The organism is Vibrio sp. 10N.222.52.B12, assembly GCF_002875385.1.
GTDB lineage: Bacteria > Pseudomonadota > Gammaproteobacteria > Enterobacterales > Vibrionaceae > Vibrio > Vibrio jasicida.
Window position 1 is genome coordinate 1 of record NZ_MDAW01000098.1, and the last position, 57671, is coordinate 57671.

The following is a 57671-nucleotide window of genomic DNA, read 5'->3' on the forward strand; positions in this document are numbered from 1 at the left end:
GGCGGACCATACATTTTTTATGCTTACGCAGTTTCGACTTCTTCTTGGTAGTTCAAGTAATGAATGCACAAATCATGAAACGCTTTTGCCTGAGGGGAGATGGTTCTATCCGTCAGAGTAAAGATGCCAACTTGTCTTTCCAAAGGTGGATCGATCAGTGGAATCCAAACCAGTCGAGTTTCGTTGGTCGGGAACGCTAATTTGGGCAAGGTGGTGACACCAATACCAAGCTCAAGAACTGAGAATAAAGACGTGATGTTTTCAACAGAATACAAAGCTTGTTCACTTAGTGCGCGCGCAGGCGTGGGATCGAGTAGGGTACAAGTCCCGTTTCGAATAAAAGGTTGTTCTAACAGTGTTTGCCACTCAATCCCTTCTGGATGCTGAGCGATAGGGTTGTCCTTCAAACACACTACACCAATGGGGTCAGAGATTAGCGGGGTAAACTCGATACCGCCTTCGTCTAAATGTGATGGGTTACCTAACGCTAAATCGACTTCGCCTGATAACAAACGGGCTTCGACGCCAGCGGCGTTATCATCAATCAAGCTGACTTCAACGTTTGGGTACTGTTCGCAAAACGCGCCTAGAACACTTGGAATCAATTTAGCCGCAACGGAGGGAACGCTAGCGATGCGTACTCGACCTTGTTGGCCCGCGGCGGCGGCTTTCAAGTCATTATCCAATGCACTGTAGATGTTGAGAAATTGAATAATTTTAGGTAAACAGATTTCACCGAAGGGAGTGAGCTTGGATTTGTTGCCCGTTTCAAACAGCGTTTGCCCTAGGTTTTTTTCCAGTTCTTTGATCGACGTTGACAGCGCCGCTTGCGAGCGGTTCGCTCTATGTGATGCCGCTCGAAAACCACCTTCCTCGACCACCATCACAAAATGCTTTAATTGTTGAAGCTTGATACTCATGGCGAAACCTCTGCAATCCCTTTATTTACCTTAGTCTTAATAAGGTGATAGATTTTTCTTATCAAATGTAAAAAATTTACCGTTCGATTTATCGCCTGTCAATGTGCAGTATTTAACTATCTTGAAACAAGGTCGTTACAAAGGTTGAAAGGCACGTGAATACTTCTACGAAAAAATACCCAGTCAAAACCGCATTGTTTGCTTCTAAAGCACCACTCGAGTGGGCCATCGTTAACAATGGCACTTTATACACGGCACAAATTCCGATTGATGATACAGGTGCTGTTGTAGAGGGTGGTATCGAAGCGCAAACACGCCAAACCTTCAATAACCTCGTCCATACTTTAGAGTGCGCGGGTGAATCGTTAGACTCCGTTTTACAAGTATTGATTTACGTGACTGATCGTGAATATCTCAAAACGGTTAACCAAGTGTACGCGGAGTATTTTGAGGCGCCTTATCCAAACCGTGCCGCGATGGTGGTAGCAGGATTAGCTCGCGAAGAAATGCTGGTGGAATTTGTGGTGTACGCATCGGCGAGCTAGCCCGAGTAAATTATAAAAGCACAGAGCCAATACTTAGTTGGTTTTGTAAGTCAGATTAATGAACTGGTGGAAGACCACTGGACGTCAGGAAGAACAAGGACAGAGCAATGACTTTTATCAATAATGTTCAAGCAGAAAAATCCCTCTATATTGCAGGCGAATGGCAATCGGGCGTTGATACGATTGCCAACATTAACCCTTCAGACATCAGTGAAAATTTAGGTCACTTTGCACAGGCGAGTGGAGCGCAAGTAGAGCAAGCGATTCAAGCTGCTAAAGTTGCACAGCCCGAATGGGAAAAAACGCCAATTGAGCGTAAACAAGCGGTATTACAAGCAATTGGTGATGAGTTGATTGCCCGTTGTGATGAACTTGGTACGTTGCTTTCTCGTGAAGAAGGTAAGCCTTTTGCAGAAGGTCGCGGTGAGATCTACCGTGCTGGTCAATTCTTCCAATATTTTGCGGCTGAAGTGCTGCGTCAAATTGGCGATAACGCGGCTTCCGTCCGTCCAGGCGTTTCCGTTGAGGTAACTCGCGAAGCCGTTGGCGTTATCGCCATTATCTCTCCTTGGAATTTCCCAACCGCTACGGCTGCATGGAAAATCGCGCCAGCGCTTGCTTTCGGCAACAGCGTCATTTGGAAGCCTGCGAACTTAACGCCAGCAAGTGCGGTTGCACTGACGGAGATTATTCATCGTCAAGGCTTACCTGCAGGCACGTTCAACCTTGTGTTGGGCAGTGGCTCGCAAGTAGGTAACACGCTTATCAACTCGAAAGATGTAAATGGTGTGAGCTTTACTGGCTCTGTTGATACCGGACGTAAAGTAGCGGCAGCAACGGCACCGAATTTTGTCCGTTGCCAGCTAGAAATGGGCAGTAAGAACGCACTTGTGGTTGCTGATGATGCAGACATTCAAATCGCAGTTGAAGCGACCATTGCAGGCTCTTTCTCTGGAGCAGGTCAGAAGTGTACCGCGTCTTCTCGTCTTGTCGTCATGGATGGCATTCACGATGCCTACGTTGAAGCACTGATCAAACGAATGAGTGAGCTTAAAGTCGGTCACGCTCTACAAGACGGTGTGTTCATGGGACCCGTTGTGGATGGAAACCAATTGAATGCCAACTTCGAATGGATTGAGAGAGCACGCCAAAGTGGCGCAGAGTTAGCATTCGGTGGAGAGCGCTTGAATTTGGAACATGACGGTTTCTACATGTCACCAACCCTTTTCCTCAATACGCAAAACAGTTGGGAAGTGAACCAAGAAGAAGTGTTCGCGCCAATGGCAAGTGTGATTCGAGTCTCTGATTTGGATGAAGCCATTGCAGTAGCAAACGATACTCGCTTTGGCTTGACGGGCGGCATCATTACACAAAGCCTCCGTAATAGCGCCATCTTCAAACAACAAGCTCAAACTGGCTGTGTCATGGTCAACCTACCAACCGCAGGAACGGATTACCACGTGCCGTTTGGTGGTCGTAAAGAGTCGAGCTTTGGTCCACGCGAGCAAGGTCAATACGCAAAAGAGTTCTACACCGTGGTGAAAACCGCTTATCAACGTCCTTACTAAGTGAAATAGGGCAGCCGAGCATTCCGCTGCCCAACCTTAAAGGCTCATTAACGTTTAAGGAGTGGTTATGTACCAACAACGGATTGTGATTGACGGATTGCAGTACTGCAATTGGGATCGAGAATACTTCCAAACGCTGAAGGCGAGCGGCATTACGGCTGTACATGCAACGATCGTTTATCATGAGAATGCACGTGAGACCTTAACTCGCTTTGCCGAATGGAACCTGAGATTCGAGCAAAATGCAGACCTGATTATGCCTATTTACTCGATGGCTGACGTCGAGAAAGCAAAGGTCGAGGGTAAGGTTGGTGTCTTTTTTGGTGCGCAGAACTGCTCCCCAATTGACGATGAAATCGGCTTAATAGAAGTCATGCGTCGCCAAGGTTTGCTGATTATGCAGCTGACGTACAACAACCAAAGCTTATTGGCGACAGGGTGCTATGAGCAGAACGACTCTGGTGTCACGCGTTTTGGTAAACAAGCCATCGAAGAGATGAACCGTGTCGGGATGATCATCGATATGTCCCACAGCGCAGAGCGCTCAACGTTGGAAGCGATTGACCTTTCTTCTCGCCCAATTTGTATCAGCCACGCGAATCCAACCTTTGCTCATGATGCTCTGCGCAACAAATCGAACAACGTCATTAAAGCGCTCACCGAACGTGGCGGCTTGATTGGCTTTAGTTTGTACCCATTCCACTTACCAAATGGTAGCCAGTGCACACTTGAAGATTTCTGCCAAATGGTCGCGAAAACTGCTGACCTGTTCGGTGTGGATCATTTAGGTATCGGCAGTGATCTTTGTTTAAACCAACCACAGCAAGTGCTTGAGTGGATGCGCAACGGTCGTTGGTCGAAAGCTATGGATTATGGCGAAGGCTCAGCAAACAACTCTGGTTGGCCAGATGCGTTGCCATGGTTCAGCGGCAGCAAAGGCATGGAAAACATTTACAACGGCTTAATGCGCCACGGATTTACTGAATCCGAGGCAGGAAAAATTCTGGGTGAAAACTGGTTCAACTTCCTCACAGAAGGTCTGGAGGCAAGAGAGAGCTAACCCAACTAAACAAGGAATAGCCCGTTAAAAAACAATAATAGGCGGGTGTTAAAGTCACTGTTTGTAGCCGTTCAATGGCAGCTGCAATGAACCTCTGGAGTCAGAGTATGTCTGATTTAACCAATAGCGTGAAAGCTTCAACGATGAGCGTGCCATCAAAGAAGTCACAAGCAAATCACAACGACACAACAGCAAAAGAAAACTCACCTGATAAGTTGGGGCTTAGTAATCCCGCACTTTGGTATAGCGGCGGCTTTATTGCCCTGTTCGTTGCCATCGCACTGTATGATGGAGAACTCCTTTCAACACTGGTTAATACTGGATTCGCGTGGTCGGTAAAAGTATTCGGTCCATATTGGCAATTACTGCTTCTTCTCACTTTTCTTATTGGTCTTGGTTTGGCAGCAGGGCGAACAGGCAAGGTGATGTTAGGTGGAACGACCAAGCCTGAAATGGACGGCTTCCGCTGGATGGCAATCATCTTTTGTACCTTACTAGCGGGTGGTGGTGTCTTTTGGGCAGCTGCAGAGCCAATTGCGCATTACGTGAGTCCGCCGCCATTGTATGGCCCACAAGAAAATCCACAGCAAGGTGCGGTGAATGCCTTATCACAGTCTTTCATGCACTGGGGATTCTTAGCGTGGGCAATTGTTGGCAGCTTGACATCTATCGTGGTGATGCACCTTCACTACGATAAAGGCTTGCCGCTTAAACCTCGTATCTTACTTTACCCAATATTGGGTGAACGCGCACTGAAAGGCCAAACAGGTGCTTTGATTGATGCGTGCTGCATCATTGCTGTAGCGGCAGGGACGATTGGTCCAATCGGCTTCTTAGGTTTGCAGGTTAGCTACGCGTTAAATGTGCTATTTGATATCCCAGATGGCTTTACCACGCAATTGATCATCATTTTGTTTGCCATCGTACTTTACACCGTTTCAGCATTAAGTGGTCTGAATCGTGGTATGCAAATGCTTAGCCGATACAACGTAATATTGGCAATGGCGTTGATGGTTTACATCCTGATATTCGGTCCGACAGATTTCATCTTTAATGCTTATATTCAAGGTGTAGGTAGTATGTTGGACAACTTTATCCCAATGGCGACCTACCGTGGTGATGAAGGTTGGTTGAGCTGGTGGACAGTGTTCTTCTGGGGATGGTTCTTAGGCTATGGGCCAATGATGGCGATCTTTATCGCACGCATTTCCCGCGGTCGAAGTATTCGTCAATTGATTACGACCATCAGTATCATCGCGCCGCTTACGACGTGTTTCTGGTTCACCATTGTCGGTGGCTCTGGCCTAGCGTTTGAGATCGCAAACCCTGGCAGTGTCAGTGCCGCGTTTGAAGGCTTTAACTTACCTGGGGCATTGCTTGCGGTAACACAACAACTGCCAATGCCGATGCTGATTTCTATCTTGTTCTTGATTCTTACCACCATCTTTATCGTAACGACGGGTGACTCGATGACATATACAATCAGCGTCGTCATCAGTGGGGAAACGGAACCGAATGCCATCATTCGTACTTTCTGGGGTGTGGCGATGGGTGTGACCGCATTGATTTTGATTTCGCTGGGGTCTGGCGGTATCTCTGCCTTGCAATCTTTCATTGTCATTACGGCAGTTCCTGTGTCGCTTATTTTGCTGCCATCACTTTGGAACGCGCCACAAATTGCTATCAAGATGGCAAAAGAACAAGGGTTATAAGTCGCTAAAAAGCGATAACCCATAACTGATAAACAATAACGTGGAGCTTGTGCGGGTGATTCCTCCTGCATCCGCATAAGTCTATATTCTTACAATAAAAAATAGGTGGTGAGCAAAATGGATGCACATCGTTCTACTTACACTGAAACAACACTACGCGACGCTGCTATTGTCATGGCGCCAGAAAGGCTAGGGGCTATGCACCAAAACCGAATTAGCTTTGTACGAAGCCTGATTCGTAAAATGGCGAGCCAAGAGTGGCAAGTCAACAAGCATGAATGGCAACTTTGCCCTAGAGGGTTTGGCCATGTGATCTACAAACTGGCGACGCCAGAATACGTTTATCATTTGGTTGTCTTCTGCGATGAAATTGCCGATGAAGAGCGTAATGACCGAGTCATTGCAGATAAATGGGACGTGACATTCGCGTTAGTGAAAGGCGACGTAAATGTCGAACTTTTAGAGCAGTTAAGAGCCAATGTTCCTTTGCAGGAAGCCGGACGAAACCCAAATAATGTACTAGTTTTAGCGCGAGCGAATAAGAGCGTGCGCGTGTTTGAACATATTGTTGCGGCGTTATCTAAAGGTCAACAACCCGAGCCGAAAGAACTGGCGGAAGTAGGCTACATCCTACGTACGACCGCGGTGTATGGAAATGGTAAGTTTGGTATTGCAGATTTCAAGTTGCTTGAGAACAATCCCGATTTCAATCAGTCGTTCAGTGCGCAAATGTGTGCCGTGTATCTATTGCGTGAGTTCAGCCTAGATTGGGTTCATTACTTAGCGCAACAACAGGGTGGCGATAATGCCATCGCACTACATCGTGGGTTACAGCGCTATCTTGGTGTGGGGAACGCAACAGGACTGGGCATGGCACCATACCTTATTAACCATCCTTGTATCGTTGACCAATGGATGACGTCGCGCGAACGTGCTATTGCTCAAGTGTTTGCGATGCCTTGCGAGACTCAGCAAGAATCGCCACTAAACGCGTTATTGGCAAAAGCGCAGCGCCACTTAGAGCAAGTGATTACCATCAATCAACATCAAGACCAATTGAATTATAAAGCGATAGAAGACATTAAAGCGTTACAAATTAATCTAAATGCTTTGATTTCGAATCACATCAATTGGGGAGGCTTGATCGAACAAACGACAACAATGAGTTTGGAAGCCCAAGAAATCCTAACATCATGTTTGATCGAGCTGTACCCGTCTTTGGTGGATGAATTTGAGAACCAAATGAATACCGATGAATCTTTGTCGATTCCGGGTGGGAAGTGTGTTCAAGATGTTCTTCAGGTGCTAGAAAGCAAATATCGTTGGTCTATTGATGCCGATTACACACTGTCAGAAAATAACTATTGGTTTTGGTATCGTTCACAAGATAAAGAAGAGCCGCGAATGGGAGTTCGAGGTGAAGAGATTGGTGAAGAGCGAGAGCTGCCACTGGATATAGGTCGACAAGTTAATCGCTACTACCATGCATTGTTGAAATGTCTGCCTGAAACATCACTTGCGGAATTCTTATTGCAAAATCCGCAATACCGAGCGATTACACGACGAGTATGGACCCTTGGTAACCGTGAAATGGGCGACATCCAAATGAATGTGCTGCGAGAAGATGCGCTGCCAATGCATTTGCTACGCTGCAAGCTAGCTGTGTTTGGCGCGACCAAGTTTGACCCGCGTTCAGACCGATGGGTGCGCGTAACCTTCTTCCAAGGCGCGCCGCTCTTGGATGAGGTTCGTGACCCAGCTTATAACGATACATGGATCTTTCCCATCATGCCCGAGCGTGAAGAAATCGCGCAAAGTGACAATCAAAAAATCAGTGGAGGTTTTGCATTATGATCGTCTCGCATAACGAGCTGGTAGCAGCAGTAAACAAAGCCTTTCTTGGTATGCGTCGCCATTGTGGTGAAGCCGATGTGATTGCCAATATGGTTGCCGATTTACAGATGGTTGGGTTGAATGGTGTTCGTCACTTTAATAACGCGAGTTTATTCCTTAATTTGGACTCCGATTGTGCAGTGACTATTACAGGAAATACGGATTCAAGCATCGAAATCGAATTGCATAATGGTAGTGTCGCATGTCATCTGCCTGCAGTGTTGGACTTTGCACTTGAGAAAATGATTAACACGAAATCGGTCACCATTACACTCAAACAATGTCATAATCGATGGTTAGCATACAGTGAGCTCGCAAGGCTTTCAGCAAAGGGGATTGCCTGTCGTGCTCAATGGGTAAACGGGACTAGCCCAAAACGCACCTTGTATGTACTTAACCGAGGGCATATTGCACCAGAGGTTTTTTTCTCTGACCAAGTGGAAGATCACAGTACGGATTATCACAGCATGACAATTGAGCTCTCCGTCAATGATTTTGATATCGAAGCAAGCTCACAAGGGTACTCCATCCACATAGAAGGGGAAGAACTGAGCCGTGCACAAAAGCAATCTTGGGACGAGGGTATTGCTGTCGAAGATGCCGAGTGGGAGACGTTAAAGCAAACTGCTACGGTTTTCCTTGTGGAGAACAGTGAACGTTCTATTCAAGGTGCAGGCGAATTAGTTTGATATTGATGCATTAACGAATAAAAGTGTGAGGTTACCCAAGGGTAGCCTTTTTTATTTTCTTAACGTTGCTCTCTTCCTTAGGTAACTCCACCGTTGTTAATATTATTAAATATAACGAACTTGGGTGGTTATATTTATATCCACTTTGTTTGATTTTGTCCTATCAATAAACATAGTCATTGTTTTTAATGGTTTTAATAAATCTATCCTTTTACCTCTTGTTTAAAACCTGTTTGTTATTATCTTATTTGTAATTTATCTATTCAGAGTTATTGTTTTTATATTCTCTATGTTGACTACTTTCGGCTAATGACCTTTATTTTAATGTGGGTTATAGTGGTTGGTATCTACTTTAGTATTACTTAGTCATTTAAATTAAACAGTCTTTAGTGCGATTATAATCATAATCTCAGTGGTGGTTTTTAATTGGGATGGCATTCATTCTGAATTTAAGAGTGATATTTGATTATTGGTTTTTGTATTTGAAATTATAAAGTCAATTATGCTAACTTCACCGCTTGGTTCAGTATTGCCCCTCCTTATGTATTTCTAATCATTTAGTGTTAGTAGTATGCCTTATTCATAATTGAATAAAACAAACAATATTTTTAAACAAAAATATCTAGTGATAAAAATAATATCTCCTCATTTTATAAATGAGATCTTCTTTCCTAAAAAAAGACCTTGTAATAAATTTGTAATTTTTATTTTTACCAGTTGCATAAATTTATTTAATTGATGTATCACAACTATTTTATTGATTTTAATTATCGACTTCGGTGTGTTTTTTTCTGATAGATTCGACTCGAATACATCAAGGAGATAGATAAATGAAAATCAAGAAACGTCTGATAGCTATCGCTGTTGCAGGTGTAATGACGATGTCAGTACATGCAGGTGAATCAGTCACACTAAATAAGCCAGTGAACTTTACCAACTTCTCTGGGCTTAATTCACAATTGGGTGTTAATAATGCATCGAGCTTTAAACAGGTTAAGAGCATTCACCTAAAAAAACGCGGTGTTTATAAGGTAAAGATTCAGCAAAATGTCTGGGGTATTCCTGTCTGGGGACATTCACTGAACGCAACCCAAAGCTCTAAAGGCGGCGCTTTAAAGGCTGTGCAAGGCAATTATTTGCGCGTAAACGACTTAGATCGCAGCTTTGTAAAACCTAAGCTGAACCGAGCAGAAGCGCTAAAGGTTGCGTCAAAGAACCTTGAGAATAAAGGCATCGCAGGCAAGTTTCTAAGAAATGTCGAAGATGAGTTATTCATTTATCAAGATGGTAAAAAAACGCGATTGGTTTACGTAGTTTCCTACCTGCTCGCAAACAGCCTTCAACCTTCTCGCCCATTTACCATGTTAGATGCGCACAGCGGCGAAGTTATTGATCGTTGGGAAGGGATTGCTCATGCGCAAATCGGTACAGGCCCTGGTGGTAACGAAAAAACAGGCATGTATGAGTATGGCTCCGACTATCATTACCTCGACGTACAAGAAGATGGCACCAACTGTGTAATGGAATCGGAGAACGTTGTCACGGTTAACTTAAATGGTGCAACTGAAGGTTCTACACCATACAGTTATGAGTGTCCGCGCAATGAATTCCAAGAAATAAACGGTGCTTACTCTCCACTGAACGATGCCCATTACTTTGGCAATATCGTGTTCGATATGTACAAAAACTGGTTCGATACTGCGCCACTTACTTTTAAACTGATGATGCGTGTTCACTATGGAACGGGTTACGAAAACGCGTTCTGGGACGGCCAAGCAATGACGTTTGGTGACGGTGAGAGTTACTTCTACCCATTGGTCAGCCTTGATGTCTCAGCTCATGAAGTGAGCCACGGCTTTACCGAGCAAAACTCGGGGCTGGTTTATGCCAATCAATCTGGCGGTATGAATGAAGCCTTTTCAGATATGGCTGGCGAAGCTGCCGAGTTTTACATGAAGGGCGAGAATGACTGGATGGTCGGCAAAGACATCTTTAAAGAGGATGGTGCATTGCGTTACATGGATGATCCTTCACGAGATGGCTCTTCCATCAACCATGCACAAGACTACTATGATGGCTTGAATGTGCATTACAGCTCGGGTGTTTTCAACAAAGCCTTCTACCACTTAGCAACGACATCGGGTTGGGATACCAAAAAGGCGTTTGAATTGTTTGTGCTCGCGAACCAAATCTACTGGTCACAAGATAGTGACTTTTGGCAAGGCGCATGTGGCGTCAAGAACGCAGCAAACGACTTAGGGTATGACTCCTCTGCGGTTATGGATGCATTCGGCATTGTCGGTGTTGAGCCATGTGCTGAGCCGCCACTGCCGCCAGAACCAGAATATCAGCGTCTTGAAAACGGTCAATCAGTGACCGTAGATGGCGCAACTGGGTCGAAAACCTATTTTGATATCGAAGTGCCGGAAGGCAAACCTCAACTTACGATCAATCTAACGGTGCCAAACGGTGACCCAGACATTTACGTTGGTTTAGATTATGCACCAAGCTCGAATGAAAACATTTGTTCTAGCTTGTCTGTTAGTGATGAAGTTTGTGTGATTGAAAACCCAGAACAGGGGCGCTACACGGTGAACGTATTTGGTTACGCTGAGTATGACAGTGCGGAACTCACGGCAACGTATGACGATAGCAGTGCAAACCTTCCTCCAGTAGCGGCGTTTGATCAGTCTGTTTCTGGTAAAACAGTGACACTTCGCAGCACCAGTAGCGATAGTGACGGCAGCATTGTTTCTTACCAATGGAACCTAGGTGACGGCAGTTCGCAAACTGGCGAAATGGTGACGCACACTTATGCCGCAGCAGGTGATTATGCGGTGACGTTAACCGTAACGGACGATGCAGGCAGTGCGACATCAATCACACAAACGGTGACGATTGAAGAAGGCCAAACAGATGCGTTCCCGCTGAAACTCAACTTTGGTAACAAATTCCCGAATGGTAAGGCCCGCGTGAAGCTGTCTTGGAAGTACGACACCAACGATTACTTCATTGTTAAACGTAACGGTAAGAACGTTGGTGCAACAGACTTTAAGTCTTACGTCGACCAGTTTGAGCACAACGGCACTATCGACGTGGAATACCAAGTGTGTACTTCGGGCAACGTATGTTCTGAAACCAAGCGTTACCGATTCATCAAACCAAACAAATAACAACGCAATAGCAAAGGGCTCCAGACGGAGCCCTTTTTTCGTCAGTAAGGTTAGTAAAGGAAAATACCAACATGAAAAAGAGTCTTTTAGCATTGGCATTGTTGAGCGGTACGTTGAGCAGCAGTGTTGTAGCCAATGAATTGACCGAGCAAGAACAAGTTTGGATCACCACCGATGCGGATGCGTTGGATCTGATTACCAAACACGGAGCCACGGTTTATTCTGACTTCTTTGGTGCTCGTCCAGCAGTGGTCGCAAAAATATCGCCAGATCAATTAGCGACGCTATCCAGTCACATGCATCATGAAAAGCATCGCTGCGGTGGTTATATGGTGCACCCAGACAAAGCCAGTGCATTGAAAGCCGCAACCATGCCAACCACATTGAAGACGTTTAACAAACCGATGATCAGCCATCATGACACGGTTGAAGCGCTCATCAATCAAGTAGAGCCGACAAACTTGGTGAAGACCATAGAAGGCATGACGTCATTTACCAATCGCTTTTATACCACCGCTACGGGCGTTGAAGCCTCTGATTGGTTGCTGGCGCGTTGGAACCAAGAGATTGAAGGAGTCTCTTATGCTTCTGCGGAACAAATTTCCCATCGCGGCTACCCACAAAAGTCGGTAGAAGTGACGTTGCTGGGTGCGAAATATCCCGAAGAAATTGTTGTCGTGGGTGGGCATCTCGACTCAACAGCTGGCGCATGGACAGAAGAGGGAACCATTTCTCCGGGCGCCGATGACGATGCTTCGGGCATTGCAACGGTGACTGAGTCACTTCGCTTAATGATTGCCAGCGGTATCCAACCAGACAGAACCATCAAATTCTATGGCTATGCCGCGGAAGAAGTTGGGCTGAGAGGTTCGCAAGACATTGTTGAAATGCTGAAGGACGAAAAAGCCAACGTGCTATCCGTGTTGCAATTAGACATGACCAATTACAGCGGTTCTGCGCATGATATTACGTTTATTACCGACTATACCGATAGCAACTTGACGGCATTTTTGTCTGAGTTGATTGATGTGTACACGCCTGAAATCACCTACCAGTTTGACCGTTGTGGGTATGCTTGTTCTGACCATGCCTCTTGGCACAATGCTGGCTACCCGGCGGCCATGCCATTTGAAAGTTTGTTTGAAGACTACAACCCGAATATTCATACCCAATTTGATACGTTGGAAAATTCAGACCCGACCGCCTCGCATGCCAGTAACTTTGCAAAGCTTGCTATCGCCTATTTGATTGAATCAAGCATGGACAACACGACTGGCGTGACCCCCTTACAAGATGGTGAACCTGTTGAGAATTTACGAGCAGGCTATGGAGAGGAGCAGTTCTTTAGTTTTGAAACTCAAGAGGAGGGTAAGGTGACCATTTCCTTGTCCGGGCCAAGAAGTGGCGATGCGGATCTCTTTGTGAAATACAACGATCAAGTGTCAGTCAGTAACTTTGATTGTCGTCCATTCCAAAATGGGAGCAATGAACAATGTGTTCTAAATAAACCCGCAGGAACGTTCAGCATTATGGTGCGAGGTTATCGCAATTTCGACCAAACCAGCCTTGTTGCGAGATTTGAAAAAACGACCAACTGATCGTAAAGAATTGTTCTCATAAAACTCTTAAATGCTGCACGACACAGTGCGGCATTTTTGTTTATTCGTTACGAGGGAAATGCTCCGCGCTTTGATTCTCGACTACGCTTTGTAGACGATCGCGAGTTGAATAGGAGAAACCCATGAACACCTTGCAAATCGATATTGAAGAGAACAAACGTAATGCCATTGCTTTCTATGAGATGGCATATCGAGGAAACCCAAGAAAAGCGGTCGAGCTTTACGTAGGGGACGAGTATATTCAACACAACCCGTTAGTGGATAATGGTCCTGATCCTTTTATCGCTTACTTCGAGAGAATGCAGGAAGAGTGCCCAGAAAAAGATATTACATTTGTTCGCGCAGTCGCAGAGGGCAATTTAGTAGCGCTGCATACGCACCAAACGTGGCCTGATGACGTGGAATACGTAACGATGGATTTCTTCCGCTTTGATTTAAACGGCAAGATTGTCGAACACTGGGATGCCTTGCAAGAAATCCCGAAAGAGTCAGCAAACGGGAACACCATGTACTAAGTTAACGTGCTTTGCCATGCAATTTAGCAATGTAGTAATGTGACAATGTAAGCAAGGCAAAGCACTATAAACCACGTAAAGCTTGTTAGATCTGGTTGTCTAACCACTCACGTGTCACCGCGTCTAACTCTCGTCCTTCACGACTGATTTTGTAATCCAATTCCGCAATGATGTCGTTTGAGAAACGTAGTGCGTCCAGTCTGCTCAACTCATCTTGAGTAAATTTATCTGATTTGTCTTGGCGCAATAGCAAAACGGCTTTATCGACAATACCCAGCAAACCTTTTGGTTCTGCGATTTCTCGAATTGCGTACTTATAGTGAAGAAATTGAGGCTTCCAAAGTGGCACGACAACCCATTGTTTGTTCTCTACCGCCTTCTCAAATGCAGTAAAGCAATCTTCTTCCGTCCCTGTGTGGAAACGGTAACCTGCTTCAGTCAGCGAGTATTCGTCCATCATCTTAATCGAAAAGCGTGTAATGCCCGCTCCAGGGTTGATGCCTTGTATATCCGATTTCATCTTCGCTACGACTTCTGGTTTCGTCAGGTCGCTTACTTCTGATACCAGTTCTTCAGGCACGTAATCTGGCACACCCCAAAGCGCGTAAGGTTCGTAGTGTAAGCCCAGTTCTAGCAAGGGTTGTACTTCCTCTACCGATGCTTTGTAAATGCCGTGACTTGATGGTAACCAAGCCGAAGAAAGCATATCGATTTCACCGGATTTGAGTTTTGAAAAGTTCTCTTCATGAGGTGAATAAACGCGCTCAACCTCAAAGCCCATATCATTGAGTACATGGCTAACAAGAGAAGCGGTAACGCGGTGGAAAGAAAGGTTAGTGACACCAAGTTTTATCGTTTTTGACGCGTGAGTACCAGTCATACTGAAATCCTTATTATAGAGCAGTGCGAAGGGGAGTCATGCACTGCTTTGTGACGGAAATAGTAGGCTTGTGGTGAAGAGGGATAAACAGCGCTGTCTTTGAGTCACTGTCAAAAATGATTTGATAATGGCTGTTGGTAGGACAGGAAGAAGGATTAAAAAACTATTGTCAATACAGCAAAAACAGCCCTTCATAACCTCCAATCTCTATTTGCGATACATACTCGCCAATGTTGCCATTTCTATCTATTGGTCTCATTGGCTTATCTAAATGGATGGTGATTTTCGGTGCTAAGAAATAGTCTGCACTTTTACCGAAAAAGTCAGTGCGATATAACACACGGCCTTTGCTGAACTCACGAGCTAACACCATTTCTGTTGGGCCTTGAGGGACTACATTGGTTTCTGACTGATAAGCAAAGAATGTATAGGTAGGCAATACGTAAGCTAACCCATCAGGAAGATCGGCATGAACGACTTCATTCATAGTTGAATCACCAATGACGGTGTAATCCGAAGGAGTAGGCGTGCTGGTGGACATCATTAACGGGGTCGCCATCATATTCTCTGGGACTTGATTCGCTGGGGCTCCTAAATCGATAGCAAGCAATGCACTAGGTTGATAAGCAATATTCTTTGGTACACCAGCCTTCCAAAAGTTATCGGCTGTGGTGTTATTACTTCCGTACTGATAACTGCTGTTCCATTGGTTAAAGTAGCTACGGTCAGGATGATGGTTTAAATAGAACGCGGCCAGTGCAGAATATTGGTCCTGTTTCCAATTCTCTTCCGTGTTACCAAAGTATTGAACGCGACCATGACGAGTTGTCGCTTGAAGAATCACCTTTTGATCGGCTTTGGCTAGAGCTGAATTATCCCAAAATTTGGCTAAACCGGCATAGCCGCTAAAGCCCGTAGAAGGAAATAGATAGTGCTCACGTAGATACAATGAACCGGCGTTGATTAAGTGTGACTGACCATTTCTTCCGTACAGATTTGCTGTCCCAATGTTTAGGCCAATCAACGAATCTACGTGCAGTGTCGCGAGTTTGTTTAAAAATGCCGAGAACTGTGCTTTATAGAGCTCATCGGCATCTTCACTACCGGCCACAAAGCCTAGTTCCTCGACAGTACCACCAGAGTAAACATAAAACTGATTGGGACCGATGAGTTTGTTCGTATCGTCATTGTAAGCACCATTCAAACCTTGTTGTGCCCACTCTGTTTGATAATAATTATGCATTGCTTGAGCAAATTGTGGATTGGCAAGATTGGTCAGTGCCCATGATGAGCTTTGGTTCCACATACGACCAAATGGGATCACGCGAGATTCCCATCGGAAGCGGGCTGTGGCTTGCTTGTTCGTGCGATTTTTATACTCACTCCAAGAGAGATAGTTGTCTTGATTTAAGTCTGCTGATTTGTCAAAACCACGGATTTTCCGCCACCCTTCAATAGATTGACCGTTGTACGTTGTTGTTGGTGCATCGGACAGGTTAACGATCTTGAAGGTGTTTTTTAACTTCACTTCTTTTAAGCGAGGGCGATGATCGACGTTGTCACCTTGCCAAGTAATTTTAATCGCGTATAAACGCCCTCCATCGCGCAAAAACGTCGAGCCAAAATACTGACCACCGCCATAGCTCAATCCGCTACCATCATGGGTGGTAGCTCGAATCCAATCTGAAGGAACCGACCAAATGACGGTTTGGTTTTTGGTCATGTTTTCGGTTTTGTCTTTCTTAATATTGACGCTTTTCCATTGCGATACTTGACCAAATGCATTGGCGGCAGAGGGGTACTCAATCTTGAAAGTGCCGCCTTGAGCGAACTGAGAGAATTTAAATACTAAGCGGTCGAACTGCTCGGAATGGTAGACATACAATGCGCCACCATTATTGGTTTGTTCAAACACATCTGCATCCCAAGGCGGTTGCTGGTAGAGCGAAAAACCGGCATGGTCGGCACTTGCTGTATAACCGACAATCATTGGTTTTCGATTGAGCAATGTGTTTTCACCATGGGTTTTATCGACTTCTGCAATGATGGTGTCTTCAGAAAAATGCAGAAAGTAATCTTCGTAATCGATGCCATTTAAGCCTGCTTGATTACGAATTGTGTTTTCCAGCCAACTCGAATTGAGCTCTAGCTTTTGGTTGTACATGTAACCAATGGCGTTGACGCGTTCGTTATCACTTTTGTTTTGATAAGCACCAAATACAACATCGGCATTATCCAATTCCCTTTCAAGTGCCGCGGCAGCGGAAACAGGAGTATCTCGCAAATCGATACCTTGCTCATGTAATCCAGGTAATACGAGCGCAGTGCTGGCCCAAATAGTAGGCGAAAGAAGGCTCAAAGAACCAAGCGCAAGCAGCGCAGAACGATATGGCTTCATCATTGACTTGTCCCTATCAAAAACGTCGATAACTCAAATTGCGAGTCAAAATACGAGAAAAGTATTAGCGATAGGTATGACCAATTCAAGAAATGGCCGGAATGTAACTGCTTTATAAATTCTTTATGGTTCGAATAATCTTTGTGGATCAGCTTCTTCTAAAGTAAGTATGGACATTCTCAATTTTGAATCTTGAAGGATAGGGGATTTGCTACGCGAGATCTTTCTCAGAATGAGAGGGAAAGGTGCTTATGCAACCAGTCACTTTCTTTCGGAATGATGCTCTCAATCAATAGCGCTGCAGAGCTTCAGTTTAAGTCTCCAATGGAATTCTAAGCTATCGAAATTATGGGCTTTTTGATCAACAAATCCGGTTAAAACCCCACTCATTGCACCAGTCATATACTCTGCTGAGTTGGTTGTTTCTTATACAAAAAATTAACAATCTAAATTTTTATACATTTTTATTGCATAAAATCTCTTTCTTGCTAGTATAACTCTCAGATGACAATTAATGCAGTATGGCAGCATGAGTATTCAAGTTAAAAGTATCAATAAGTCTTACGGCGATACCCAAGTTCTACACGATGTCAGTTTTAATTGTGAAAGCGGTGAAACGTTGGTGTTACTCGGTCCAAGTGGTGCAGGGAAGAGCTCTCTACTACGTGTTCTTAACCTTCTTGAAGGGGCGGATAACGGCCAGTTAAACATCGCTGATGACGCATTCGACTTTTCAACTGAAATCAAAGAGAAGCAAGGTTTAGCGCTTCGTCGTAAAGTGGGCATGGTGTTCCAACAGTACAACCTATGGCCACACATGACAGTGATGGAGAACCTGATTGAGGCTCCGGTAAAAGTTTCTGGCATGGATAAAGAAGAAGCGAAGACGCAGGCAATGCAAATTCTCGCAACGCTGCATTTGGCAGATAAAGCGCATGCATGGCCGATGCAACTTTCTGGTGGTCAACAGCAACGTGTGGCGATTGCCCGCGCACTGATGATGAAACCAGACGTGTTGCTCTTTGATGAGCCTACCGCGGCGCTTGACCCTGAAATCACGAACCAAGTGGTCAAAATCATTAATGATTTAAGCGAAACCGGAATTACACAAGTAGTTGTGACCCACGAGGTGGATTTCGCCAAGAAAATCGCTAGCCATGTTCTATACCTAGAACAAGGACACATCGTAGAACACGGCACGCACGACGCATTTGTTAATCCGCAAACCACTCAGTTTGCCGATTACCTAAATCACTAAATTACGTTTTTAAAGTTCAGTCTATTTAACAGATAAGCTCGGCTGTCATTGCGAGTGTCAGCCCACTAAGTACACACGGAGTATTGCAATGAAAAAGATTTTACTAGCTTCACTAATCGGTCTTGTCTCAGCAAATGCAGCAGCACAAGAAGAGATAAAATTCGCAATGGAAGCAACTTACGCACCGTTCGAATACATGGATGAAAACAACCAAATCCAAGGTTTTGATGTGGATCTGGCGAACGCACTATGTAAAGAAATGGAAGCAAAATGTACCTTCCACAACCAATCTTTTGACAGCCTGATCCCTGCATTAAAATTCAAACGTTACGATGCAGCTATCTCTGCAATGGACATTACCGAAGCGCGTTTGGAGCAAGTGAACTTTTCTGACCCTTACTACGACAACTCAGCAGCGTTTGTTTCTATCAAAGAAAAAGTGGCCGATCAAAAAGCACTAGAAGGTAAGCGTGTTGGTGTTCAAAACGGTTCAACACACCAAAGCTACCTGATTGAGCAAATGCCAGGCGTAACAGCGGTTCCTTACTCAAGCTACCAAGACGCATTCATCGATATGAAGAATGGCCGTATTGATTCTGTATTCGGTGACACAGCAGTCGTAGCAGAATGGTTCAAGAAAGAAGATAACCTAGCGTACGTGGGTGAGCACGTTACTAACCCTAAATACTTCGGTAACGGTTTCGGTATCGCAGTAAACAAAGGTAACGACGAGCTAGTGAACAAGCTGAATACGGCTCTGAAAACAGTGAAAGCGAACGGCCAATACGACGTAATCTACAACAAGTACTTCGGTAAGTAATATGGCACTAACGGGTTATTCTTTATCGCTTGTTCAAGCTAGTTGGATGACTGTCCAGCTAGCCTTCACAAGCCTTTTAGTCGGTTTGATTCTGGCAGTGGTATTCGCCAGTGGTGAAATGTCTCGCCGTGTTTTCGTTAAATGGCCAATGACGGCGTTTGTGACGATTGTACGTGGCTTGCCAGAAATCCTTGTCGTGTTATTTATCTATTTTGGTTCGACGCAGGTTTTGTTTTTAATCACCGGCGACTTTATTGAAGTTAGCCCGTTCTTGTCTGGCGTGGTGGCGTTGTCATTGATCTTCGCTTCTTATGCTTCTCAAACTCTACGTGGCGCATTGAAAGCGGTTGGAAGAGGGCAAAGAGAGGCAGCAAGTGCACTCGGCATCAGTCAAGCACACGCTTTTGTTCGAATTGTTTTGCCACAAGCAGTAAGGCATGCACTGCCAGGTTTAACTAACCAATGGTTGGTTCTGCTAAAAGATACCGCACTTGTATCATTGATTGGTGTAACGGACTTGTTGAAGCAAGCGCAGTTAACATCAGCCGCCACGCACGAAGCCTTTACATGGTATGCAACGGCCGCTGCAATTTACTTAGTGATTACGCTTGTTACGCAACGTGCAGTGAAAGTGATTGATAAGAAGTTCTCAATTCAAGGCATGAGCATGGGACAGGAGGCGACCGCATGAACGAACAACACGTTTGGCAAATGCTGGATGGCTTAGGCACTAGCCTCCAATTGACCGCCGCTTCCTTGGTTGTGGGCTGTCTCTTAGCTCTGATGATGACGCTGACTCTGATCCTACGTACTCCGGGTTTGCATTGGGTAAGCCGTGGCATCATCACCTTGTTCACAGGTACACCTTTGTTGGTGCAGATCTTCTTGGTGTACTACGGTCCGGGTCAGTTTGATGCAGTAAGAGAAAGTGTATTCTGGACATGGTTAAGCCAACCTTGGTTCTGTGCGATGTTAGCGCTAGCGCTGAATACTGCCGCGTACAGCACTCAGTTGTTCAAAGGAGCGTTTAACGCGATTCCTTCTGGCCAATGGCAAGCGTGTCGTGCTCTGGGTATGAACAAAACGGCAACGCTGAAAGTGCTGTTGCCATACGCCATTCGTCGTGCTGTTCCGGCTTACTCGAACGAAGTGATTTTGGTCTTCAAAGGTACGTCCCTAGCAAGCACGATTACGATCATGGATCTGATGGGCTATGCGCAGCGCATTAACGCGCAAACTTACGATACGTTGACGGTATTTGGTATTGCAGGCGCGTTCTACCTAACGGTGAATGGTGTGCTGACTCTCATTTTCCGTCAGGTAGAGAAGAAAGCATTGGCGTTCGAAGCTGCGTAATTCCTAACGTCACATTCAATTTCACGATGCCTCTGCTTACTGACTCTCAAGCAGGGGCATTTTTTATTTGTATCGTATTAAAGCTCAAGCTATTAATTCAACCAATTGCGTTAAGCATTCTTTATCCAGTATTGGATGAGGCTCGACACCTGTGACCAGCACTATATCCACGGAAGGCAGCGATGGCATATCGTCTAAGATCTTAAGATCCTCGCTAACGCTAATACTGCCCATCGCACCGATAGCCATGCCTGAACGTACAATCGCTCGTTGTGCAGAGGCCGTATTGCAACACGCCAGTAATTGATAAGGAATACCACGTTTGGTTAATCCGTCTACCGCTGCCGCATGGTATTTACAGTCGGTTTGGAATAAAGCTAGAGGGAGAGGTTGGGCGTTATCAATGTCAAAGTCAGGGTGAGCAATCCACACGCCTTTGTCGCTTACTAGCCAGTAACCTTCTTCACTGTCTGGTGCTCGTGTCACAATCGCCGCGTCTAGCTTTCCTTCATCGAGTTTTTCTCTCAAGGTGATGCTTGGCTCACTGAAGACTTGAATCGAACACGTGGGTTTAGATTGCTGCAATACGCGGATGACTTTAGGCAGGATATTGTCGTTATAGTCTTCCGGGCAACCTAAGCGAAGAGGGCGCTTATTTTCATAGCGTTTCACCTGTTTCAGCGCTTGATTGTGTAAGCTGACTAGTTGCTCTGCATGAGAGCGTAGTGCCAATCCCGCTTCACTCAATACTAGGTTGCGACCCTCTTTTTTAAACAAGCTGACGCTGAGTTCGTCTTCTAGCTTACGCATTTGTGCACTGAACGCGGATTGGGTGCGATTGATCTGCTTGGCTGCACGAGTGAAACTGCCCGTTTCGACAAAAGCCAGAAAGCTGCGTAACGCATCGATATCCATATCTAAAACTCATCCATCGTTTTTGTTGAAGTGTTTCATCAAAACTATCCGTTAGTCCCCTTAAATACAATCAGATATTGTGAATGGGCACTCAAAACACGAACCGCATGGAGGCGTCATGAAACTGTTTATTGCTAACCAAAACTACTCAAGCTGGTCACTGCGCGCATGGCTGATCTTTTCTCAATTCAAACTGGATGTGAAAGTCACCAAGCTCAAATTATTCACGGAAGATTTTTACAAAACCTTGGAAGGTATTACACCAACCGCGAAAGTACCTACCTTGGTGGATGGTGGTGCAACCGTGTGGGATTCATTAGCGATTTTGGAATACGTTAACGAGCAATACTTGCAAGGTAGAGCATGGCCAAGTAAGTCTGCAGAACGAGCTAAAGCACGCGCCATTGCCTCAGAAATGCATTCGGGTTTCTTTGACTTAAGAAACGAACTCCCAATGAACATTCGCGCGCGCAGAAAAGTCGATCTAACGGATGGTGCACGTAAAGATATTGCACGCATTGACGCCATTTGGGCAGAGCAAGCCAAGCTGCATCCGAATGGTTGGCTATTTGGAGAATGGTCAATCGCCGATGCCATGTATGCACCAGTGGCATTGCGTTTCCAAACTTATGGTATAGAGCTATCGGAAGGTGCCAAAGCCTACCAACAGAAGGTGCTAGCAAGTGAAGCTTTACAGCAATGGCTGGAAGAAGCGAGCCAAGAAACGGATATCGTAGAAGAAGATGAAGCAGGGGTAGAAGTTTAACGGCACTAGAGCCTCACTTGATGGGAGGCTCTATTCAAAAATACCTTATTTACTTTTCATACATTGAAGTACTTCTGTTCGCTCGAAATGATTTTCTTCTGCGTAGGTCCCCATTAAACACCCTGTATAAAAGAGAAAAGCATTTTTCAGAGCGTCTTTACTGTCAAACTTGCCCTTTTGTTTTTTGATTTCTCGTGCCATTACTGACTGGCAGCTCTTGGTATAAGGCTCAAGTGCTTGTTCACATTTACTAGTACTATCGAACCCAAAACAGCGCTGAAAGGCGGTTTCTTTACAAACATAACTAGAACCTTTGCTGAATAAGTTTTGCATGACCAGAGCTTCCTTGATTGAAGAGAGTTCTTTAGGATCATCCATATTGACTAGCTGGAAGGCTTTTTTTGCTATCACGCTATCGCGGTAAAGTATCTCGAGTTTCCAACGGCCGGACACCAGCTCGCTTTTATCGCCGAAATACCACATCGCGAGGTTACGATCATGCTTAAACATGGTGTCAGGCCAAGTGGATTCGGTGAACCCTTTGCCCGTTTTAGGATCGACAATCTTTGGATGAGTCATCCGGACGGTAATTGGAAATTTGTTGGTTTTTGCAAGGCTAGGCTCTACTTCACCCAGTGCATTCTTGGGCAACGTAACCGAGTATCGAAAGCCAATGTACTGGCCGAGTTTTGGCATCACCATTTGTGTTGGAGTCACGGTGTACTCTTTTCCATCTTGCGTTATTACACCACCTTCAATAATGCTGACACGAGGAGATAGTAGGTTTGAGATGTTTTTCTCTTCGCTTGCTTGAGAGGTCGTTGTAAGAGCTGCGGCATAAGGTGAACCCTCGACTGAAAACAGATCAAACTCATGACCTTTAGGCAATGTAATATCATAAAGTGGGTTGTTGAATGCTGTGAACTTCTTCAAGGCCAGTTGTTGAGTCAGGTCCAGTTTGGTCAATTTATTATTGTTTAGCTCTAGTGACGTTAAGTCAGGGTTTTTACCCAATTGGAATTCGGCTAACTGGTTATAGTCTGCTTTAACTTCTTGCAGCTGTGTCTGCTGGCTTAAGTCCAAACTGGTGAGCTTATTATTGCGCACGTTAAGGTGCTTAAGATTCGCGTTTTTCGACAAATCAATCTCTTGCAATTGGTTTGATTGAAGAGATACGTGTGAAAGCTTTGGGTTATGGCTTAAGTCGATCGTAGTTAGGCTGCCACTTCCAAGAAAGAGCGTCTTGAGTTCGGAGTTTTGGCTAACGTTAAGCTCTGTCAGTTTATGAGCACTGAATCCAAGGTCACGCAACCGTGATAGGTGGCGAACGTCTATTTCTGCAATAGGCATTTTGTAGGCGTAGAGACTTTTCAGCTTCGAGTTCTTATTGATGTTGAGCTGTGTCAGGTTGTTTTCTGAAACCGTCAGAGTTTCAAGCTCTGGGTTATGAGAGAGGTCGATATCTGTCAATTGGTTGTTCGCCAAGATCAGGCGTTTGAGCTTTGGATTATGTGTAGTATCGACGCTTTTAATATTGTTATTTAGGAGAATCAAGTCTCCTAGTGCAGGGAAAAATTTAATTTCTTCCACAGAGCTAATGTTATTGTTGGAGCAGTCGAGTTCGGTCAAAATATTTGGTGAAGACGCTTCGTAGCCAGAAAAGCAATCAGCAAAGTTTGGGTCGACGAACTGAATGTCTCCAATAGTTTCTGGAGTGGAACAATAAGCAAAACCGGATAACGCCAAACCACTTGTTGCCATCACCATTTTACCGGATAACCGGATTCGGTTTACCACTGACGCCTTCATACATGAATCCTTTTCGAAGTATTTTCTTTTTAGTTTTAGGTGCTCAATTGCCTTGCCGTTAGTGAATACGGTTTCGACAATGAATAGAGCAACATTGAATAGATCTTTAGCAGTTTACGCAATTTCTCAAAATAAAACTGTAGGTAAACTACCGGAACTATTAGCTTTTTCATCTAAAGTTTTCGAATGGTGATCAAGGTGACGTCGGTGGTTATGGCGTGGAAGGGGCGAATTGATATCGGGATAAACATGTGAAGCACAGCTACCATTATACTTCGCAGGTCTAATACTATACTTCACAGGTTTATGGCAGTACTGAGTAGCGAACATTAAAGTCGTGGAAGTTGCTATATGGCATCTACCACGCTCTATATCCGCTGCTTAACAATCGTTTGATTACCCCAATAGTTCCACAATTGCTTTCCCTACACCGTGTGCGCTAGTTGGGTTTTGACCAGTGATCACACGTTCGTCGACAATCACAAACTCTTGCCACGGTTGTACTTTTGAGTAGCGTGCCGCGCCACGTGCTAGGGATTCTTCCAAAAGGAAAGGGATGTCATTGATGGTACCAAAGTCGATTTCTTCTTCACGGGTAAAACCTGTCACCGATTTAGATGCAAGCAGTTTCTCTCCATTGCTAAGCGTGATAGGCAGTAGGGCGCCTGGACCATGACAAACGGCTGCAACGATGCCGCCATCTTCATAATGCTTTGCAGAGATTTGTGCGAAATCTTCATTGGTCGCTAAGTCAGAAAGTAGACCAAAACCTCCTGGGTAGAAGATTGCATCGTAGTTGTCAGCGTTGATTTGTGAAACTGGAATCGTGTTGTTGACACGGTTTTGGAAATCATCATCAGCCAAGATTTTTGTGTTTACCGCATCATCTTCAATGTCTGTTCCATACAGTGGGGCTTGGCCTCCTTTGATAGAAGCAATGTCGTAATCGAAGCCCGCACCAAGTAATTCTGCAAGTGCATGGGTGAGCTCTGGTGCGTAGGTGCCGTTTGCTTGATCGGTTTCGCCGAGTGTCGCGTGATTCGTTACAACAATGAGTACTTTCTTCATGATGGGGTCCTTTTGGGTTGCTGTATTTTGTTGAGCACCTTCATACTAATTGCTAATCAGATGGGTGATAATAGAGGTAATTAGCAAAACATTATTGCCATATGGCAAAGGTGACTATGGACAGTTTTGAAGGTATCAACGAATTTGTTACGGTTGCGGAGAGCTTAGGGTTTTCTTCTGCTGCGAAACAATTGGGTTGCAGTACCAGCCATGTAAGTCGACAAGTAACAAAGTTAGAGGAACGTTTAGGGGTTGCCTTGCTAGCACGTTCGACACGAATGGTAAGCTTAACGGAAGCAGGGCAAGCGTATTACCAACAATGTAAAGAGTTGGTGATTGGGCTTCAGCAAGCCAATGAGCAACTCACTACACAGCAAACTCAATTGAGTGGTACGTTACGAGTGAGTGCTGCTGGTGCGTTTTCTGAAAATCACGTTGCACCAGCGTTGATGGCGTTTGCGAAACAACATCCGAACCTCACGGTAGAAGTCAACTTCAATACAAGTATGGTCAATTTTATTGAAGATGGTTTTGATTTTGCCATTCGTTACGGACGCCTAAGTGATTCTGGTTTAGTCGCGAGAAAGCTAGTCGATCGCCCCATGGCAGCGGCGGTGAGTCAGAATTATATCGACGAGCATGGTTTTCCTACTCATCCAATACAACTCAAGCACCACAGTTGCATCATCACGAACAAGGACGTTTGGTTATTTGAAAAAGATGGTAAGGCGCTAGATGGCGTGAAAGTCCAAGGACGATGGAAAAGCAACAACGCTAAAACGGTTTTGCAAGCCTGTGAAGACGGATTAGGCGTGGCGTATCTACCAAAGAGTAGCTTTAACGACGCCATTTCTTCCGGGCGATTGGTGCCAATCTTAGAGTCTTATTGGGGAAGTGGTAATAGCAGTTGGATCGTTTATCAGAATCGCCACTTTTTGCCACTACGAGCGCGATTGGCTATCGATTTTTTACTTGATCATTTTGCCGATTGGCAGGAGTAAGAAGGTTCTGCCAATCGGTTTATTTATCCATTTGTTAGATCGTAAACATACTAACGTTTCTACATGTTTTGATAGCTTGGTCCGCCGCCACCTTCTGGTGCTTTCCATATGATATTTTGCGATGGATCTTTGATGTCACAGGTTTTGCAATGCACACAATTTGCGGCATTAATTTGGAATGTTTGCTCGCCTTCGACTTCTACCACTTCATATACGCCAGCAGGGCAGTAGCGCTGGCTTGGCTCATCAAACTTCTTCAAATGGATTTGAATCGGAATATGAGGATAGGTGAGTTGCAAGTGGCAAGGCTGATTCTCTTCGTGTTGTGTACCAGACAAAAATACCGATGAAGGTTTATCGAAGCTGATTATGCCGTCTGGTTTCGCGTATTGAATAGGTTGGCACTCATCATTTGGTTTCAGCTGTTCGTGATCGTGCGAAGGATCAGTGATCGTCCACGGTATTGGTTTCTTGACCAGAGGCTGCCACAAATTGTGTTCGAAGGTGGAAAGTGCGCCGCCAAGCACACTGCCGAACTTGTGGATGTTTGCACCAAAGTTACGTGTGTCACTAAGTTCTTCATACAACCATGAATCTTCAAACTTGGTTTGGTAATCCGGTTCCGAATTGGATTGTATGAATGCTTCGGCAATGGCTTCTGCAGCTAACAAACCGGATTTCATCGCAGTATGGCTGCCTTTGATCTTAGCGACGTTCAAGGTACCTGCATCACAGCCGATCAACAGACCGCCGGGAAATTGCTGTTTCGGCAGAGAAGACAATCCACCTTTTGCAATGGCTCTTGCGCCATAAGCGATACGTTGAGCGCCTTTCAAATGTTGTTCGATTGCAGGGTGGTGCTTAAAGCGTTGAAATTCGTCAAACGGACTTAAGTAAGGATTGCTGTAATTTAAGTCGACTATAAGCCCGACGGCGATTTGGTTGCTCTCCATGTGATAGAGAAAACCGCCGCCTGTGGTATTGGATTCACTCAGAGGATACCCTGCAGAATGAATCACGCTGCCTGATTGATCTCTAGCATCGGCAGGTAACTCCCAAATCTCTTTAAGTCCAAGCGCATAATGTTGCGGTTGTTTATCATCGTCTAAACCAAATCGTTGGATGAGCTCTTTACCTAAATGACCTCGGCACCCCTCGGCGAATACGGTGTATTTGGCTTTTAGCTCAATACCGGCTTCAAAGTTGGGTTTGGCTTCTCCTTGCTTGTCCAAGCCCATGTCGCTGGTGTTTACTCCTGTAACAGCGCCAAATGCATCGTAGTTAATCGTGGATGCAGCGAAACCGGGATAGACCTCAACGCCAAGCGATTCAGCTTGTTCTGCTAACCAACGACACAAGTTCGCTAAGCTGATGACGTAGTTGTTTTCGTCATTGTGCATTGGGTTTGGAGTAAGAAAGTGGGGAACACGAACGTGATTAAGTTCTGTGGTTAGGTACAAGAAGGCATCGTTTTTTACCGCGGCGGAAAGCGGTGCGCCCATGTTTTGCCAATCAGGAAAGAGTTCACCTAATGCGCGCGTTTCGAAAACCGCGCCAGATAAGATATGTGCACCAACTTCTGAGCCTTTCTCTACCACACAAATAGATAGCGGTTCACCTTCACGTTCTTGGTTGAGTTGCGCTAGTCGGCATGCAGCACTCAAACCTGAAGGTCCAGCGCCGACAATCACCACATCAAATTCCATGCATTCTCTTTCCATCTTCTTACTTCCTTTATGCGAAACCTTTCTTTGTGTTTCAGGTGCTTCTTCTATTAAGCAGTGCTCGTATAAAGAACTATAGTCCAGTTGACGTAAACGTAAACTAAACTAAGCTCAAATGGTAACGTCATAGGGCGTGATAAAGATTTTAGGTGACAATGTCACAATGCGTTTTTTGTTAGCAAGGTGATGAAAAGACTGAGCTTTAACACAAATCTTTGTTACGCATGACCCAATTGCTAGGACGCGTATCGCTTTGCGATCTGCTAGGAGGGAATGTGAAAGTACTGGTTGCGATTAAACGTGTAATTGACCCTTACGTTAAAGTAAGAGTGAAATCTGATGGTTCCGGCGTGGAAACTAACAACGTGAAAATGACGATGAACCCATTCTGTGAAATCGCGGTGGAAGAGGCAGTTCGCCTTAAAGAAGCTAGGGTAGCAGAGGAGGTGTTGGTGGTGTCGATTGGTGACACCAGTTGTCAGGAACAATTGCGCTCGGCGCTCGCATTAGGTGCGGATCGTGCGATTCATATTGATGTTGAACAGTCACCAGAACCGCTTGCGGTCGCGAAGTTACTCAAAGCCGTGATGGAGCAAGAACAGGCTCAATTGGTGCTTCTGGGTAAACAGTCAATCGATACGGATAACAACCAAGTCGCGCAAATGATGGCGGCACTGACGAATCGTCCGCAGGGGACATTTGCATCGGAAGTGAAAGTAGAAGGGAAAACGGTTCTGGTTACGCGAGAAATCGATGGTGGCTTAGAAACTCTGAAACTGGATCTGCCTGCGATCATCAGTACGGATTTGCGATTAAATGAACCGCGTTATGCCTCGCTACCGAATATCATGAAAGCAAAGAAGAAGCCGTTATCGGTAATGACGCCAGACTTCTTTGGTGTGAGTGTCGAACGCTCTCAGCAAGTGCTGGAAGTCATGACACCGCCTGCCCGTAAAGCCGGTGAGATGGTTGGCAGTGTGAGCGAGTTAGTCGACAAGCTCAAAAATGAAGCGAAAGTGATTTAGGAGGCATAACCATGGAAAACAAACCGTTAGCAACCTTGGTCGTTGTAGAACACGATAACCAATCACTTTCAGTCGATACATTACGTGCGTTGAGCGCGGCTTCTCAAATTCAACAAGACGGTGCCTCTTTGCCTGTCACCGCCTTGTTAGTCGGACATCAGTTCAGCTCGGTTTTAAATGAGTTGAAGTGTGCGGAGGGCATCTCACAGATCATTGCGATTGATGCAGCTGAATATCAGCATGCATTGGCAGAAAACTTGTCGACCTTGATTGCCGAAGTTGGTCGGGATTATTCGCATATCCTTGCTCCTGCGAGTACCTTCGGTAAGAACTTGATGCCCCGAGTCGCTGCCTTACTGGATGTTGGGCAGTTGTCAGATGTGATTGCAATTGAATCGCTCGATACGGTTGTTCGCCCCATCTATGCCGGTAATGCGTTAGCTAGAGTTCGTTCGGACGATGCTACCAAAGTGATGACGATTCGGAGCTCAGCGTTTGACGCAATTGCGGTGTCTGATTCACCAGTAGTCGAGAATGTCGTGACGTTAGAAACGGTCATTAAGGCAGAGCACAGTGAGTTTGTTTCACAGCAAAAAGCAGAAAGCGAAAGACCAGAACTACCCGCAGCAAACGTTGTTGTCTCTGGTGGTCGAGGGTTAGGCAGCAAAGAGAATTTCGCGCTGGTGGAACAACTTGCCGATAAGCTTGGTGGCGCAATTGGCGCATCACGCGCTGCGGTAGACGCAGGTTTTGTCTCTAACGATTTGCAAGTTGGACAAACGGGTAAAATTGTCGCGCCTCAACTGTACATTGCCGTGGGTATTTCCGGGGCGATTCAGCATTTGGCTGGGATGAAGGATTCCAAGGTGATTGTGGCGATCAACAGTGATCCTGAAGCGCCAATCTTCCAAGTCGCAGATTATGGTTTGGTTGGTGATTTGTTTGAGATTATGCCGGAATTATTGGAGAAGGTTTAAGTTCGGTATTTGTCGGGCGTCATTCCCTAGAGCGAAGAATGAGCGGGCAGGGAATCCCTTCTTGCTCACTGCTTTAAGTCGTCATTCTGAACAGCGAGAAACGAGCGTGATTCAGAATCTATTGTCAAAGTGCGCGGTTAGTTTATTGCTATAAAGGTGCTTCAGCTTTCGTTGTCATTAGATTCCTAGTCGCGCCTAGGCTTGCAGGAATGACGCGCTAGAGTTTCCTTATGAAAATCAGATTCTTGAGGCGATTCTTGTTGAGTGCAAACTAAACAGCATAATTCCTTAGAATGGAGAATGGAGAATGAACGGGCAGGAAATCTCTTTCTTGCTTACTACTTTAAGTCGTCATTCTGAACTGCGAGAAACGAGCGTGATTCAGAAGCTTTTTAAATTCACTCTCAAAACAAAGGGCTTCCAATCGGAAGCCCTTTTGTTATTCATGGCAAAAGCTGCTTAAACACTCGGTTTTCTCAAGTGTTCTGCCAGTACTTTTGTGAATCTTGCTGCTTCACCGCCGGTACATGCTCGGTGGTCAAACGTAATCGACAGTGGCATTGCTTTCACTGCTACAGCTTGTCCTTCTCGAATCACGACTTTCTCAATGATTCGACCTGCACCGACAATAGCGACTTGTGGTGGCGTGACCACAGGCGTTGCGTAAATGCCTGCAATTGCACCAAAGTTTGAAAGCGTAATGGTGGCGTGCTGCAACTGCTCACGACCAATCTTACGCTCACGTATGCCTTGCACGGTTTGATCTAACCAACGGCGTACCTCTTGAGGCTCGTATTCATCAGCGTGTCTTAGAACTGGCACGTACAAACCGTGTCGGCTGTCTACGGCAATACCAATATTCACCGTGCTGTGGACACAACGCGTCATGGTTTCGGCATCGAACCACGCATTCATGGCCGGCTCTTCCTGACACGCATGCACAATGGCTTGGACCAGACGAATACTGATGTCTTCACCTTGTTTCCAGCCCTCCAACACCGCTTCTTCGGTAATGGTGACCGCTGCGACATTATGGTGGGATTCCGCCATGGTTGATACCATGGTTCGGCGTGCGCCTTTGAGTACTTCTGTACCTGGACGCTGTTTGCCTGCTTCATCGTAGATGTCGGCATCGACGATCAAACCATCCGGGCCGCTGCCTTTAACTAACTCCAAATCAACACCCAGTTTCTTCGCTAATAAGCGAGCAGAAGGTAGGGCAGTGATGAGGTTATCTGGCGATGGATTGTGTTCGCCACCAATCCAGAAATCGTCCACATTCACGCTGTGCGCATGTTGGGATACATTACCGACCACGGTTGCTGCATCGGCAGTTTGTTTCTGCTCTGAGACGGTTTGCTCTGCGCCCGTTTCATCGATTTCCAGAAGTAGAGCACCGATGTTGATTACGTCGCCTTCTTCACCATGGCGACTCACGATGCGACCGCCATAAGGAGCAGGGACGTCCACGGTTGCTTTTGCGGTTTCAACAGTAAGCACCACTTGATCGAGCTTGACCATATCGCCAACACTAATATGCCATTTCACAATTTCTGACTCAGCGAGACCTTCGCCGAGATCGGGTAAGTTAAACGTCTTCATTTCCAATCCTCCACGAGTTCGCGCGCGGCGAGCACAATGTCTTCTTCCTGAATCATGTAATAATCTTCGTTGCGGTAGTACGGCATGATGGTATCCATACCTGTGACGCGTTTTGGTGGCGCTTTGAGTAGGCACATCGCATGTTCTGCGGTTCTGGCTAACAGCTCTGAGCCGACACCACAGGTTTTGCTGGCTTCATGTACCACCAAGAGGCGTCCGGTTTTCTCAAGTGAACGGAAGATTGTCGCGGTATCAATGGGTTTGATGCTGGCTAAATCAATCACCTCAACTTCGATACCTTGATTGGACAGCGTTTGAGCCGCTTGCAGTGATTCGACCACGCATGCCCCCCAAGTCACTAACGTAATGTCGCGACCTTTGCGAAGGGTAAAGCAAGTGTCGAGAGGTAGCGCTTCGCCGTTATCCACCACTTCAGATTTCACTGTGCGATAGATACGTTTTGGCTCAAAGAACATCACCGGATCGTTGCTACGAATGGCTGCTAGGAGCAAACCATAAGCGCGTTGCGGTGATGAAGGAATCACAACCTTAAAACCTGCGGTGTGAGCAAACAATGCTTCGACGCTTTCGGAGTGATGCTCTGGTGCGTGAATACCGCCACCAAAGGGCGCGCGGAATACCGCAGGGCAGGTAAGTCGACCACGAGTACGGTTACGCATTCGCGCTGCATGACACATCAAATGCTCCAATGCAGGGAAGACAAAGCCTTGGAATTGAAACTCGGCTACAGGTCGTAAGCCTTGCGTTGCCATACCGACAGTGACACCGCCAATAAGCGCTTCAGCTAGAGGTGTGTCGATAACGCGCTTGAGACCGTATTTTTGTTTGAGTCCAACAGTGGCGCGGAATACACCGCCGTTATCACCCACATCTTCGCCAAGGACGATGACATTCGGATCGTGTTCCATTTCATGGTGCAGTGCGAGGTTCACTGCTTCCACTAACGTGAGTTCAGCCATGTTTCCCTCCCTGCATTCGCATTGCTTTGTTGATTAGATCATCCCTTTGCGCATGAAGCTCTTGGGGTAGGGATTCATAAAGGAAATCGAAGCCCGTTTCAGGCGCTTGATTCGGCATGTTGAGATAACGTTCAACGGCGAGTTCTACTTGTTCTTTACAGTGGGCTTGCCACTCTTGCTCTTTCTCGTTACTCCAAACGCCTTGATTGGTGAGAAAAGCTTTAAGTCGACGAACGGGTTCATATTGCCAAGCCGTTTGAACCTCGTCCTCGTTACGATAGCGAGTCGCGTCGTCGGCGGTGGTGTGGTCGCTCAAGCGGTAACTTACCGCTTCAATCAACGTTGCGCCTTTGCCTTTTCTCGCTCGTTCGAGGGCAGTCATTGTTGCATCAAACACTGCAACGACATCGTTGCCATCCACCGTAATTCCGGGGATACCAGCGCCTTTGGCTTTCTCTGAGAGAAATTCCGCGGCACATTGCAAACTACGCGGCACGGAAATCGCCCATTGGTTGTTGTTCACCACAAAGACTAATGGGATGTTCCATGCGCCCGCACAGTTAATGGATTCAAGGAAATCGCCTTTGGAAGTGCCGCCATCGCCGCACATCACCAAAGCCGCATCGTGATTGCCTTGGATTTTCAGTGCTGCCGCAACACCAACGGCATGGGTACACTGGGTTGCGATTGGGACACAGAAGGGGAGATCTTTACTAGGAAAAGGACTGCCTTCAGGCGCGAAGTCGCTGCCGCGTTCATCGCCTCCCCAATATTGCAGGTTCTTTTCCATTCCTATGCCACGGCACCACATGGCGGGCATATCACGATAATAAGGCACGAAAACATCGGTGGTGTTAAGCGCTCTGCCCACAGCAATACCAACAGCTTCCGAGCCAAGGTGTGATGGGTAGGTGCCCAATTTCCCAGTGCGTTGCAGGGCAACGGCTTTGTTATCGTAGGTCCGGGTTAATACCATGTCTTGGTAAAATCCGACCAAAGTTTCAAGATCAGCCCAGTTGGGTAGTTGGCTGACGAGGTTCCCATCATGGTCGATAAACCGATGCATGGGTAATGCCTGAACGTTCATCTCAAGCTCCTTTTGACGCTGCGGGTCTTTTGGACTGCAGCTGCTCATTATTTCGATCTCAGCCTGTATGGGTACTCAGGCTTTGATATCAGCGCAAAAGGTCATACCTAGGATTGCAGTTGTTTTTGATAGTTATTGACGCATCTGTCGTTCGTCTCTCTAACAAAACTGTGTTCTGGAAAAACACAAGGCGTCGCTTGATACTGCTGTTTACACCGCCTAATCCAGTGATGAATCTTGATATAACCAGATACTGTAAGTGTAAACAAAATGTTAAATTATGCTTTAATTTACGCAATGCTCCACAGTAAAATTTCGCTTACAGTGTATTTTTATAGGATAAAACACTGGTTTTAAGAATTGTACGTTTTCAGAATTGAATGGAATCACTGACTTTGACCAGAAATTTGCGACAAAATTACGCTGTGAAATTTCACAACTTGAATGGTTTTTAAGCACTTTGAGGTGATAATTCAGTAACACGTTATTCTCGTCGTCACGCTTTGACTAGATAGAGTCACTTGTCACTTCCCAAGGTTGGGGAATGCATGTAGTGTGACCCATAATTAAAGTCTGTGATACTCATGGAGAAGTTATGTACCACATTCATGTTTATTTTCCGCTTCAGCAGCAGGAAAAAGCTCAAGCCTTGAATGAAATTATTCGTCAAGAACGCCAAGACGTGCTGCGCGTTTTTCCGTTAGTGTGTAAATTGGTTGGGCCCCATAAGATGCCAATGTTTGAACTGCACGTTGAATCCGTGAGCGAGGAATTTATCGCTTGGTTAGATACCATTCGAGGTGGCTTCTCTGTCTTAATCCATCCAGTCAGCGATAACGAATTACGTGATCACACAGAACATGCGATTTGGCTCGGGCGCGAACTCGGAGTATTTGAGGAAAAGCTCGAAGCGTAAATCGTTGGGGTAGGCGACGCTTCCCCTCCTTGTTCGTCCTACCCAGATTCAGCAATTCCGTCCATCGTGTGCTAAACCTAAATAACGATAGTGATAAAAGAGTCACCATCGTATGTTCTTATATTTGATGTTTAGCAACGCATTAAAACAAGATTTAGCATATAAATCAGGGAAGTGCAGTATACGACCCCAACGCCATTGGCAGTGGAAAGGACATTTCTAGAGGGGAAAGGGGATGCTAACAATACTCTTGGTGGCACTAGCGCTGTATATCTTTTGGCTGTTGTTTCGTAATGGCCCTGCATTTGCCGAGCGTGTGCCAAGTAAAAAACGTAATTGGGTCGGACCAACCGCTAACCAAGAAGAGTGGCAAGGCTATTGTTCAGAAGTCTTTCAACCATTCAGTTCTCAAACTACCTTTTATGCCATCGCCTATTTTGCCAACTTCGTTGCGGCTGCGAATGCGATTTCGTGGTCGATCATTTATGAAGGTGACTATCCCATCATCATGAGTCGTTTTGGTAGCTATTTCATCGTTAATACTCATGATGCGCTGTTGGTTTCAGGGTTTGTCGCGTTGGCGTGCTTTATTATAAATTGGCAACTTGCTGTCCATTGCGCAGGAATCATGAGCCAATATTTGGTGCGCATACTCATCATTAACCGCACTCGTTTCGTAGCGATTAGCTTAGTGTTTTGTAGCTATTTTGCATACTTACTTACAGTAGGCATTTTTTGGCTCTTCCACGATGGATACTCGATTTGGCATGGGCTTACGCTCACTCCGGTATTTCTGCTTTTGGCGTTGCTTCTTGCGTTTGTACTGCCCTCAATGAAAAAAGAGCCTGTAGAGAAAGACTAAAGCAAGATTCAATTCAAGTTGTTGCGCTAGAATTTCCACGACTGTTGAGGTAGGATTGCCGACCTTTTTTGTCAGTGGGAGGACTTATGTACATCGGCTTTGACTATGGCACCGCAAACTGTTCGGTGGCGAAAATGGAACAAGGTGAGCCTCAGTTGCTTAATCTTGAGGGGAGTAGCCCTTACATTCCTTCCACCCTTGCGTCACCAACGCGTGAATCGGTGTCTGAACACCTATTTCGTCATCGTAATATCAAGCCTTTTGATAAAGTGGGTGAGCAAGTTCTGCGTCGCGCTATAAACTTCAACCGCGAAGAGAGCATTGAACTTGAGCCTGAAGATATGGCGTTTGGACAAGCAGCGCTGAATCGTTACTTAGAAGATCCTCGCGATATTTACTATGTGAAGTCACCGAAGTCTTTCTTAGGTGCATCTGGCCTGCGTGACGTTCAGTTAAGTTTCTTTGAAGATCTAGTGTGCGCCATGATGGACAACATCAAGTCGCAAGCTGAGAACGATGCGCAGCAAATCATTACTGATGCGGTGATTGGTCGTCCTATCAATTTCCACGGACGTGGAGGAGAAACGGCGAACATCCAAGCAGAAGGTATTCTCTTAAGAGCAGCAAAACGTGCTGGCTTCCAAAATGTTGAGTTTCAATTTGAGCCTGTTGCCGCGGGTCTGGAATATGAAGCGACGCTAACGGAAGATAAAACCATTCTGGTGGTCGATATTGGCGGTGGTACGACAGACTGTTCTTTGATTCAAATGGGACCATCTTGGCGTGGTAAAGCGGATCGCACAGCAAGTCTGTTGGCGCACAGTGGCCAGCGTGTCGGTGGTAACGATTTGGATATTGCATTGGCGTTCAAACAACTGATGTTCCCATTTGGTATGGAGAGTAAGATGGAGTCGGGCATCGTTATGCCAACCACACAGTTCTGGAACCCAATTGCGATCAACAACGTAGAAGCGCAGAGTGACTTTTATTCTCGTGAGAACCTTTCGGCGTTGAAACTTCTGCACAAGCAAGCGCAAGAGCCACAAAAGCTTGCTCGCTTGTTAGAGGTTTACCATGAGTCTCTGGGTTATAACATTGTCCGTCGTGCGGAAGAGGCGAAAGTCGCGCTTTCTGAACAAGCTTCCTACCGTGCGGGCGTTAACCTGTTGTCTGAGTTTATTGAGGTGGATGTTCAACGTGACGAGATGATCGAAGCGATTGAATCGCCAAAGAACAAGATGACAGCGTTAGTAACAGAAGCGGTAGAGCAAGCGGGCGTAAAACCGGATGCGATCTTTATGACAGGCGGTTCGGCACGTTCACCTATTTTGCGTGATGCAGTGCAGACAGTATTGCCAAATATTCCGGTGGTGAGTGGTAACTACTTTGGTTCGGTAACCGCAGGTCTAGCGCGCTGGGCAGAGGTTTGCTTTAAGTAAGACTGAGTTAGCTGTTAATAGATTCCTGATCTCGCGTAGGCTCGTCGCAGTGACGAAGGGAGTTTGGCCAATGTGCTGAGCACTAAGCCACTCAAACTTTGATAGAAGACTAAATGGGGTCACTCCCTAGAGCGGGGAACGAGCGAGTAGGGAATCTCTCAAGTACACATAATTAAAGCCTTAAGTACCAAAAGCAAAAGAGCCCGCTGAAGTCGCGGGCTCTTTTCGTTTAAGCGATTAATGGTGGTGCGTGTGCTTTTCCATGTGGTCTTTTTTCTCAACCGCCATTTCTACTTCCACTTTACCTGCTTTTTTGAACGTCAAAGTCACAGGGAAACGGTCGCCTTCTTTTAGCGTTTGGGTTGGGTTGAAGATCATGAGATGGAAGTTGCCTGGCTTGAATTCCACTTTCTGCTGAGGCTCTACCACGACTTCATCAATCTTAATCATCTTCATCATGCCGTCTTCTTTCGTGTGAGTATGAATCTCTACACGGTCAGCAATCGGTGTTGAAGCTGCAATCAGCGCGTCATCAGCATCACCTAGGTTACTTAGCTGGAAGAAACCGCCAATCACTGGCGCATTTGGTGGCGCCTCTCGGCTCCAAGGATGATCGATGTGAATCTTGCCTGCTTCGTATTCGTGAGCAAGGCTGAGTGGGCTTGCTAATAGAGCAATAAGAGCGAAGGCTGTGGTTTTCATTGTTTTAAGCATTAGTGTTTTCCTTTTGAAATTTTGCTTCTCCGAATCGTTTGTTCGATCGGACTAATTGTTATTGTTGTGCGCCACATGCATAGCATTAGGCAAGGAAAGCACGAGGTGGTGATTGTTTTGGTGCGACGTGTTTATACACTTGTCGACCACATAGGGCGAAGTCGTAGGATATTAATGTGTGCTTGCGGCGTCGCAGCCAAAATATGGTGGCAAGAAAGAGCCCTAACGCAACGGAGATAAAGAATTGAGCGGCTTGCAATAATGGACATTCAAATTGGATGCTGTCGTGCAGATTGAGATCTTGAATGAAGTCTGAGTTGGGAAGTGCATTCGCTTGAATTAACTCGTTAACATCGACCCATTTAAAGCCATCTGCAGTACACAGTAGCACCTTCTCATCTTGTACTTGGTTGAGCCAGTTTTCACCGTGAATTTGCGTAGGGTTGAGCGCGACGGTGGATGTCAGGTACAACTGAAACAGCACTGCGATGATTATCGCTACTGCGCTTATAGTTGGTTTTCCTGATTGTATTTTGACTGTTTCCATACGACGCGATACTTCATTGTTTCGGCGCGGGATACTAACAAATGAGCGTTAAATTGTAACTGGTAGTTTATAAAAAGGTGATGTGAGTGTGTTTTATTTGTTTTGTGGATTATTGTTCTAAAGATAAATATCTAAAATTGCGTTGCTCACAGCACAGCGTAACCTGTTGGCTTGCTGAATGGCGCGGATTTGATTGGTGATTTTGCGTGCTAGAATCGCGCTTATTCAATTCAAAGTGACTATCTATTCTTCACTTGTTTTCCATTAACGGAATTATGACAGTAATTTAATAAAGGATACGGTATTCTCCGCACCTTTGTAGTTGCCTGAAGCGCCCGTCATATAAGGGTTGCGGAATCTTAAGAAATTTCTCCAATGAAATACGAACAACAGATCGGATATCGATACCCTAAAGGTCGCTTTGCGATGGTGAGCGTGTATGCGTTTACTGGTGCAGCGATTTTAGCATCGACTATTTTCTCTCTTTTACTGTTTTTGTCGATTGATGAAAACCCAATGATGCAGGCGCTATTTGGCGGTCTGGCCATCATATTTGAAGCGGGTAAATTTTACGCTTGGTATGAATACGGTGAGCGTCGTGCCCATCGAAACTACGCAGGTGCCTTAACAGCATTGGTGTTTTATTTGGTTCTCGCTGCCATTTCTATTGGTGGCAGTATCGGTGGTATCAACAGTGCGACCAACAGTGCACAAAGCCATATCTCGGTAGAGCAGGCAAAAGTTGAAGCCTACAACCGTCAGATTGCATCAATCGATAAACAGATTGAACTGAACAACATGGCGGCGCAAAAGTACATCGAAATGGAGCGCATCGCGACAGGTGTCTCTCGTATTCAAGAGCAAAACAAGAAATTGCGTGAAGAACAGCAACGCCTAGCGACGGAACGCGACAGCTTACCGCCAGTAGCGCAAGGTTCGGTGATCGGCTTGATTGACAGCTTGGCGAAAGCATTCGGTACTACATCGTCTCAAGCGCAGCTGGGTTTGGTGGTCTTCTTATCAATCTTGTTGGACTTCTTCGCAGCGTTTTTCGTTGGATTGATTGGTGAAGAGAACCGCTTCCGTCATTACTTCCGCAGAAACGATGGTATTACGCTAGCGAACGTTCGTGATATTGAACTCGAACCGGCGGGTTACTTACCTCATATTAAAGAGGAAGAACAACCTGAAATGTCTGTGCCAATTGAGCCAGAAGAACCAAAGACGTTATTAGAACAAGTGAGTGATGCGCTAAAAGGGCATCAAGTGATATGTACTAAGAAAGCCGTCGCGAAGCAGTTCCGACTTTCAGCAGAAGAAGTTGATAAAGTATTTGAAGAATTGGCTGAGCTTGGTTTAGTCGGTAAGAAAGCGAATCACCATTACCATTGGATTGGTCAAGCTGAAGCGGCTTAAGCATTTCGAGCGAAAAACAAAAGAGCGTCCATCTGGGCGCTCTTTTTGTACGCGGAAACACAGCATTAATCCGTGATGATTTTCTTGGTTGTGTTCTTAAGAGGTTTCTTTTCTTTTTCTGGCATTGCAGCATCAACTGCTTTACCTGCAATCCCCTCATCTGGCAGAGCGTCTTTGCCCGCTTCTACGGTGGTATCTTTCAACGCTTCTTTTGGGGTACAACGACCACCAACACCAACAACCGCTTTGGTTGCCGTTGCTTTCGCGGCTTTTTCAGCATCACAGTCGGGGTCCATTACGCCTGCATAGCTGGCTGTAGAAACAAACAAGAAAAGAAGGAGGGCCAGATTACGTATTTTCATTCCAGTTACCGTATTTATGTAAACATGCATTAAGTGTAACTGAGGGATTCTGATTTGCAGGAAAAGAAAAGTGCCGCCAAAGCGACACTTGTGGGTTTCTGTTGTAATTTCGGAAGTTTAGTCGTTCGCGAGCTCAATTTCTCTTGCGATATTTTGATCACCTACAACCACACCATCAACCTCAATCGTTGCACCATCTAGGTTGGCTTCCTGTACTCCTTCGAGTTGAGTATTGCTATCAATCACGACGGTTTTGGTTTGAAATTCAGGCCCATGCTCGTTTTGGCAAGCAAGAACAAACGTTCGGGAGTCTGCGTTATAGCTGTTTACTGAACCGGTGCACTCAAAAGATTCAACTCGCTCTGGTGTTGCATCAGCCTTTGTTGCAGCAAAACTGCTTGCTGAAGCACAAGCGCTGAAAATCATCATTAGAGGCAGTGTTATTTTACGCATTATTAATCCCTCATTTGGTCATACGTATCTGTTGTAAAGAGGATAGAAGAAAAGTCGATACGGGAGGAAAAGAAGCATCAAATTGTGATGCTTCTTAAATATTTGCGTGTATTTACATTACGTTAGTCGTCGTGACTTTCTGCTTCTACTTCACGTGCTACGTTTTGGTTGTTGATGATCACACCTTCAACTTCGACTTTAGTGCCGTTTAGATTGTGCTTTTCTAAGCCTTCAAAGCGAGTTTGAGCGTCAATCACAACGGTGTTGTTGGACATGACTTGGTCTGCATCATTTTCACAGCGTGAAACTTGGAACGTTTCCGTGTTTACGTTGTAGTTTGTTACCACACCTTCACATTCAAACTCTTTACCTTGCCAGTTACTGTCGTGGTCACCATCAAAATCTGGGCCGTCGATCTCGACTTCGGTCGCCGTGCGAACGCCATTTTTCATTACAGACGTTACTTCAACTTCTTGGCCTTGTTTCAAGTCGGTTTTAGTCCCGTCTTCAAAGCGGGTCGCGTTATCGACAACGAAGTTACCACGGTAGTTTAGTGAGAATTGGCTGTAGTCATTAGCGACCCAAGTAACAATGCCTTCTACGTCGTTATCACCGACCAAGCTGTCGTAGTTTTCGACTTCAACTTCTGTAGCCATGAAAACATCGCCTTGCATCGTACCTTCGGCTTCTATCCATTCGCCAACGCTCAAACCATCAACTCGGTCATAAGAGACTGTGACGTTCGCACCTAGTTTGAATGTACCGTTATTGGTGTCAATGCTTGAGATACGACCTTCAATTTCATCAGGACCGTTGTAATCGAAATCAAACTTAACGACGGATAGCACTTTGTAGCCCGCATCAGCGGTTGGTAGTGAAGACACCATAACCCAGTCGCCTTGGTCGATTTCATCACTTAAACCTTCAAAATGAAGTTCAACACCGTTTACCGTGAACGTTTTGTTGATGTGGTCAATCGCGGTCACCGTGCCAGTCATGGTCGGTTCTAGCGTAACAACAACCGGTTCCTCTGTTGATTTTTCTGTTCCAGAACCCACTTGAACCATCATGTTTGGCTGAACGGCGCCAAGGTTGGTTTCTTTTGAACCATACATGACTTCAGAAACGCGGTAGGTGTAGCCATTTACTGTAATGGTGCTTTTCGCTTCGTTTACGGACTCAACCGTACCAATCGCTGAGCTTGGTTTTGCTGCCGGTTGAGGAGAAGAGCTGCTACCGTCACCAGAACCACCACAACCCGATAATGCAATGCCCACTGCGGCTACAAGCGCTAATTTTTTCATGATTTATACCTGTTTTTGAAAGCTTATTTATGAATTTGGTTGTATCTTATGATGCGTATCGTGAAGTGTTCGTGAAGAAACGTGAGCCTATGAAAATATTAATTGTCGATGATAATCACAATGTTTCAGAAACTATTGCCGATTATCTGGAATTGGAAGGGATGACGATAGATTGCGCTTATCATGGAGAGGCCGCGCTAAATTTAATTCAAGAAAATCATTATGATGTGATCATTATGGACATCATGATGCCGAAACTTGATGGCATCAGTACCGTCCATAAACTGCGTCAAGAGTATCTATGTGGTACGCCGATATTATTTTTAACCGCCAAAGATACGTTAGACGACAAAGTTGCCGCGTTTCAAGCTGGGGGTGACGACTATTTGATGAAGCCATTTGCAATGCAAGAGTTGAGTTTACGTGTGCATGCACTGGCAAATCGAGGCCCGAGACAAGATGTTGGCACGCTCAAATTTGCCGACATTAGTTTGGATGTGCGTACCGACCAAGTCACAAGAATGGGTAAAGCACTCAAACTGAGTCGTATTCAAACTAAGATCTTAAAACTGTTATTAAAGCGGGCTCCGGCATCGGTATCTCGAACCGAAGTTATTGAGGATGTCTGGGGGGATGAACCTCCGGGCAGTGATGCGTTGCGTAGTCATATTTACGGGCTAAGAACTGCACTCGATAAAGGGTTTGATGATTCTAGATTAGAGACCATTCATGGACAAGGTTATCGACTTAAAGCATAAAGATTACCCAAGCATTTATCGCAAAATTCGTTGGGGTTTTGGCCTTATGACGTTTGCGATGTTTACGTTGTTTTGGTCATTAATTTATGTGGCAGAGAACAAACTGGAAGTGTTGAGCTTGCATCACTGGCTCGATACTGAAGTGGTTCTATACAAAGAGAATTACAAAAAGCAGGGTTGGGATGCCCCTTTGCCAAACGTGATGGAGTTTGATTCCTACTGGAGCAAAGCTCCGACACCTGATTGGCTGCTGTCGTTTAAGTTTCCAGGCTTCTATGAATACCTATTGGGTGAAGAGGATAAGCACTTTGTTGTCTTCGAGCACCCATCTGGTGAAGGATTGATGTACATCGTCTTTCAAGATGATTCCGATGATTATTTGGATGAGTACGAAAGCTCGTTGCATCAGTTTACTTTTTTCTTGGGTGGCTTGTTTTCCATCATCATGGTTGGCTACGGTGTTTACATGGTGCGAATTCTTTCTCGTCCACTGGCGAAAATTGAAGGCAAAATCGGCTGTATGCCGCCAGACCAACCCGCGTTTGAAGTCGATACTAAGTTCAGTGAAACCCGACATATTGAGCAAACTTTGCTGGACAGTAAAAACAACATCGCAGGTTACTTCCGACGAGAGCAAGAGTTTAGCCGATTTGCATCACACGAACTTCGAACGCCCATCATGGTAATAAAAGGCTCCGCAGATATTTTAAGCCGAGTGCCAGATCAACCACGCGTCGCGCAAAAAGCCATTGCGCGCCTTCAACTGGCCAGTGAAGAAATGCGGGTTCTAACGGAAGCTTTCTTACTGTTAGGGAAAGAGAATGTTGAGCCGCAGCACTACGGCGACCATGAATTGATTGTTTGCCTCAATCAACAGCTAGAAGAGCTTGCTCCTCTGTTTGCTAAACAAGGTGCAGAGTACCAGTTAAGGGAAAAAGACAGTGGTGTGGTGCATGCGCCTGAGAGTTTTATCACCATTGTGATCAATAACCTGATTAAGAATGCATTCAGCTACAGTGTTGGTGACATCGAGATTGAACTGAATAGCACTCAATTGGTGGTTGTGAATCGCCATGATGGTAATGAGACCTACAATGCCGGTTATGGCTGTGGGCTTGTGATTGTGCAACGCATCTGTGAGCGCATGAGTTGGCCGTTTGAATTAGAGGATGATGGCGTAAGGTTTACGGCCAAAATCGACTTTGTTTCCTGATTGAGCACTTCGATTAGGGGAGTGCTTCGAACGGTGTGAATAACGAAAAGCCAGAGATTTCACTCTGGTTTTTTTGTACCTAACTGCCAGTGAAAAAAGAAAAAACACTGATATGAATTAGACTCTAGGGAGTGGAAGGGAAACTCAAGGAGCGACTATGCTTTCGTACCACGTAAGTAAGAGCGTTGAAATCGAAAAGACGCAAAGCGAGATTATCGATTATCTCAAAGATTTTAAGAATTGGCCGGAATGGTCTCCTTGGCTTATTTTAGAGCCGGATTGCGAGCTGACTTACAGCAATGAGCAGGGGCTGGTCGGTTCCGGCTATCAGTGGAACGGGAAGCGTGTTGGTACTGGGGCTATGGTCTTAGAGAGCACACAAGAACATCGTTTAGATATGGAATTGCACTTTTTCCGCCCTTTTAAAAGTCATGCGAAAGTGACGTTAATCGTCACGCCATCAGAGAAAGGATCTGTGGTGGAATGGCAGATGCAATCAAGCGTGCCGTGGTTTTTATTCTTCTTGAAAGGCATGTTTAAAAGCATGATTGAGATGGACTATGAACGTGGGCTGCGCATGCTGAAGCGCCAATTAGAGACCGGAACTGTCTTATCTGAATTGGTTGAAGTCGGTAGTCGTCAGCAAAATGAAATTAACTACATTGGCTTAACGGGTTCCGGCATGATGAATGATCTGGGACCAATCATGCAAGATCACATTGAACGATTATTTGACCTCGTAGAAAAAGAGAAGCTACCTGTGACCGGGGAGCTCTTCTGCTATTACTTATCCATGGACATGAAGCGTGGATACTTTGAATTTATTACCTGTTTACCAGTTAAAGCTGGCGTTGCCGCGATGAGTGATTTTGTTGCTGGAACCATTCCTGCCAGTGACACCTTTGTTGTGGAGCATAAAGGTGAATATTGGTTTCTGGGTAATGCATGGTCAATGGCGATGAGTGTTACTCGGCATGATGGTGTTAGAGTGAAAAACAAACCTTTGGGTATTGAACGCTACTTAAACAGTCCGCATGATACTGAGCAGGCTGAGCTGCGCACTGAGGTTATCTTATTTAAGAAATGATGTGCGTTGTAAAACTATGAACTAACGCCATGTTTCATCCTAACTGCATGATAGTATTCGTTAATGCTTTAACATTAGAACGATACTCAAGTTGATGAGTGCCATATTGGCATCATCGCATTATGTCATGGATGAGATATGAAACTGAAAACCCCTCTAATAACTGCCTGCTTATTTGCCAGTCCTGTCTTTGCCAGCGAGGCGCCTAAAAACATCATCTATATGATTGGTGATGGGATGGGACCTGCCTTTACCTCTGCCTACCGTTATTATCATGATGACCTAGCCACAAAAGAGATTGAGCCGACGGTGTTTGACTCGATCTTAGTTGGTATGGCAAAGACGTATCCTGATGACGTCACCTATGTTACTGACAGTGCAGCAAGCGCGACGGCACTGAGCAGTGGCATTAAGAGTTATAACGGTGCTGTGGCGGTTGATGTCGATAAAAAGCCAGTTAAAACCATGCTTGAGATGGCAAAAGAGCAGGGGATGACGACTGGATTAGTAGCAACGTCACAAATTAATCACGCCACGCCAGCGAGCTTTGCAGCTCACAATGAATCTCGTCGAAACTATGATGAGATTGCCAATGACTACATTGATAACAAAGTCGATGATCAGTTACCTGTTGATTTATTACTTGGTGGCGGTGTGCGTTATTTTGAACGTGAAGATCGCAATTTGGTTGAAGAATTTAAACAGCAAGGTTACCAGTACATTACCGATTTCAAAGACCTTCCTGCATTGCAAACTTTACCTGCGTTAGGCCTGTTCGCAGATAAGGCATTTCCATTTGCGCTTGATGAGAATCCCACTCGTCTAGAGGAAATGACCAACAAAGCTCTCTCACTGCTGCAACGTCGAGATAACGGTTTTTTCGTTATGATTGAAGGCAGTCAAATTGATTGGTGTGGCCACGCGAACGACATTGCGTGCGCGATGGCAGAAATGGATGACTTTGCCAAATCGATTGAATTGGCGAAAGCTTATGTCGATGCGCATCCAGACACTTTGTTGGTGGTGACGGCTGACCACTCCACAGGCGGTTTAACTATCGGTGCAAATGGACAATACCAATGGGATACAGAGGCGATTAAAGGAGTTCATCAAACTGCATGGCCCTTAGCGATGTCATTAGCGCAGTCTCACGATATGATCAAAACATGGAATGCTTCTGTGGATTGGGAATTGTCGAAAGAGCAAGGTAGACAACTCGCTTATGCGAAATTAAGTGAAGAACCAGCGAAAGCGCTTTATAAAGAAGTGAAAGACATCATCAACAAGAAGAGTTTTACTGGTTGGACGACGAAGGGCCATACCGCTGTTGATGTTCAAGTGTTCGCTTACGGGAAAGGGGCTGATAAGTTTGTGGGCTCACAGAACAATACCGATATTGCCAAGAAGTTGATCGGGTTTATTCAATAAATTAGATTGAAGCTGATTAGTAAAGAAAATGCCTCAGCGATTGCTGAGGCATTTTTATCAGCCAACTTCTCTTGCTAGAGAATTATTGTGCACGGTATTTACCGCTGTTTAGTTCAATTTTAGACGCTTTTACGCGACTGTCCGCATTTAGGTAATCACTGATGCCAAGAAGATCTTGGCCTTCTGATGCTTTAAACACCGCGGATTCACCTTGTGTGAAGACAACTTCAAGTTTCAGCTCCTTTGCTACGGCCTTTGCATCCGCAGGACTTTTTACTGTTACAAAGATAAGGCCTGTGGCTTTAGATACGTTACTAAACGCGTTCTTAAACACCTCATCACCTGCATGCAGTTCAGCGGCTTCAGATAAGTTATCGACTGATAGCTTACGGTAGTCTTGGCCGTTAACTTCTAACGCGTCAGAAGCGACGAATAGCTCAGGAGTTGGTTGCTCTGCCAATTGCTGTGCACTTGCAGTTGCCGCCATTGTTGAAAGAGCCAGAATAGAAAAAGTCATAAATTTCATGTGATTGACTCCTTAGTGACCGAAGATGCGCATAGACCAGTTTTTGATAACCCCTGGTTGTGCGTTGTTTGCCATCGGTACATCATAGATAGCAGAAGAGTTGAAATATGCAATGAATGAGAATACTTCATCACCGTTGGTATCGATCGCGCGTAGCGTCCATTCGCCTTTCGCATTCTCACCGTAGAACTGGTTCGACAGCATTAGTTGGTTTTCGTAACCTGCCACTGTTGGATCAAGTGATTGACCAACAAGGCCGTTGCGAGGCGTTTGTAGAACAGAACGCGTACCTGATGGAGAAATTAGTTCAATTGCCAAATCTGGTAGGCGTGAGTGTTCCAGCGTTAGCTTAACTTGAACAGACTCAACCGTTAAGTCTTCAGTGATCGCAATAGCAGAAGAGCCGCCTGTTAAGCTTGCATCTGGAACGCTCACTTCAGTTGCATTGTTTGCCCATGGCGTAATGACTTGTGCAGGTAGAACGTTGTTTGTCATACGTGCACGCTTCATTGCTTCATCTAGGTTAACGGCACCAAAACCATAGAAGGAATGGAAATCAACGCCCGCTGCGTTTTTCTGCCATGGTGAAATAGCTTCATAACTGACAACTTCACCTTGGTTGTTGACAAATTCAAGTGCAACACCTGAGTGATCTTTGTCCGTGACACTTGCTGTTTCTGCAAGAAGAGCACGAACATCACGAGCTGATAACGCGTGGTTTGTCGACATGATTGCGGCAATCGCACCAGAGGTGTTTGGAGCAGCAGAAGACGTACCATTCATCGTGCTGGTGTAGTTACAGTTTGGATCTTGCTCTGTACCGCCATGCAAGCCATTAATACCCAAATCTGCGCTGGTGTTTTGACCTTCTTCACAGCCCATTAAGTCCGTTGTTACCATTGCTGGAAAGTCTTGGCCGTATTCACCCGCTGGTGCAGCAACCCAAACGTTTGTACCTACAGACGAGTAACTTGCACGTGTACCATCGGCACGTAATGCACTAGTGACTAGGTTGTAGTAACTTGCGTTGTCATAAGACTGCTGTGAGTTGTGCATTGGTAAGCCTTTGTTACCACCACCGGCGAAGAAATCGCCTGGAAGAACGAAGAATCGGCCAGTATTGAAGTAACGATAACCGTTACCTGCAGACTTAACGAAGACTGCTCCACGGCCCCATGCGTTACTTTCACTCACATCTTTCATGACATCCATTTCGAGTTTGAACTGAGGATCGTTCTCGTCGAATGGGATAGGGGTAAGTGGGCTAAAGCCATAACTTTGGTTGAATACGCGCACGTCGCTGGTAGACGCGTCTGCACCGTGAGAAATTAACCAACCTTCAAGCGTTTGGTTAGCGAGCCAGTTAAAGCCCATCAAAGAAGAGCGAGAAGCGACACCGCGAACGCCTTCACCGTTATTACCGACCGCACTGATCAAACCGGCAACGGCAGTACCGTGACCATTTGCATCGACTGGGTAGTCGGCTGGGAATGAAGAGTCTTCAACAAAGTTTCTGCTGCCTGTGACTACGTTACCTGCAAGGTCTGGGTGGTCGATTTGAACACCAGAATCGATAACGGCAACTTTCACCCCAACGCCAGCAATACCCATTGCTTGTGTCAGGTTGGTGTTTAAATCGTTACCCGCAACCGCAGGATTGGCCGCGAACGCTGTTTGTCCTGTGTTGTTTAAGTGCCATTGCTCTGAATAGAGCGGATCGTATGCCGAGACGGCAGGAGAAATACCTACTGCCAACATCGCGGCGAATAGGCGATTAATGCGTGTTTCCATTTGTGACCTCATTGTCTTTGTTTGGAATTTTTGTCCCTGTTCGATACTCCTTTAAACAGGTCTAAACAAAGCTAGCGGTTAACTAAGGAGACGAAAACTGTTTACATCTTATTTACGTTCTTTTTTCGACGCACGACATTATCTTGACGTTAACTGCTTGAAGTCACTTGGGATTCTGGATATTTGACTGGAAGATAGCGTGTTTAAAAAGCAGGAAAACTAGAGTAATTTCCTGCTTTTTATGGAATGGGGTGATTTATATGGCAGGTTGTATGGTTGCCTCAGGTTCTGTAGGGGCTTGTTCTTTACGAGACAGCAGACCGTCAACTACCTTTTCAACATAAAACTTCTTAAATTCTTTATCGCACCATTTCTTGTTCAAACCGCGACGGTTGAACTCAGCACCGATTGCTACTCGAGTTTGATTTGTGGCGCGATTGTAGTAGAGCGTTTCACATAATTGCATGTTACTCATTTGCTGAGCGTACACATTAACACTGCTACTTCGCATTCCAAGTTGGGAAGCCTGTTGGTTACTGCATGCAGCCAAAAAGAAAGGGGCAAATGCAGCAAGAATCCATATTTTTTTCATTGTGCTTTTCTATGACGTCGAGTGAATTTTGTGCTGGTTACGACCAGCTTGTTTGGCATCATACAGAGATTGGTCCGCGGCAAAGAACCACTTATCCCACTCTTGTTTGATCGATTGAGCGCTTAACTCGTTGACCGCGCCGAGAGAGATTGTGGCGCTTAGCGACTGTGAGTCAACCTCTAGATTGTTGTTTTCTACTGCAAGTCTCAAACGGTTGAGTGTTTTTGCACAGTCGTCGACGTGACGGATTTCGAACAATAATACAAACTCTTCACCACCCCAACGAACCAAAAGGTCACCAGAGCGTGTCGCCTCATCCAAAATAGTGGCGACGTGTATCAGCATCTTATCGCCTAAGTCGTGCCCGTATTGGTCATTGAACGATTTGAAGTGGTCGATATCAATGACCGCTAAGGCAAACTTTCTATCTGGACTGCGACGAGCCATATTTTCCAACCAGCTAGGAAGGTAGCGGCGGTTATGGACTTTAGTTAGCGGGTCTGTTGTGTTCTGTTGCGCCAACTCTTCGTTGATCTTATTCATCTGGCGGATGTAACGGAACAACCAAAAACCGATAGCCGCAACGACACAAAAATAGAAGATTTCACGATAGCGTTGAGATTCAAGCTCAGACGCTTGCAACGCATTTTTTGCTTCTAGTAAGGTCAGCTCTTTTTGCGCTAACTTTGCCTCAAGATCGAGCTTGATGTTAATCATTTCTTCACCATGGACATGGCTAGAAAAGTTGCGCTCCAAACTGCGTAACTGACCTAAGTAATCAAATGCAGCTTCAAACTTCTTCAACTCTTGATTCGCTCGAACCATGACTAGAAGAAGGTCCATTTTTTGTTTAGTTTCAGCGCTAGCCGATTCATTTAAGCTATCGAGTGCCAACTTCGCATTTAAGATTGCTTGATCAAACTGATTGTCTGCGAGGTACGCTTCGGCATACGCCTCATAACAAGCGGCTTTGATACTTTTATGATTCTGAGGGTTAGGTAAGGCTAAGCAGGCTTCTGCTAGCTCTAATGATTCATCTATCTTACCAAGTGTACTCAAAAGCTGAGATAGGTTGGAAACAGAATTATGTTTGATTCTTACTGAGCCGGTTTCCATCGACAGTTTCGCTGCTTGTTCGAAATAGTGTTCAGACTCAAGGTACTCTTCCATTCCAAAATAAACCACGCTCATGTTAGCGTACATGATCGCCAGGAAAAGGCTGTTGTCGTAATGATCATCGCTGTTTAAATACCCATCAATCGCTTGATCTAAGTAGGTTTTCGCTCGCTTCCAATCGGACAGTTCCATGTAAAGAGAAGCGATATTATTGAGCGTCATCGCGATTTGGATTTCAAACTCAGAGTGTTCAAGCAGATCGTAAGCAGTACGGTAGTGTCTTAGGCCTGTTTGCACTTGAGCGCGTTGGACTTCGGCATTACCTAACCAGCGATAGGCGCGGCCCTGCAAAGAGTCATAACCGATCTCACGCGCGGTGTTGATGACTTCGTGTAATAGAAGTTCGCCTTGCCACACTTCGTCTGCTTCTACCAATTCTACGGCTTGGTTGAGTTTGGCTTCTGCAATAACCCACGGCAGCTTGTGCTTTTTACCAAACTCCACAAGGTTGGGAAGTTTCGGTAAAGGAACCCCTTCATAGCGTTCTAGATAGATACGGGCAAAGTAATACAGTGCTTGAGATTCTGGCGAAGCATTAGGTGGCAGCGACAGATCGCTAGATTTAATTGAACGAGGTTTACCAATGGAGTCGAAGTAGAACTCCAGCATTGGATAATCTGCGCGAGCAAGATGTTGCTTTAGGTAGCTTTCCTTTTTGGGCGCGTCAGCGGCTAGGCTGGGTAGTGAGCAAAGCACTCCAAATATAATAGGAAAAAGGAATCGCAGCGTTTTTAACGGTAAAGGCATCAGACTGTTGATAGAAAAGCTGACTCTTATAATGAAACACGTAACAAGTTTATCATCTCTTAATCGCGATTACCCATAGATTTAGCGGTTTTATTCTGCTTATTATTCTCTTCACCAAGCCAATGAAACTAGGCATATGGTCAAGGTTAACGTTTAAAAAGTTCAGCTTTGTCGTAGAGGAGGAAGGTAGAGTCTGTCTGCGGTTATTTATATAAGAAGGGTCGGAGGGCTGGTGGGGATATTTTCGCTGACCGATTCAAAAATAAAGACGCCGTTTGATGATAGTTCAATCTTAAAAAATCGTTCGATCTCTAAAAGTTCACATGACTGTAATAAAAATTTAATCTTTGTATGAGTTGTGGAAAAATGCTTTTTTCGACATAGTGTTAGTAAGCCAGAGAAAAAGGCTTGTTTTCACTAAAAAGGAGATTGCCTATGCACAATGAAATGATTCAACCTTCCCACTTTGGTATCATCGGTCGTACTTGCATCGCGTCTGTACTAATGATCGTAGGTGTTTTCACATTCATGTAATGAGAAAGTCTCTTTCTATTACCGAATAAGAAAACCATAGCAAAATTCAGGGAATTACCTTAATAAAAAATAAGGTATTCCCCTGAAAATAAAAGCCACGTCTCTTTTCTTAACTCAACAAGCTAAAAACCAACGCACTTACTGCAATAATCCCCGTCAATAGGACAAAGTACGTCGATACTTTTCCACGATACTGCTTTAACGTTTTCACTTTGTACACCGCCAGCATTGGCATGATAAACAAGATCATTGCAATGATCGGTCCAGAGAGCGCTTCCATCATGCCAAGAATGCTCGGGTTCAAAATGGCTGCAATCCAAATCGAGATAAATAGCACCACGACACTGATGTGATCAACACGTCGTTTTGGCATGTCCGAATGCTTAGTGATCAAACCATTCAAGCTTTCACGCGCACCAAGGAAGTGACCAAGGAAAGAGGAGGTAATCGCGACAAATGCTACAAGTGGACCAAGCGTTGCAATGAATGGATTGTCTGTTGCATTTGCTAAGTAAGACAGTACTGATACGTTTTGCGATTTCGCCTCTGCCAGTTGCTCTGGAGAAAGCGCCAAGACACAAGAAAACACAAACAAAAGAACAAACGCAATCAGCATGACGCTTGTACGACGCAGAATCAGCTCTGATTTATTATCGGCCGCATCACCATAATGACGACGTTGAACATTTGCAAAAGTGGAAATTGCTGCTGCGTGGCTGAAAGAGAAGATCACAACCGGAATCGCTAACCACATTGTGCTTGCGAAGGACGACATTTCCGGCGCATCCATCATTGGTATGCTCCAGTTCGGCATCAGATAAAATGAAAGAAACGCCAGAATCGCAACCAATGGGTAAACCATGATAGCAAACGCACGTAGCATCACTTTTTCACCCGCCATCATGATAGCAATTAAGCTGAACACCAATACGCCGGACAGTAGGGCACGCGGTAATGGCTCCATACCCGCTTGGTTGACCATGAAGCTGTCAACGGTGTTGGTAATACCCACGCCATAGATAAGTAGAATCGGGAAGATCGAAAGGAAATACAAGAGAGAGATAGAGCGTCCCGCTTTTGCGCCAAAGTGCTCTTCAACCACATCGGTAAAATCTGCGTTTTTCACTTTTGATGACAGCACAAATCGTGCTAGGCCACGGTGTGCCAAATAAGTCATTGGGTAGGCGAGTACCGCCATGACGACAAGTGGCCAAAAACCACCAATACCTAAGTTAATCGGTAAGAATAAAATACCCGCACCCACGGCAGTACCAAACAGACTTAGTACCCAATGGGTATCATGTTTAGTCCAAGCGTTTGTTGTGTTTAATTCACTAAAATTTAATGTGTCTCGAGATTCTTTCACTTAAAACTCGCCTTTATAAAAATAATAATCGCGCGGATGTTAACTGTTTTAGTGATTGTTATCACATGGAGGTGATGGTGAATCATGCTAGTGAAGAGGCAAAGGTGTAAACTATCGAACCATGTAAAATTGAAAAAAGCGATATATAGTTTCAGTTCGGTGTTTATAAATTGAAATTATATCGCGAAATATTAAGATTTTATGGTTTTAGATGTTGCGGTTAAGCTTTGTTCGATAACATTGTAAGGTGTTCCGAAAGCGGCAGTGGTCTTGCTACCCCAAACCCTTGAGCAAACTGGATATTTAGCGCTTTCAGTGTGTCGATATGATCTTCTGATTCGACAAACTCGGCAACCGTGACTAACTGCATGCTGCTGGCGACTTGGCTGATGGCTTGGACGATTATTCTGTCATTTTCACTGTCGACAATGTTTTTCACGAATGAGCCGTCCACCTTCAGCACGTCAAGGGGAAGGCGACGCAAATAATCGAAGCTCGCATAACCGGTGCCAAAATCATCCAGTGCGATGGTGGAACCTCCTTCCCGAAGTCTGTTTAAATTTTGAATCGCGATCGGTTCATTACGAAGGGCGTCCGATTCGGTAATTTCAAAACACAGTTTATTCATCGGAATCTGGTGTAGATTCGCTTCGGTTTGAATGTCTTCCGCTAAACCCTGTGAATTCAGTGCTTTGGCGGTCAGGTTGATGGCACATCGCCCGATCGAGTCCCAATCTTCAATATGGTTTTTTAGCGCTTTGAAAGTGTGTTCGATTACCCATTTATCTAGCTCTCTTTCTAACCCGAATTCGTTGATCAAAGGGAAAAATTCGGCCGGAGACATAAGTTCACCCTGTTTGGGTTTAAGGCGCAGCAAAATCTCAAAGTGGGCATTTTGAGCGTTATCCGATAGCGCTCGATAAGGCTGACAATAGAGCTCAAATTCGTTTTCGCGAAAGCACTGTTGGATGAAGCTCAATTGGTTAAGTGTCTTATTTTCTTCTTGATTGTGTGTTACCCAGTTCACGCATGCGGTGTCGCGACCTTGTTGCTCGCACAACTTGGAGATCAAAGGATCAAGATTGTGGTTTCCGTAGATGGAAGCACACTGGATGGTACGTTTTACAAGGCTTACCGCGCTGTCGTCGAAGTAAAAATAAAAACGGTCTAACAGCCCAATGAGTTTGTTTAACTCAGCTTCCATGTTTGGCAAGCGTGGTGCAAAACAAAGTAAACCGCTAGCGAATGGCGGCAGATAAGCTCGAGTTAGGTGGTCAGTTTTATACGCGAGGTATTGGCTAAGTTGTTTCATTAACTGTGCTCGACCTTGGTGTCCTAATCCATGAAGTTTAGATAAGGTTGGTTCAAGATCGATGTAGATCAATGTCGCGTGAGTTTGCGTTGCGACATCTTCTTTTAGTTGCGCGAGATTGTATAACCCCGTAAAGCTATCGATGCGTTCTTTTCGAATCGCATTACGTGTCGTGACATAGTTCTTTATTGTATGAGCACCAAGCATAAAAGTGAGCATGGTCAGTACAAACAAAACCAGCAACATCGCATAAACTTGTTCGCGTGATATGAAACCTAGGTTGTAGCGGCTGATGATGCTCTCGACACAAACGAGCAATGTTGCAGCGCCAATCAGCATTGGACGTAGTAAGCCAAACTTTCCGAGTCCCATGCCGACCAAACACAGCAGCATCAAGCTAAGTGTATTCAGAGTTAACGGATTTTGTGTGGATATGCTGGCGACCAAAAATAGCGCACATACCATCAACCATAAGCGATAGTGTAATGGATCAGAGTAGGCCGCCATCATTGCACGATCGAGCTTAATATACGGTGCATTTTCTCCATCAAGGACATAGCTTAAACCAAGGCTCAACAGAGGAGTTAGTACCATTTGTGTCAAAATCGCGCTCAAAACAGAGTAAGCGATAAACTCAAAAGAGAGATTTGTCACGTCACTTAAAAAGGCACTAATCAGCATGAGTAGAGCAGTGTTTGCAATAGGATAGAGAATGCCGATTAATACCGCATAATAACTGAGCTTTAAGGTGAAGTTATACGCCGCAACGCGTTTTAATGCGGATCGGTAGAGGTGACAAAACAACAGCGGTAATGCGGGTAGCAACACAGAAAATAGCAAAGCCATTTCCCACGGACGTTTGGAAAAGCACCCATAGTAGAAAAGTAACCCAGCAATGATTGTTGGCAATACGCGCCAACTGTATCGGAGTATGACTGTTACAACGAAAGCGGCCGTAAAAGAGAGTACGTGGACACGATCCTGTGCTATCACGTAAAAGTTGGAGAGGCTATAACTTACTTGTATTGCGCAAAATATTAGGATTTGAATGCCTAAAAACTGCCACCACTTTTTATTTTTATAATCGAGCAACAGGGGTGATTGCTCGAATCCAGACATCGACATTATTTAACTCTAATTTTGACAGCGTAATGGAAGCATCCGTTTAAGCACGGATGCTTCATTTTTTATAATGATTCGCCTAGCAAGGTGAGTGCAGTTGCTCATGGTGGGCGGGTTAGCCCTTATCGTTTTTATTATTTTTGTATATAAGAGCGGCGATTATTCTACAAAAAACAGCCAACAATCAAATAAAAACTGGTACGACGTTCCGTTAATATGAAAGAGTGCTCATGAACACGATTCTTTGTTTGAAAAATCAACCTTTGCCTAAAGTTGGTAAAGCACTAGAATCTGACTGAAATAATTGGAGTTTATCGAAATGGGGCTTTAGATATTGCTTAATGTGTCCCGAAGGAGTGAGTTGTTATGAAGATCACCTCAGCAGAAAAACAAGATTTAGTTACACTATACGAGCTTGAGCATAAGCTGTTTGGGCATCATGCATACCCAAGATTCTTCTTCAGACAAGCATTTGATTGCTGGCAACAGGGGTTGGTAGTTTCCAAGCAAAGCGAGCAAGTCACAGGCTATGTATTGATGGCACAAAGTGATGAACAAAACACCCATTGGATTTTGTCACTTGCGGTAGATAGTCAGCATCGAGGAAAGGGGATTGCTCGTTCGCTTGTGGAGAATGTAATCTCAAAAGCAAGTTCCGGTTCTGTTATTAAGTTAACTGTCGACCCAAACAATATGCCGGCTTACAAGTTGTACACTTCGTTAGGTTTTAAGGTTCTGGAAAAAGAAGAAGATTATTTCGGTGATGGAGAACCGAGATTGGTCATGGTACTAGCCCGTTAATCTTGCACTTCTGTGATTCAAACTCGCACCTAATCAGTGCATTGCCAAAGATAAAGTGAAAGCTTATTTTGTTAAGTTATTGAAATATAGTGCAATATAAAATTGGCATCGAGTTTGCTATTTAGATTATGTTCATCGTTAACTCGATGCGCCGCTTTCCCTTAGCAGGCGGTTAAGCGGATAGGGTATTACTTTTTGAGCTTTTATAGGCAATGCAGCCTCTCTCGTTTCGGGAGAGGTTTTTTTTCGCTTGTAGCTCGTCATTCTAAGGAAAGAATCAGGGGGCGGAATGTCGCAAGGATGCAAAAAAACCACTTGTCCCTATTGTGGTGTTGGATGTGGTGTCGAGGTTAATGCGAAAGGAATCGTTGGGGATGCGTGTCATCCTGCAAATGCGGGATCACTGTGCGTAAAGGGCGTCGCGTTGGCAGAGAGCTTGAATATGCCTTCGCGCTTGCTGTATCCAAAGCTTGTCACCAAGCAGCGACCTCAAGGGCAAGAAGTACAATGGCAACAAGCCACGGATCTGATTGCAGAAAAGATTCATCAAGCGAAAGCAGAGTTTGGACCGGATTCCGTCGCGATGTACGTGTCAGGCCAGTTGTTGACGGAAGACTATTACGTCGCCAACAAACTCATGAAAGGCTATGTTGGCAGCGCTAACATCGATACTAACTCGCGTTTGTGTATGTCTTCGGCGGTTGCGGCTCATGTACGAGCATTTGGCGAAGATGTCGTTCCCGTCAATTACGACGACATTGATAATACCGAGCTGTTGGTCATCTGCGGTGCGAATACTGCTTGGACGCACCCTGTTTTATTCCGACGTATTCAACAAGCGAGAGAGAACAATCCTAATCTCAAGCTGGTGGTCATTGACCCGCGTGAAACGGTCACAGCGCAGCAAGCCGATTTGCATCTACCGATTAAAAATGATGGGGATGTATCACTTTTTAATGGGCTGCTTAAGTTTCTTATTGAGCAGCAATGGTTTGATTCTCAATACATAAATTCCCATACCGACGGGTTTGATGCGCTTGCAGAAGAAGTTTCTGATTTGCGTTACGATGTCACTAATTTAACGTCTTCCATTGGCATTTCAGAAGAAAAACTCACGACATTCTTCCAATGGTTCGCACAAAGCCCAACCGCAATCACGCTGTTTTGCCAAGGGGTTAACCAAGCCGAAAATGGTGTTGATAAAGGCAATGCCATTATTAATGCACACTTGGCGCAAGGCAAAATTGCCAAGTCAGGTTGCGGGCCGTTTTCTATTACAGGTCAGCCGAATGCGATGGGCGGACGAGAAGTCGGTGGTTTGGCAAATCAATTAGCGGTTCATCGCGCTTTTGACGCAGAGTCTATCAAGCAAGTGCAGGCGTTTTGGGATTCGCCAGAAATTGCCACTCAGCCCGGTTTAAAAGCCGTTGAACTGTTTGAGGCGGTAGAACGTGGTGAGATTAAAGTTCTGTGGATCATGGCAACCAACCCCGTTGTCTCTTTACCAGATAACCAATTGGTAAAACGTGCACTAGAGATTTGTCCGTTTGTGATTGTTTCCGATATCACAGCGGATTCGGATGTAGCGCATTACGCGGACCTGTTGCTGCCCGCCGCTGGCTGGGGGGAGAAACAAGGCATGGTGACCAACTCTGAGCGTCGACTTTCAAGGCAGCGCCAGTTTCAAACACCTCCGGGTGAAGCAAAATCAGATTGGTGGGCGATAAGCCAAGTCGGACAAGCTCTGTGCGCATTGGAAAAGACACAAAATGGTTTTGCGTTTACTTCTGAGCGGGCGGTATTCAGGGAATATGCGGCGATGACAGGCATGAATGCAGATTCGCC

48 protein-coding genes (1 of these 48 running past the window's edge) are annotated in these 57671 nt (G+C 45.3%); 27 read left to right on the forward strand and 21 right to left on the reverse strand.

What is annotated here, in order from left to right:
* Nucleotides 1-23: 23 nt before the first annotated feature.
* Nucleotides 24-920, reverse strand: a complete 897-nt coding sequence (locus BCT11_RS05605) for a LysR family transcriptional regulator (RefSeq protein ID WP_039975208.1) — start codon at nt 918-920, stop codon at nt 24-26.
* 155 nt (nt 921-1075) lie between these two features.
* Between BCT11_RS05605 and BCT11_RS05610 the strand changes: the two genes are divergently transcribed.
* The 9 genes from BCT11_RS05610 to BCT11_RS05650 all read left to right on the forward strand — a co-directional run bounded on the left by BCT11_RS05610 (nt 1076) and on the right by BCT11_RS05650 (nt 13694).
* A complete protein-coding gene (locus BCT11_RS05610; RefSeq protein WP_102387518.1) occupies nt 1076-1465 on the forward strand; it encodes a RidA family protein in 390 nt (129 codons plus the stop codon).
* A gap of 107 nt (nt 1466-1572) precedes the next feature.
* On the forward strand, nt 1573-3033 hold the full coding sequence (locus tag BCT11_RS05615) for an aldehyde dehydrogenase family protein (protein ID WP_102387519.1): 1461 nt from the start codon (nt 1573-1575) through the stop codon (nt 3031-3033).
* Nucleotides 3034-3100: 67 nt separating this feature from the next.
* On the forward strand, nt 3101-4093 hold the full coding sequence (locus BCT11_RS05620) for a membrane dipeptidase (RefSeq protein ID WP_039975211.1): 993 nt from the start codon (nt 3101-3103) through the stop codon (nt 4091-4093).
* A 107-nt stretch (nt 4094-4200) separates the two neighbouring features.
* Nucleotides 4201-5805, forward strand: coding sequence for a BCCT family transporter (locus tag BCT11_RS05625; protein ID WP_038866535.1), 1605 nt, complete (start codon nt 4201-4203; stop codon nt 5803-5805).
* 117 nt (nt 5806-5922) lie between these two features.
* Nucleotides 5923-7659, forward strand: a complete 1737-nt coding sequence (locus BCT11_RS05630) for a hypothetical protein (RefSeq protein ID WP_102387520.1) — start codon at nt 5923-5925, stop codon at nt 7657-7659.
* Nucleotides 7656-8387, forward strand: coding sequence for a DUF3726 domain-containing protein (locus tag BCT11_RS05635; protein ID WP_038866531.1), 732 nt, complete (start codon nt 7656-7658; stop codon nt 8385-8387). The genes BCT11_RS05630 and BCT11_RS05635 overlap by 4 nt, the downstream gene beginning before the upstream one ends.
* A gap of 830 nt (nt 8388-9217) precedes the next feature.
* Nucleotides 9218-11560 (forward strand): M4 family metallopeptidase, encoded by a 2343-nt coding sequence (locus tag BCT11_RS05640; protein ID WP_102387521.1) that lies wholly within the window; start codon nt 9218-9220, stop codon nt 11558-11560.
* A gap of 71 nt (nt 11561-11631) precedes the next feature.
* A complete protein-coding gene (locus BCT11_RS05645) occupies nt 11632-13158 on the forward strand; it encodes a M28 family metallopeptidase (protein WP_102387522.1) in 1527 nt (508 codons plus the stop codon).
* A 143-nt stretch (nt 13159-13301) separates the two neighbouring features.
* Nucleotides 13302-13694 carry a nuclear transport factor 2 family protein gene (locus BCT11_RS05650; protein ID WP_102387523.1) on the forward strand — a complete coding sequence of 131 codons (393 nt, stop codon included), beginning with the start codon at nt 13302-13304 and terminating at the stop codon, nt 13692-13694.
* A gap of 85 nt (nt 13695-13779) precedes the next feature.
* Here the strand turns inward: BCT11_RS05650 and BCT11_RS05655 are convergent, their stop codons facing one another.
* Nucleotides 13780-14574, reverse strand: coding sequence for a glycine betaine ABC transporter substrate-binding protein (locus tag BCT11_RS05655; protein ID WP_102387529.1), 795 nt, complete (start codon nt 14572-14574; stop codon nt 13780-13782).
* A gap of 169 nt (nt 14575-14743) precedes the next feature.
* Entirely contained in the window at nt 14744-16972 is a 2229-nt protein-coding gene (locus BCT11_RS05660) for a hypothetical protein (protein ID WP_102387692.1), read from the reverse strand.
* Between the two features lie 529 nt (nt 16973-17501).
* Here BCT11_RS05660 and artP point away from each other — a divergent pair.
* The 4 genes from artP to artM all read left to right on the forward strand — a co-directional run bounded on the left by artP (nt 17502) and on the right by artM (nt 20406).
* Nucleotides 17502-18230, forward strand: coding sequence for an arginine ABC transporter ATP-binding protein ArtP (gene artP, locus BCT11_RS05665; RefSeq protein ID WP_102387694.1), 729 nt, complete (start codon nt 17502-17504; stop codon nt 18228-18230).
* 88 nt (nt 18231-18318) lie between these two features.
* The gene (locus tag BCT11_RS05670) at nt 18319-19050 is read left to right on the forward strand and encodes an arginine ABC transporter substrate-binding protein (RefSeq protein ID WP_039974207.1); all 732 of its coding nucleotides are present in this window, start codon (nt 18319-18321) and stop codon (nt 19048-19050) included.
* 1 nt (nt 19051) lies between these two features.
* Nucleotides 19052-19741 carry an arginine ABC transporter permease ArtQ gene (artQ, locus tag BCT11_RS05675; protein WP_038866518.1) on the forward strand — a complete coding sequence of 230 codons (690 nt, stop codon included), beginning with the start codon at nt 19052-19054 and terminating at the stop codon, nt 19739-19741.
* Nucleotides 19738-20406 (forward strand): arginine ABC transporter permease ArtM, encoded by a 669-nt coding sequence (artM, locus tag BCT11_RS05680; RefSeq protein ID WP_005388569.1) that lies wholly within the window; start codon nt 19738-19740, stop codon nt 20404-20406. The genes artQ and artM overlap by 4 nt, the downstream gene beginning before the upstream one ends.
* An 84-nt stretch (nt 20407-20490) precedes the next feature.
* Here the strand turns inward: artM and BCT11_RS05685 are convergent, their stop codons facing one another.
* Nucleotides 20491-21321: a LysR family transcriptional regulator gene (locus BCT11_RS05685; protein WP_102387534.1), complete on the reverse strand. Its 831-nt coding sequence runs from the start codon at nt 21319-21321 to the stop codon at nt 20491-20493.
* Between the two features lie 118 nt (nt 21322-21439).
* Between BCT11_RS05685 and BCT11_RS05690 the strand changes: the two genes are divergently transcribed.
* A complete protein-coding gene (locus tag BCT11_RS05690; protein WP_102387535.1) occupies nt 21440-22087 on the forward strand; it encodes a glutathione S-transferase family protein in 648 nt (215 codons plus the stop codon).
* A gap of 45 nt (nt 22088-22132) precedes the next feature.
* On the opposite strand, the gene BCT11_RS05695 is transcribed toward BCT11_RS05690, so the two are convergent.
* The gene (locus BCT11_RS05695) at nt 22133-23896 is read right to left on the reverse strand and encodes a DUF3859 domain-containing protein (RefSeq protein WP_102387537.1); all 1764 of its coding nucleotides are present in this window, start codon (nt 23894-23896) and stop codon (nt 22133-22135) included.
* A 396-nt stretch (nt 23897-24292) separates the two neighbouring features.
* The gene (locus BCT11_RS05700) at nt 24293-24964 is read right to left on the reverse strand and encodes a type 1 glutamine amidotransferase domain-containing protein (protein ID WP_102387539.1); all 672 of its coding nucleotides are present in this window, start codon (nt 24962-24964) and stop codon (nt 24293-24295) included.
* Nucleotides 24965-25080: 116 nt separating this feature from the next.
* On the opposite strand from BCT11_RS05700, the gene BCT11_RS05705 reads away from it, so the two are divergent.
* Nucleotides 25081-25965, forward strand: a complete 885-nt coding sequence (locus tag BCT11_RS05705; protein WP_102387540.1) for a LysR family transcriptional regulator — start codon at nt 25081-25083, stop codon at nt 25963-25965.
* 59 nt (nt 25966-26024) lie between these two features.
* Here BCT11_RS05705 and BCT11_RS05710 read toward each other — a convergent pair whose 3' ends face one another.
* Nucleotides 26025-27686: an electron transfer flavoprotein-ubiquinone oxidoreductase gene (locus BCT11_RS05710; protein WP_102387541.1), complete on the reverse strand. Its 1662-nt coding sequence runs from the start codon at nt 27684-27686 to the stop codon at nt 26025-26027.
* A gap of 278 nt (nt 27687-27964) precedes the next feature.
* Here BCT11_RS05710 and BCT11_RS05715 point away from each other — a divergent pair, with 278 nt between their 5' ends.
* Both BCT11_RS05715 and BCT11_RS05720 read left to right on the forward strand, forming a co-directional pair.
* The gene (locus BCT11_RS05715) at nt 27965-28714 is read left to right on the forward strand and encodes an electron transfer flavoprotein subunit beta/FixA family protein (RefSeq protein ID WP_102387542.1); all 750 of its coding nucleotides are present in this window, start codon (nt 27965-27967) and stop codon (nt 28712-28714) included.
* A gap of 11 nt (nt 28715-28725) precedes the next feature.
* Complete coding sequence (locus BCT11_RS05720) at nt 28726-29691, forward strand: FAD-binding protein (protein ID WP_102387543.1); 966 nt, start codon at nt 28726-28728, stop codon at nt 29689-29691.
* A 459-nt stretch (nt 29692-30150) separates the two neighbouring features.
* Here BCT11_RS05720 and BCT11_RS05725 read toward each other — a convergent pair whose 3' ends face one another.
* From BCT11_RS05725 to pdhA, 3 genes are read right to left on the reverse strand one after another with little or no spacing between them, the layout of a single operon-like run.
* A complete protein-coding gene (locus BCT11_RS05725) occupies nt 30151-31293 on the reverse strand; it encodes a dihydrolipoamide acetyltransferase family protein (protein WP_198593920.1) in 1143 nt (380 codons plus the stop codon).
* Complete coding sequence (locus BCT11_RS05730; RefSeq protein ID WP_009696326.1) at nt 31290-32273, reverse strand: alpha-ketoacid dehydrogenase subunit beta; 984 nt, start codon at nt 32271-32273, stop codon at nt 31290-31292. Before BCT11_RS05730 ends, BCT11_RS05725 begins: the two co-directional genes overlap by 4 nt.
* Nucleotides 32266-33360: a pyruvate dehydrogenase (acetyl-transferring) E1 component subunit alpha gene (gene pdhA, locus BCT11_RS05735; protein WP_102387545.1), complete on the reverse strand. Its 1095-nt coding sequence runs from the start codon at nt 33358-33360 to the stop codon at nt 32266-32268. Before pdhA ends, BCT11_RS05730 begins: the two co-directional genes overlap by 8 nt.
* 595 nt (nt 33361-33955) lie before the next feature.
* Here pdhA and BCT11_RS05740 point away from each other — a divergent pair.
* From BCT11_RS05740 to yegD, 3 genes are all read left to right on the forward strand, one after another.
* Nucleotides 33956-34276: a DOPA 4,5-dioxygenase family protein gene (locus tag BCT11_RS05740; RefSeq protein ID WP_038873466.1), complete on the forward strand. Its 321-nt coding sequence runs from the start codon at nt 33956-33958 to the stop codon at nt 34274-34276.
* Between the two features lie 235 nt (nt 34277-34511).
* Complete coding sequence (locus BCT11_RS05745) at nt 34512-35138, forward strand: hypothetical protein (RefSeq protein ID WP_038873467.1); 627 nt, start codon at nt 34512-34514, stop codon at nt 35136-35138.
* A gap of 86 nt (nt 35139-35224) precedes the next feature.
* The gene (gene yegD, locus BCT11_RS05750) at nt 35225-36577 is read left to right on the forward strand and encodes a molecular chaperone (RefSeq protein ID WP_102387546.1); all 1353 of its coding nucleotides are present in this window, start codon (nt 35225-35227) and stop codon (nt 36575-36577) included.
* Nucleotides 36578-36814: 237 nt separating this feature from the next.
* On the opposite strand, the gene BCT11_RS05755 is transcribed toward yegD, so the two are convergent.
* Nucleotides 36815-37291, reverse strand: a complete 477-nt coding sequence (locus BCT11_RS05755) for a copper chaperone PCu(A)C (protein WP_102387555.1) — start codon at nt 37289-37291, stop codon at nt 36815-36817.
* 85 nt (nt 37292-37376) lie between these two features.
* On the reverse strand, nt 37377-37838 hold the full coding sequence (locus tag BCT11_RS05760) for a hypothetical protein (RefSeq protein WP_038873475.1): 462 nt from the start codon (nt 37836-37838) through the stop codon (nt 37377-37379).
* A 375-nt stretch (nt 37839-38213) separates the two neighbouring features.
* Here BCT11_RS05760 and BCT11_RS05765 point away from each other — a divergent pair, with 375 nt between their 5' ends.
* A complete protein-coding gene (locus tag BCT11_RS05765; protein WP_102387556.1) occupies nt 38214-39254 on the forward strand; it encodes a Preprotein translocase subunit SecY in 1041 nt (346 codons plus the stop codon).
* Nucleotides 39255-39319: 65 nt separating this feature from the next.
* Here BCT11_RS05765 and BCT11_RS05770 read toward each other — a convergent pair whose 3' ends face one another.
* From BCT11_RS05770 to BCT11_RS05780, 3 genes are all read right to left on the reverse strand, one after another.
* Nucleotides 39320-39616 (reverse strand): hypothetical protein, encoded by a 297-nt coding sequence (locus BCT11_RS05770; RefSeq protein WP_038877133.1) that lies wholly within the window; start codon nt 39614-39616, stop codon nt 39320-39322.
* Nucleotides 39617-39733: 117 nt separating this feature from the next.
* Nucleotides 39734-40069, reverse strand: a complete 336-nt coding sequence (locus BCT11_RS05775; RefSeq protein WP_042602915.1) for a hypothetical protein — start codon at nt 40067-40069, stop codon at nt 39734-39736.
* Between the two features lie 122 nt (nt 40070-40191).
* A complete protein-coding gene (locus tag BCT11_RS05780; RefSeq protein WP_102387557.1) occupies nt 40192-41373 on the reverse strand; it encodes a DUF5666 domain-containing protein in 1182 nt (393 codons plus the stop codon).
* Nucleotides 41374-41462: 89 nt separating this feature from the next.
* On the opposite strand from BCT11_RS05780, the gene BCT11_RS05785 reads away from it, so the two are divergent.
* The 4 genes from BCT11_RS05785 to BCT11_RS05800 all read left to right on the forward strand — a co-directional run bounded on the left by BCT11_RS05785 (nt 41463) and on the right by BCT11_RS05800 (nt 45859).
* Complete coding sequence (locus BCT11_RS05785; protein WP_038873507.1) at nt 41463-42131, forward strand: response regulator transcription factor; 669 nt, start codon at nt 41463-41465, stop codon at nt 42129-42131.
* A complete protein-coding gene (locus BCT11_RS05790) occupies nt 42103-43344 on the forward strand; it encodes a HAMP domain-containing sensor histidine kinase (protein ID WP_102387558.1) in 1242 nt (413 codons plus the stop codon). Before BCT11_RS05785 ends, BCT11_RS05790 begins: the two co-directional genes overlap by 29 nt.
* A 157-nt stretch (nt 43345-43501) precedes the next feature.
* Complete coding sequence (locus BCT11_RS05795) at nt 43502-44431, forward strand: SRPBCC family protein (RefSeq protein WP_102387559.1); 930 nt, start codon at nt 43502-43504, stop codon at nt 44429-44431.
* Between the two features lie 138 nt (nt 44432-44569).
* Entirely contained in the window at nt 44570-45859 is a 1290-nt protein-coding gene (locus tag BCT11_RS05800; protein ID WP_102387560.1) for an alkaline phosphatase, read from the forward strand.
* An 82-nt stretch (nt 45860-45941) separates the two neighbouring features.
* On the opposite strand, the gene BCT11_RS05805 is transcribed toward BCT11_RS05800, so the two are convergent.
* The 6 genes from BCT11_RS05805 to BCT11_RS05835 all read right to left on the reverse strand — a co-directional run bounded on the left by BCT11_RS05805 (nt 45942) and on the right by BCT11_RS05835 (nt 55028).
* Complete coding sequence (locus tag BCT11_RS05805) at nt 45942-46385, reverse strand: hypothetical protein (RefSeq protein ID WP_102387561.1); 444 nt, start codon at nt 46383-46385, stop codon at nt 45942-45944.
* A 12-nt stretch (nt 46386-46397) separates the two neighbouring features.
* Complete coding sequence (locus BCT11_RS05810) at nt 46398-48176, reverse strand: S8 family peptidase (protein WP_102387562.1); 1779 nt, start codon at nt 48174-48176, stop codon at nt 46398-46400.
* Nucleotides 48177-48432: 256 nt separating this feature from the next.
* Complete coding sequence (locus BCT11_RS05815; RefSeq protein ID WP_038873503.1) at nt 48433-48768, reverse strand: hypothetical protein; 336 nt, start codon at nt 48766-48768, stop codon at nt 48433-48435.
* Between the two features lie 9 nt (nt 48769-48777).
* Entirely contained in the window at nt 48778-50553 is a 1776-nt protein-coding gene (locus tag BCT11_RS05820) for a tetratricopeptide repeat-containing diguanylate cyclase (protein WP_241908985.1), read from the reverse strand.
* A 781-nt stretch (nt 50554-51334) separates the two neighbouring features.
* The gene (locus tag BCT11_RS05830; protein ID WP_102387564.1) at nt 51335-52591 is read right to left on the reverse strand and encodes an aromatic amino acid transport family protein; all 1257 of its coding nucleotides are present in this window, start codon (nt 52589-52591) and stop codon (nt 51335-51337) included.
* 220 nt (nt 52592-52811) lie between these two features.
* Nucleotides 52812-55028 carry an EAL domain-containing protein gene (locus BCT11_RS05835; protein ID WP_102387576.1) on the reverse strand — a complete coding sequence of 739 codons (2217 nt, stop codon included), beginning with the start codon at nt 55026-55028 and terminating at the stop codon, nt 52812-52814.
* Nucleotides 55029-55391: 363 nt separating this feature from the next.
* On the opposite strand from BCT11_RS05835, the gene BCT11_RS05840 reads away from it, so the two are divergent.
* Together BCT11_RS05840 and BCT11_RS05845 are read left to right on the forward strand one after the other, a co-directional pair.
* A complete protein-coding gene (locus BCT11_RS05840) occupies nt 55392-55826 on the forward strand; it encodes an N-acetyltransferase (RefSeq protein ID WP_102387577.1) in 435 nt (144 codons plus the stop codon).
* A gap of 289 nt (nt 55827-56115) precedes the next feature.
* On the forward strand, nt 56116-57671 hold the 5' portion of the coding sequence (locus tag BCT11_RS05845; protein WP_102387578.1) for a nitrate reductase. It continues 1108 nt past the right edge of the window; only the first 1556 of its 2664 coding nucleotides appear in the window; its start codon is at nt 56116-56118; its stop codon lies off the right edge, out of view.

Bases quoted from the DNA above. Each gene is read 5' to 3' on its own strand.
- BCT11_RS05605 (WP_039975208.1), bottom strand. From the start codon at position 920: ATGAGTATCAAGCTTCAACAATTAAAGCATTTTGTGATGGTGGTCGAG.
- BCT11_RS05615 (WP_102387519.1), top strand. From the start codon at position 1,573: ATGACTTTTATCAATAATGTTCAAGCAGAAAAATCCCTCTATATTGCA.
- BCT11_RS05620 (WP_039975211.1), top strand. From the start codon at position 3,101: ATGTACCAACAACGGATTGTGATTGACGGATTGCAGTACTGCAATTGG.
- BCT11_RS05625 (WP_038866535.1), top strand. From the start codon at position 4,201: ATGTCTGATTTAACCAATAGCGTGAAAGCTTCAACGATGAGCGTGCCA.
- BCT11_RS05630 (WP_102387520.1), top strand. From the start codon at position 5,923: ATGGATGCACATCGTTCTACTTACACTGAAACAACACTACGCGACGCT.
- BCT11_RS05635 (WP_038866531.1), top strand. From the start codon at position 7,656: ATGATCGTCTCGCATAACGAGCTGGTAGCAGCAGTAAACAAAGCCTTT.
- BCT11_RS05640 (WP_102387521.1), top strand. From the start codon at position 9,218: ATGAAAATCAAGAAACGTCTGATAGCTATCGCTGTTGCAGGTGTAATG.
- BCT11_RS05645 (WP_102387522.1), top strand. From the start codon at position 11,632: ATGAAAAAGAGTCTTTTAGCATTGGCATTGTTGAGCGGTACGTTGAGC.
- BCT11_RS05650 (WP_102387523.1), top strand. From the start codon at position 13,302: ATGAACACCTTGCAAATCGATATTGAAGAGAACAAACGTAATGCCATT.
- BCT11_RS05655 (WP_102387529.1), bottom strand. From the start codon at position 14,574: ATGACTGGTACTCACGCGTCAAAAACGATAAAACTTGGTGTCACTAAC.
- BCT11_RS05660 (WP_102387692.1), bottom strand. From the start codon at position 16,972: ATGAAGCCATATCGTTCTGCGCTGCTTGCGCTTGGTTCTTTGAGCCTT.
- artP (WP_102387694.1), top strand. From the start codon at position 17,502: ATGAGTATTCAAGTTAAAAGTATCAATAAGTCTTACGGCGATACCCAA.
- BCT11_RS05670 (WP_039974207.1), top strand. From the start codon at position 18,319: ATGAAAAAGATTTTACTAGCTTCACTAATCGGTCTTGTCTCAGCAAAT.
- artQ (WP_038866518.1), top strand. From the start codon at position 19,052: ATGGCACTAACGGGTTATTCTTTATCGCTTGTTCAAGCTAGTTGGATG.
- artM (WP_005388569.1), top strand. From the start codon at position 19,738: ATGAACGAACAACACGTTTGGCAAATGCTGGATGGCTTAGGCACTAGC.
- BCT11_RS05685 (WP_102387534.1), bottom strand. From the start codon at position 21,321: ATGGATATCGATGCGTTACGCAGCTTTCTGGCTTTTGTCGAAACGGGC.
- BCT11_RS05690 (WP_102387535.1), top strand. From the start codon at position 21,440: ATGAAACTGTTTATTGCTAACCAAAACTACTCAAGCTGGTCACTGCGC.
- BCT11_RS05695 (WP_102387537.1), bottom strand. From the start codon at position 23,896: ATGAAGGCGTCAGTGGTAAACCGAATCCGGTTATCCGGTAAAATGGTG.
- BCT11_RS05700 (WP_102387539.1), bottom strand. From the start codon at position 24,964: ATGAAGAAAGTACTCATTGTTGTAACGAATCACGCGACACTCGGCGAA.
- BCT11_RS05705 (WP_102387540.1), top strand. From the start codon at position 25,081: ATGGACAGTTTTGAAGGTATCAACGAATTTGTTACGGTTGCGGAGAGC.
- BCT11_RS05710 (WP_102387541.1), bottom strand. From the start codon at position 27,686: ATGGAAAGAGAATGCATGGAATTTGATGTGGTGATTGTCGGCGCTGGA.
- BCT11_RS05720 (WP_102387543.1), top strand. From the start codon at position 28,726: ATGGAAAACAAACCGTTAGCAACCTTGGTCGTTGTAGAACACGATAAC.
- BCT11_RS05725 (WP_198593920.1), bottom strand. From the start codon at position 31,293: ATGAAGACGTTTAACTTACCCGATCTCGGCGAAGGTCTCGCTGAGTCA.
- BCT11_RS05730 (WP_009696326.1), bottom strand. From the start codon at position 32,273: ATGGCTGAACTCACGTTAGTGGAAGCAGTGAACCTCGCACTGCACCAT.
- pdhA (WP_102387545.1), bottom strand. From the start codon at position 33,360: ATGAACGTTCAGGCATTACCCATGCATCGGTTTATCGACCATGATGGG.
- BCT11_RS05740 (WP_038873466.1), top strand. From the start codon at position 33,956: ATGTACCACATTCATGTTTATTTTCCGCTTCAGCAGCAGGAAAAAGCT.
- BCT11_RS05745 (WP_038873467.1), top strand. From the start codon at position 34,512: ATGCTAACAATACTCTTGGTGGCACTAGCGCTGTATATCTTTTGGCTG.
- yegD (WP_102387546.1), top strand. From the start codon at position 35,225: ATGTACATCGGCTTTGACTATGGCACCGCAAACTGTTCGGTGGCGAAA.
- BCT11_RS05755 (WP_102387555.1), bottom strand. From the start codon at position 37,291: ATGCTTAAAACAATGAAAACCACAGCCTTCGCTCTTATTGCTCTATTA.
- BCT11_RS05760 (WP_038873475.1), bottom strand. From the start codon at position 37,838: ATGGAAACAGTCAAAATACAATCAGGAAAACCAACTATAAGCGCAGTA.
- BCT11_RS05765 (WP_102387556.1), top strand. From the start codon at position 38,214: ATGAAATACGAACAACAGATCGGATATCGATACCCTAAAGGTCGCTTT.
- BCT11_RS05770 (WP_038877133.1), bottom strand. From the start codon at position 39,616: ATGAAAATACGTAATCTGGCCCTCCTTCTTTTCTTGTTTGTTTCTACA.
- BCT11_RS05775 (WP_042602915.1), bottom strand. From the start codon at position 40,069: ATGCGTAAAATAACACTGCCTCTAATGATGATTTTCAGCGCTTGTGCT.
- BCT11_RS05780 (WP_102387557.1), bottom strand. From the start codon at position 41,373: ATGAAAAAATTAGCGCTTGTAGCCGCAGTGGGCATTGCATTATCGGGT.
- BCT11_RS05785 (WP_038873507.1), top strand. From the start codon at position 41,463: ATGAAAATATTAATTGTCGATGATAATCACAATGTTTCAGAAACTATT.
- BCT11_RS05790 (WP_102387558.1), top strand. From the start codon at position 42,103: ATGGACAAGGTTATCGACTTAAAGCATAAAGATTACCCAAGCATTTAT.
- BCT11_RS05795 (WP_102387559.1), top strand. From the start codon at position 43,502: ATGCTTTCGTACCACGTAAGTAAGAGCGTTGAAATCGAAAAGACGCAA.
- BCT11_RS05800 (WP_102387560.1), top strand. From the start codon at position 44,570: ATGAAACTGAAAACCCCTCTAATAACTGCCTGCTTATTTGCCAGTCCT.
- BCT11_RS05805 (WP_102387561.1), bottom strand. From the start codon at position 46,385: ATGAAATTTATGACTTTTTCTATTCTGGCTCTTTCAACAATGGCGGCA.
- BCT11_RS05810 (WP_102387562.1), bottom strand. From the start codon at position 48,176: ATGGAAACACGCATTAATCGCCTATTCGCCGCGATGTTGGCAGTAGGT.
- BCT11_RS05815 (WP_038873503.1), bottom strand. From the start codon at position 48,768: ATGAAAAAAATATGGATTCTTGCTGCATTTGCCCCTTTCTTTTTGGCT.
- BCT11_RS05820 (WP_241908985.1), bottom strand. From the start codon at position 50,553: ATGCTGGAGTTCTACTTCGACTCCATTGGTAAACCTCGTTCAATTAAA.
- BCT11_RS05835 (WP_102387576.1), bottom strand. From the start codon at position 55,028: ATGTCGATGTCTGGATTCGAGCAATCACCCCTGTTGCTCGATTATAAA.
- BCT11_RS05840 (WP_102387577.1), top strand. From the start codon at position 55,392: ATGAAGATCACCTCAGCAGAAAAACAAGATTTAGTTACACTATACGAG.